At 66.8% G+C, this 56911-nt stretch carries 51 protein-coding genes, 2 tRNA genes and 1 pseudogene (1 of these 54 cut by a window edge); 24 read left to right on the plus strand and 30 right to left on the minus strand.

Features of this window, described 5'->3' with window-relative positions:
• A partial coding sequence (locus B5D37_RS04205; protein WP_143814141.1) for a leucine zipper domain-containing protein occupies window positions 1–243 on the minus strand: 243 nt, incomplete at its 3' end.
• A gap of 17 nt (window positions 244–260) precedes the next feature.
• Here B5D37_RS04205 and B5D37_RS04210 point away from each other — a divergent pair.
• On the plus strand, window positions 261–917 hold the full coding sequence (locus B5D37_RS04210; protein WP_078757485.1) for a GGDEF domain-containing protein: 657 nt from the start codon (window positions 261–263) through the stop codon (window positions 915–917).
• A gap of 1 nt (window position 918) precedes the next feature.
• On the opposite strand, the gene B5D37_RS04215 is transcribed toward B5D37_RS04210, so the two are convergent.
• From B5D37_RS04215 to B5D37_RS04255, 9 genes are all read right to left on the minus strand, one after another.
• On the minus strand, window positions 919–2208 hold the full coding sequence (locus B5D37_RS04215) for a glutamate-5-semialdehyde dehydrogenase (RefSeq protein ID WP_078757486.1): 1290 nt from the start codon (window positions 2206–2208) through the stop codon (window positions 919–921).
• Window positions 2205–3383 carry a glutamate 5-kinase gene (gene proB / locus B5D37_RS04220; protein WP_078757487.1) on the minus strand — a complete coding sequence of 393 codons (1179 nt, stop codon included), beginning with the start codon at window positions 3381–3383 and terminating at the stop codon, window positions 2205–2207. Before proB ends, B5D37_RS04215 begins: the two co-directional genes overlap by 4 nt.
• Before the next feature lie 304 nt (window positions 3384–3687).
• Entirely contained in the window at window positions 3688–4977 is a 1290-nt protein-coding gene (locus B5D37_RS04225; RefSeq protein WP_078757488.1) for an argininosuccinate lyase, read from the minus strand.
• A gap of 124 nt (window positions 4978–5101) precedes the next feature.
• The gene (gene argC, locus B5D37_RS04230; protein ID WP_078757489.1) at window positions 5102–6055 is read right to left on the minus strand and encodes an N-acetyl-gamma-glutamyl-phosphate reductase; all 954 of its coding nucleotides are present in this window, start codon (window positions 6053–6055) and stop codon (window positions 5102–5104) included.
• A complete protein-coding gene (locus B5D37_RS04235; protein WP_078757490.1) occupies window positions 6052–7416 on the minus strand; it encodes an acetylglutamate kinase in 1365 nt (454 codons plus the stop codon). Before B5D37_RS04235 ends, argC begins: the two co-directional genes overlap by 4 nt.
• Before the next feature lie 96 nt (window positions 7417–7512).
• Window positions 7513–8604 carry an acetylornithine deacetylase gene (locus tag B5D37_RS04240; RefSeq protein WP_078757491.1) on the minus strand — a complete coding sequence of 364 codons (1092 nt, stop codon included), beginning with the start codon at window positions 8602–8604 and terminating at the stop codon, window positions 7513–7515.
• 133 nt (window positions 8605–8737) lie between these two features.
• Entirely contained in the window at window positions 8738–9931 is a 1194-nt protein-coding gene (locus tag B5D37_RS04245) for an argininosuccinate synthase (protein WP_078757492.1), read from the minus strand.
• 43 nt (window positions 9932–9974) lie between these two features.
• Window positions 9975–11000 carry an N-acetylornithine carbamoyltransferase gene (locus B5D37_RS04250; RefSeq protein WP_078757493.1) on the minus strand — a complete coding sequence of 342 codons (1026 nt, stop codon included), beginning with the start codon at window positions 10998–11000 and terminating at the stop codon, window positions 9975–9977.
• A 264-nt stretch (window positions 11001–11264) separates the two neighbouring features.
• Window positions 11265–11705 (minus strand): hypothetical protein, encoded by a 441-nt coding sequence (locus B5D37_RS04255; protein ID WP_078757494.1) that lies wholly within the window; start codon window positions 11703–11705, stop codon window positions 11265–11267.
• 123 nt (window positions 11706–11828) lie between these two features.
• On the opposite strand from B5D37_RS04255, the gene cysS reads away from it, so the two are divergent.
• Together cysS and B5D37_RS04265 are read left to right on the plus strand one after the other, a co-directional pair.
• Window positions 11829–13196, plus strand: coding sequence for a cysteine--tRNA ligase (gene cysS, locus B5D37_RS04260; protein ID WP_078757495.1), 1368 nt, complete (start codon window positions 11829–11831; stop codon window positions 13194–13196).
• Window positions 13197–13213: 17 nt separating this feature from the next.
• On the plus strand, window positions 13214–13654 hold the full coding sequence (locus B5D37_RS04265) for a SufE family protein (protein WP_078757496.1): 441 nt from the start codon (window positions 13214–13216) through the stop codon (window positions 13652–13654).
• A 66-nt stretch (window positions 13655–13720) separates the two neighbouring features.
• Here B5D37_RS04265 and dksA read toward each other — a convergent pair whose 3' ends face one another.
• Window positions 13721–14821 (minus strand): RNA polymerase-binding protein DksA, encoded by a 1101-nt coding sequence (gene dksA, locus B5D37_RS04270; RefSeq protein WP_078757497.1) that lies wholly within the window; start codon window positions 14819–14821, stop codon window positions 13721–13723.
• Window positions 14822–14967: 146 nt separating this feature from the next.
• Here dksA and yidD point away from each other — a divergent pair, with 146 nt between their 5' ends.
• The 3 genes from yidD to B5D37_RS04285 are packed head-to-tail and all read left to right on the plus strand — an operon-like array spanning window position 14968 to window position 17432.
• Complete coding sequence (yidD, locus tag B5D37_RS04275) at window positions 14968–15189, plus strand: membrane protein insertion efficiency factor YidD (RefSeq protein ID WP_234987707.1); 222 nt, start codon at window positions 14968–14970, stop codon at window positions 15187–15189.
• A 21-nt stretch (window positions 15190–15210) separates the two neighbouring features.
• Entirely contained in the window at window positions 15211–16563 is a 1353-nt protein-coding gene (locus tag B5D37_RS04280; protein ID WP_078757499.1) for a dihydroorotase, read from the plus strand.
• A gap of 2 nt (window positions 16564–16565) precedes the next feature.
• Window positions 16566–17432 carry a M23 family metallopeptidase gene (locus tag B5D37_RS04285; protein WP_425478034.1) on the plus strand — a complete coding sequence of 289 codons (867 nt, stop codon included), beginning with the start codon at window positions 16566–16568 and terminating at the stop codon, window positions 17430–17432.
• Between the two features lie 60 nt (window positions 17433–17492).
• Here B5D37_RS04285 and B5D37_RS04290 read toward each other — a convergent pair whose 3' ends face one another.
• The 4 genes from B5D37_RS04290 to B5D37_RS15025 all read right to left on the minus strand — a co-directional run bounded on the left by B5D37_RS04290 (window position 17493) and on the right by B5D37_RS15025 (window position 22520).
• A complete protein-coding gene (locus B5D37_RS04290) occupies window positions 17493–17966 on the minus strand; it encodes a hypothetical protein (RefSeq protein ID WP_143814142.1) in 474 nt (157 codons plus the stop codon).
• Window positions 17967–18247: 281 nt separating this feature from the next.
• Window positions 18248–19051, minus strand: coding sequence for a hypothetical protein (locus B5D37_RS14615; RefSeq protein WP_143814143.1), 804 nt, complete (start codon window positions 19049–19051; stop codon window positions 18248–18250).
• A gap of 553 nt (window positions 19052–19604) precedes the next feature.
• Entirely contained in the window at window positions 19605–20288 is a 684-nt protein-coding gene (locus B5D37_RS14620) for a DUF7738 domain-containing protein (RefSeq protein ID WP_143814144.1), read from the minus strand.
• Window positions 20289–20297: 9 nt separating this feature from the next.
• The gene (locus tag B5D37_RS15025; protein ID WP_078757503.1) at window positions 20298–22520 is read right to left on the minus strand and encodes an HET-C-related protein; all 2223 of its coding nucleotides are present in this window, start codon (window positions 22518–22520) and stop codon (window positions 20298–20300) included.
• Window positions 22521–22537: 17 nt separating this feature from the next.
• On the opposite strand from B5D37_RS15025, the pseudogene B5D37_RS04305 reads away from it, so the two are divergent.
• Window positions 22538–22690 (plus strand): annotated as a pseudogene (locus B5D37_RS04305) (M23 family metallopeptidase); the annotation flags it as partial.
• Window positions 22691–22700: 10 nt separating this feature from the next.
• Here the strand turns inward: B5D37_RS04305 and B5D37_RS04310 are convergent.
• From B5D37_RS04310 to efp, 9 genes are all read right to left on the minus strand, one after another.
• Complete coding sequence (locus tag B5D37_RS04310) at window positions 22701–23045, minus strand: hypothetical protein (protein ID WP_159447337.1); 345 nt, start codon at window positions 23043–23045, stop codon at window positions 22701–22703.
• A gap of 83 nt (window positions 23046–23128) precedes the next feature.
• Entirely contained in the window at window positions 23129–23815 is a 687-nt protein-coding gene (locus B5D37_RS04315) for a hypothetical protein (RefSeq protein WP_078757505.1), read from the minus strand.
• A complete protein-coding gene (locus B5D37_RS04320; RefSeq protein ID WP_078757506.1) occupies window positions 23808–26516 on the minus strand; it encodes a type VI secretion system Vgr family protein in 2709 nt (902 codons plus the stop codon). Before B5D37_RS04320 ends, B5D37_RS04315 begins: the two co-directional genes overlap by 8 nt.
• Window positions 26517–26548: 32 nt before the next feature.
• Window positions 26549–28234 carry a GGDEF domain-containing protein gene (locus tag B5D37_RS04325; RefSeq protein ID WP_159447338.1) on the minus strand — a complete coding sequence of 562 codons (1686 nt, stop codon included), beginning with the start codon at window positions 28232–28234 and terminating at the stop codon, window positions 26549–26551.
• A gap of 165 nt (window positions 28235–28399) precedes the next feature.
• On the minus strand, window positions 28400–29101 hold the full coding sequence (locus tag B5D37_RS04330; RefSeq protein ID WP_159447339.1) for an isoprenoid biosynthesis enzyme family protein: 702 nt from the start codon (window positions 29099–29101) through the stop codon (window positions 28400–28402).
• Entirely contained in the window at window positions 29098–29772 is a 675-nt protein-coding gene (locus B5D37_RS04335; protein WP_143814145.1) for a phosphoglycolate phosphatase, read from the minus strand. Before B5D37_RS04335 ends, B5D37_RS04330 begins: the two co-directional genes overlap by 4 nt.
• Window positions 29769–30488, minus strand: coding sequence for a bifunctional 2-polyprenyl-6-hydroxyphenol methylase/3-demethylubiquinol 3-O-methyltransferase UbiG (gene ubiG, locus B5D37_RS04340; RefSeq protein WP_425478028.1), 720 nt, complete (start codon window positions 30486–30488; stop codon window positions 29769–29771). Before ubiG ends, B5D37_RS04335 begins: the two co-directional genes overlap by 4 nt.
• 10 nt (window positions 30489–30498) lie before the next feature.
• Window positions 30499–31836: a TRZ/ATZ family hydrolase gene (locus B5D37_RS04345; RefSeq protein WP_078757510.1), complete on the minus strand. Its 1338-nt coding sequence runs from the start codon at window positions 31834–31836 to the stop codon at window positions 30499–30501.
• A complete protein-coding gene (gene efp / locus B5D37_RS04350) occupies window positions 31836–32402 on the minus strand; it encodes an elongation factor P (protein WP_078757511.1) in 567 nt (188 codons plus the stop codon). The genes B5D37_RS04345 and efp overlap by 1 nt, the downstream gene beginning before the upstream one ends.
• A gap of 122 nt (window positions 32403–32524) precedes the next feature.
• Between efp and epmB the strand changes: the two genes are divergently transcribed.
• Together epmB and B5D37_RS04360 are read left to right on the plus strand one after the other, a co-directional pair.
• Entirely contained in the window at window positions 32525–33544 is a 1020-nt protein-coding gene (gene epmB, locus B5D37_RS04355) for an EF-P beta-lysylation protein EpmB (RefSeq protein ID WP_078757512.1), read from the plus strand.
• 295 nt (window positions 33545–33839) lie between these two features.
• Window positions 33840–35921 carry a GGDEF/EAL domain-containing response regulator gene (locus B5D37_RS04360; protein ID WP_078757513.1) on the plus strand — a complete coding sequence of 694 codons (2082 nt, stop codon included), beginning with the start codon at window positions 33840–33842 and terminating at the stop codon, window positions 35919–35921.
• A gap of 42 nt (window positions 35922–35963) precedes the next feature.
• Here B5D37_RS04360 and htpX read toward each other — a convergent pair whose 3' ends face one another.
• Window positions 35964–36860 (minus strand): protease HtpX, encoded by an 897-nt coding sequence (gene htpX, locus B5D37_RS04365; RefSeq protein ID WP_078757724.1) that lies wholly within the window; start codon window positions 36858–36860, stop codon window positions 35964–35966.
• A gap of 72 nt (window positions 36861–36932) precedes the next feature.
• On the opposite strand from htpX, the gene gluQRS reads away from it, so the two are divergent.
• The 3 genes from gluQRS (at window position 36933) to phaR (ending at window position 39206) form a co-directional block, all read left to right on the plus strand.
• Entirely contained in the window at window positions 36933–37868 is a 936-nt protein-coding gene (gene gluQRS, locus B5D37_RS04370) for a tRNA glutamyl-Q(34) synthetase GluQRS (RefSeq protein WP_078757725.1), read from the plus strand.
• A 53-nt stretch (window positions 37869–37921) separates the two neighbouring features.
• Window positions 37922–38662 carry an acetoacetyl-CoA reductase gene (phbB, locus tag B5D37_RS04375; protein ID WP_078757514.1) on the plus strand — a complete coding sequence of 247 codons (741 nt, stop codon included), beginning with the start codon at window positions 37922–37924 and terminating at the stop codon, window positions 38660–38662.
• 64 nt (window positions 38663–38726) lie between these two features.
• Entirely contained in the window at window positions 38727–39206 is a 480-nt protein-coding gene (gene phaR / locus B5D37_RS04380) for a polyhydroxyalkanoate synthesis repressor PhaR (protein WP_078757515.1), read from the plus strand.
• 36 nt (window positions 39207–39242) lie between these two features.
• Here the strand turns inward: phaR and B5D37_RS04385 are convergent, their stop codons facing one another.
• Together B5D37_RS04385 and B5D37_RS04390 are read right to left on the minus strand one after the other, a co-directional pair.
• Window positions 39243–40166 (minus strand): M48 family metallopeptidase, encoded by a 924-nt coding sequence (locus B5D37_RS04385; RefSeq protein ID WP_078757516.1) that lies wholly within the window; start codon window positions 40164–40166, stop codon window positions 39243–39245.
• A 38-nt stretch (window positions 40167–40204) separates the two neighbouring features.
• On the minus strand, window positions 40205–42019 hold the full coding sequence (locus B5D37_RS04390) for a formylglycine-generating enzyme family protein (protein WP_234987708.1): 1815 nt from the start codon (window positions 42017–42019) through the stop codon (window positions 40205–40207).
• Window positions 42020–42207: 188 nt separating this feature from the next.
• Here B5D37_RS04390 and rnd point away from each other — a divergent pair, with 188 nt between their 5' ends.
• The 9 genes from rnd to B5D37_RS04435 all read left to right on the plus strand — a co-directional run bounded on the left by rnd (window position 42208) and on the right by B5D37_RS04435 (window position 49286).
• Window positions 42208–43371, plus strand: coding sequence for a ribonuclease D (gene rnd, locus B5D37_RS04395; RefSeq protein WP_425478030.1), 1164 nt, complete (start codon window positions 42208–42210; stop codon window positions 43369–43371).
• A 69-nt stretch (window positions 43372–43440) separates the two neighbouring features.
• Window positions 43441–43950 carry a hypothetical protein gene (locus tag B5D37_RS04400; protein WP_078757518.1) on the plus strand — a complete coding sequence of 170 codons (510 nt, stop codon included), beginning with the start codon at window positions 43441–43443 and terminating at the stop codon, window positions 43948–43950.
• Window positions 43951–44024: 74 nt separating this feature from the next.
• A tRNA-Ala gene (locus B5D37_RS04405) sits at window positions 44025–44100 on the plus strand.
• A gap of 109 nt (window positions 44101–44209) precedes the next feature.
• Window positions 44210–44286, plus strand: a tRNA-Arg gene (locus B5D37_RS04410).
• Between the two features lie 106 nt (window positions 44287–44392).
• Window positions 44393–45925, plus strand: coding sequence for an L-piperidine-6-carboxylate dehydrogenase (gene amaB / locus B5D37_RS04415; RefSeq protein ID WP_078757519.1), 1533 nt, complete (start codon window positions 44393–44395; stop codon window positions 45923–45925).
• 27 nt (window positions 45926–45952) lie between these two features.
• Entirely contained in the window at window positions 45953–46282 is a 330-nt protein-coding gene (locus tag B5D37_RS04420; RefSeq protein WP_078757520.1) for a DUF4190 domain-containing protein, read from the plus strand.
• Window positions 46283–46288: 6 nt separating this feature from the next.
• Window positions 46289–47344, plus strand: a complete 1056-nt coding sequence (locus B5D37_RS04425) for a quinone-dependent dihydroorotate dehydrogenase (RefSeq protein ID WP_078757521.1) — start codon at window positions 46289–46291, stop codon at window positions 47342–47344.
• On the plus strand, window positions 47341–48384 hold the full coding sequence (gene murB, locus B5D37_RS04430; RefSeq protein WP_078757522.1) for a UDP-N-acetylmuramate dehydrogenase: 1044 nt from the start codon (window positions 47341–47343) through the stop codon (window positions 48382–48384). The genes B5D37_RS04425 and murB overlap by 4 nt, the downstream gene beginning before the upstream one ends.
• Before the next feature lie 32 nt (window positions 48385–48416).
• Window positions 48417–49286 (plus strand): DMT family transporter, encoded by an 870-nt coding sequence (locus B5D37_RS04435; RefSeq protein WP_078757727.1) that lies wholly within the window; start codon window positions 48417–48419, stop codon window positions 49284–49286.
• 55 nt (window positions 49287–49341) lie between these two features.
• Here B5D37_RS04435 and B5D37_RS04440 read toward each other — a convergent pair whose 3' ends face one another.
• From B5D37_RS04440 to ispG, 3 genes are all read right to left on the minus strand, one after another.
• Window positions 49342–51528, minus strand: a complete 2187-nt coding sequence (locus B5D37_RS04440) for a M4 family metallopeptidase (RefSeq protein ID WP_078757523.1) — start codon at window positions 51526–51528, stop codon at window positions 49342–49344.
• 383 nt (window positions 51529–51911) lie between these two features.
• Entirely contained in the window at window positions 51912–52643 is a 732-nt protein-coding gene (locus B5D37_RS04445) for a phosphatase PAP2 family protein (protein ID WP_078757524.1), read from the minus strand.
• On the minus strand, window positions 52621–53889 hold the full coding sequence (ispG, locus tag B5D37_RS04450; RefSeq protein ID WP_078757525.1) for a flavodoxin-dependent (E)-4-hydroxy-3-methylbut-2-enyl-diphosphate synthase: 1269 nt from the start codon (window positions 53887–53889) through the stop codon (window positions 52621–52623). Before ispG ends, B5D37_RS04445 begins: the two co-directional genes overlap by 23 nt.
• A gap of 117 nt (window positions 53890–54006) precedes the next feature.
• On the opposite strand from ispG, the gene xseA reads away from it, so the two are divergent.
• The 3 genes from xseA to B5D37_RS04465 all read left to right on the plus strand — a co-directional run.
• A complete protein-coding gene (gene xseA / locus B5D37_RS04455; protein WP_425478035.1) occupies window positions 54007–55335 on the plus strand; it encodes an exodeoxyribonuclease VII large subunit in 1329 nt (442 codons plus the stop codon).
• A 36-nt stretch (window positions 55336–55371) separates the two neighbouring features.
• Window positions 55372–56811 carry an aldehyde dehydrogenase family protein gene (locus tag B5D37_RS04460; protein WP_078757527.1) on the plus strand — a complete coding sequence of 480 codons (1440 nt, stop codon included), beginning with the start codon at window positions 55372–55374 and terminating at the stop codon, window positions 56809–56811.
• A 79-nt stretch (window positions 56812–56890) separates the two neighbouring features.
• Window positions 56891–56911, plus strand: partial view of a vWA domain-containing protein gene (locus B5D37_RS04465; protein WP_078757528.1) — the start only. Its footprint extends 1734 nt past the window's final position; only the first 21 of its 1755 coding nucleotides appear in the window; its start codon is at window positions 56891–56893; its stop codon lies off the right edge, out of view.

The following is a 56911-nucleotide window of genomic DNA, read 5'->3' on the forward strand; positions in this document are numbered from 1 at the left end:
CTCCAGCACCTGATCCACGATCCGTGGCGCTGTCGCGTGGGGACAGTGCCGCGGTCTCGAGGATCGATCGGTTAACCCGCCCGAACCTTCTTCCTTGAACCGTTTCAGCCACTTGTACGCTGTTCGAACGCTCACGCCGGCGGCGTGTGCGGCTTCTTCCACGCGCAGGCCCTGAATCAAGATGCGGTCCACGAGCAGGGCTCGACCGCGAGGGCTAAGGCGGGCATGTTTATGCAGGTTCATCCGGGGCTCCTGGAGGGGTGGCTGATTCGCACCTCCAGTCTTCCGGGACCACCCCGGATGAACAACCTACTGAGAGATCACAGCTAGCGATCTACTGGCTGGTCATCGCTTTTTCCGCGGCACTGGGCCTGCTGCTGCGTCGCTACCGCTTCGCCTTTGCCGTGCAGTCGCTGCTCGCCCATGAGGCCCTGCAGGCGCAGGCACGCACCGACACCCTGACCGGTCTGCTCAACCGTAACGGCTGGAACCGCCAGGCCGCCCGGATGTTCCAGTACCACCGCAATCGCGATCGGCCGCTGTGTGCGGTGTTCTTCGACATCGACCATTTCAAGCGCGTCAACGACACCCACGGGCATGCGGTGGGAGACCGGATCCTCGTGCAGCTCGCCACGGCGATACGCCAGCACCTGCCCGACGGGGCGGTTGCGGCGCGGTTCGGTGGGGAGGAGTTCGTGGTGCTGTTGCCGGCGGCCGAGTTGCCGACGGCTTCGACCTATGCCGAAGCGGTCCGCGGGGGCTTCGCCACTGCAGCGCGCGCACGCGGCGTGCGGGTCAGCGCCGGGATCGCCCGGCGCCGCCCTTCCGATTCCCTGTCGCGCCTGCTGCGTCGGGCGGACGAGGGCCTGTATGCCGCCAAGGCCGCCGGACGCGACAGGGTCGTGGTGGTCGAGTAGGTCAGGCCGCCGAAGCTGCGGGTTCCACCTTCGGCACGTCCTCGTGCCGCGCCTGCCCCTCGCCCCGCACCACATAGCGCTCGATGGTCAGCGACTCCAGGCCCATGGGACCGTAGGCATGCAGGCGGGTGGTCGAGATGCCGATCTCGGCGCCCAGTCCGAGCGTCCCGCCATCGTTGAATCGCGAAGAGGCGTTGACCATCACCGCCGAGCTGCGGATCTCCCGTACGAAACGCTCCGCCGCCGCCTTGTCGGTGGTGACGATCACTTCGGTGTGGTCGGACGTGAAGCGATGGATGTGCTCGATCGCCTGGTCGATCGAATCCACCACGCGGACGGACAGGATCGGCGCCAGGTATTCGGCATCGAAGTCCTCGTCGGTCGCGGCGACGGCTTCGGGGAACAGCGCCCGGGTCCGCTCGCAACCACGGATCTCGGCGCCGCGCGCCTGCAGCTCGGCCAGGGCATCCGGCAGCCATTCGTCGGCGATGTCGGCGTGCACCAGCATCGTCTCCAGCGCGTTGCATACGCCCGGACGGGAAAGCTTGCCGTCGATCGCCAGCCGCAGCGCCAACGCAGGATCGGCGGCCTTGTCCACGTACAGGTGGCAGACGCCCTTGTAGTGCTTGATCACCGGCACCCGGGCATGCTCCGCCACGAAACGGATCAGCTTCTCGCCACCACGCGGGATGGCCAGGTCGATCAGGTCGCTGAGCTGCAGCAGCTCGAGCACGTGTTCGCGGGCGGTGTCCTCCACCAGCGACACCGCCTCGGGCGGCAGCCCCTGGTCACGCAACGCCCGGTGCAGGCAGGCCGCAATGGCCATGTTGCTGTCCCTCGCCTCGGAGCCGCCGCGCAGGAGCACCGCATTACCGGCGCGCAGGCACAGGGCGGCGGCGTCGGCGGTGACGTTGGGACGCGCCTCGTAGATCATGGCAATGAGGCCCAGCGGGATACGCACCTTCTCCACCACCAGGCCATTGGGCCGGACATCGCTGCGCGTCACCTGGCCCACCGGGTCGGGAAGCCCGGCGACCTCGCGGATGGCGGTGACGATGCCTGCCACGCGCTGCTCATCCAGGCGCAGGCGGTCGAGCATGGCGCCCGTGGTACCCGCGGCTTTCGCGCGATCCATGTCGACGGCATTCGCCTTGAGGATGTCCTGGCTGCCCGCCTCGACCGAATCGGCCATGGCGTTCAGGAGCGCGAGTCGGCCTTCGCCGTCGAGGGCCGCTATGGCCTGTGCTGCCGAGCGGGCGCGCTCGGCGAGTGTGCGGACGTATCCGGTCATTGCTGGTTCTCCAGAAGGGCTTCAAGGTCATCGGGTGCGGTACCGACGGCGGCGTTGAGGAGCACCATGTCCTCGCGTCGGATGACGGACTCCCCGTTGTGGAAGCCGAGTACGGTTTCTATTTCGCTGCTGTGCAGGCCCGCGATGCGTTGCAGGTCGGAGGCCTGGTACTGCACCAGCCCGCGTGCGAGGCGCTGGTAGCCTTCGGCCGGCATCACGTCGACCATTGCATCGCGGTTGAAGTCGCCCTCCACGGCCACGACGCCACCCGGCAGCAGCGAAGCGCCGCGGTCGGCGATGGCCTGGGCCGCACCTTCATCGACGCGAACGATGCCGCCGCTCGGCGGCGTGTGGCGCAACCACATCTTGCGGGCCACCAGGCGATCGCCATGGGCGGGGATGAAGGTGCCGAACAGGCGGTCCTCGGCGAGCGCCGAAATCGTGTCGGCGTGGTGGCCACAGAACAACGCGGCGTCGATGCCGGCGGCCGCGGTCTTGGTGGCGGCTTCCAGCTTTGTATACATACCGCCGGTGCCGAGCAGGCCGGCGCCACCTTGGGCCATCTGCATGATCTCGGGGGTGATCTCCTCGATGCGGGGCACCGGCCGGGCGTCCGGGTCGTTGCCGGGATGGCCGGTATAGAGGCCGGCGGTGTCGGTCGCGATCAGCAGGATGTCGGCACCCACCAGCGTGGCGACCACCGCGGCGAGGTTGTCGTTGTCGCCGAGCTTCAGCTCGTCAACGGCGACGGTGTCGTTCTCGTTGACGATCGGCAGCGCACCGATGCGCAGCAACTCGCGGAGGGTCGCCTGTGCGTTGAGGTAGCGCCTGCGGTTGCGCAGGTCATCGTGGCTCAACAGGACCTGCGCCACCGGTTGTTCCACCAGCCCCTGCCAGAGCGCCAGCATCGGCGTCTGGCCCAGCGCCGCCAAGGCCTGCCGCTGTGCCAGTTCCGCCCCCGAGCCCGCCAACAGGCCACGGCCCGCGGCGACCGCCCCGGAAGACACCAGCAGCACCTCGCGTCCCTGGTCACGCAGGCGTGCAATCAGGCCGGCGAGTGCGGCTGCGTTGCGCTTGCCCAACCCACCCTTGCCATCGGTGAGCAGGCTGCTGCCCACCTTGAGCACGGCCCGCCTCCACGGCGGCATCTTCTGTTCGGGAAATGGCGAAGTCATCGGCTGGAAGTTCCTCCTCGGAAAAGACCGGATTCCGGCGGCGCGTCACACGGGCGCGACTCGGTCCGCTGTAACACCAGCGGGCCAGGCGGCGACGGGAACGAGGAAGCTGCAATGGCGAAGCACCCGAAGGGCACCCGCGGCACGCGCCTGTCAATTTCCTGGACGGAAAGGCGCAATGCGGGACAGCGGCGTTACGTTCACCAACGCCGGAAGCTGTAATCGGTAGGGGCGCGAGTTTAACAGCTCGGGGCAATAGCAGCCACCGCCCCATTCAGGTCACTCTGGAAACGACGCTCGCGTTTCAGTTCACGAGCGCGAGTCGGCGACGCAGTTCATCCAGCCCGAGGTCGCCCGCGGCGCCCGGCGACACGCGTTCGGCAAGGCTTCGTGCCGGGTCGCCCTGCTGCCACCTGGCGGGATCGGCGGCCTGGCGGTAGGCCTCTCGGAACGGCATGCCCGCGCGCGCCATGTCGACCGCCAGGTCGGTCGCGTACATCGAAGGTTCCAGTGCGCCATGCATCGCATCCGGAATCCACTCGAGGTTGCGAAGCAGGTCCGGCAGCAACTCCAAGGCCGCCAGGCCACGGCCGAACGCATGGAAGATCGCGCCCTTGGAGAACTGCAGGTCGCGGTGGTAGCCGGATGGCAGCGACAGCAACTGCTCGATTTCCGCACGGCCCGCGGCCACGCTGGCATAGCTCGCGCGCATGAGCTCGATGACATCCGGGTTGCGCTTGTTGGGCATGATCGAACTGCCGGTGGTGTATTCCGCCGGCAGCCGCACGAACCCGAACTCCGCACTGGTGAACAGGCTCAGGTCCCATGCCAGCCGTCGCAGGTCGAGCACCGCACTGGCCAGCGCGTCGATGGCAGCAAGTTCAAACTTGCCACGCGACAGCTGCGCGTACGTGGCGGACACCTGGGTCCGGCCGAAGCCCAGGGCCTGCGTGGTGTATTCGCGCGCCAGCGGCAGGTTCACGCCGTAACCCGCCGCCGTGCCGAGCGGGTTCGCGTCCACCCAGGACAGCGTCTGCCGCGCCCGCTCGGCGTTGTCGATGAAGCCTTCCGCCCACGCCGTCCACCACATGCCGGCCGACGACACCACCGCACGCTGCATGTGCGTGTAACCGGGCAGCGGCAACATCGCCTCCACGCCCGCGCGCTCCAGCGCCACGGCCGCGCTCTCGGTGCAGAGCTTGGCAAGGCGCGCCAGCCGGTGCTTCAGCCACAGCCGGGTGGCGACCAGCACCTGGTCATTGCGACTGCGCCCGGTATGGATGCGACGCCCGGCATCACCCAGGCGTTCGACCAGTCGCGCCTCGATCGCGGAGTGGCCATCTTCATAGGTGGCGTCGAGCACGAAGCGACCGCTGCTGAAGTCGTCCGCCAGCACCGCGAGCTCGCGCTTGATCGCCTCCAGCTCGTCCCGGGCAAGGATGTCGATCTGCTGCAGGCCCTCCGCATGGGCGATGCTGGCCTGGATGTCGAACAGGAAGAACTCGCGATCCAGGATGACGTCGTCGCCCGCACAGAAGCGCTGGATCCGCTCATCGACGCGGACGCCGGGTTTTTGCCATAGCAGGTCGCTCATCGCGGGTTCCTCTGGGGATTTGGGCGTTTTGTAGGAGCGGCTTCAGCCGCGATCTTGAAGCTGGCGCGCGCGGAGCTGTATCCGATCGCGGCTGAAGCCGCTCCTACAACGGCATGGTTGGGGTTCAATGCGGGATGCCGGTCAGCTCCGGCAGGCCGAAGGCGAGGTTGAGATTCTGCAGCGCCTGCGTGGCGGCACCTTTGAGCAGGTTGTCCAGCGTCGCCACCACGACCAGCCGTTGTCCGTCGGCGGACAGGGTGAAGCCGCCGATCTCCACGTGGTGGCGACCAGCGATCGCGCTGACCCACGGCGCCTCGTCAAGTAGGCGAACCATCGGCTCATCCGCATAGCGCTCCCGGTAGCGAGCGGCCACTTCTTCGCGATCGAACCGGCGCGCGAGGTGCAGGTTCGCGGTGATGGTGAGGCCGCGAAAGTGCGGCGCAACGTGGGGCATGAACTCGACCGGACGGCCAAGCCTTGCCGATACCTCGCGCTCATGCACATGCCCCGAGAGCGCATACGGCATCAGGTTGTTGCGCAACAGCTCCGGATCGTTGCGGTCCGACGGACTCGTGCCGGCGCCCGAATAGCCGGAGACGCCGAAGCACTGCGCAGGCGCCTGCAACACGTCCAGCATGGGGGCGAGCGCAAGTTGCATCGCGGTGGCGTAACAGCCGGGGTTGCTGATGCGCCGCTGACCGGAATAGTCGCCGCGGGTCAGCTCCGGCAGCCCGTAGTACCAGCCAGCATCGAACCGGTAGTCGGCCGACAGGTCGATGATGACCGGCGTCGCGCCCTGCTCATCGAAGGCACTCACGCACAGCGCTGCCTTCCCATTCGGCAACGCGAGCACCACGGCCTCGGCGCCGAATGCCGGCAGCTCGCCATGCTCCGGCGCGCTGTATCGCAGATCGCCTTGCCAAGCCGGCTGATGATCGGCGACGCGCTCCCCTTCGAGCTCGCGCGAGGACACGAACGCGAGATCGAACCGGGGGTGCGCCGCGATCAGCCGGATCAGTTCCGACCCCACGTACCCACGCGCGCCCACAATGCCGATCGAGATTGGGCTGGTGGTCATGATGCCTCCCGTGCACGTTCCAGCGGCTCCAGCAACGTGGGCGCGCGCTCCCGGCAATGGGCGACGCAGCGGGCAAGTTCGCCGGGCTCGCGGATCCCGCACCAGAACACGTTCCAGTGCTCCTGCTTGAAGTGCCCATCGGATTCGGCGTAGTAGAACGCGTTGACGGGGTTACCGTGGCGCGAGCGCCAGAACACGCGCGGGTTCTGGTCGCGCATCACCTGCCACACCGCGCGACCGAGGCCTTCGCCCTGGGCATCGTCGAGCACCGCGAACTTGTCGAGATAAGTCTCGCCTCCGGCTTCGCTTTCGACCAGGATCACCGCCGCGCGGTAGTGCTCGCTGACATACGCCCGGTGCAGGCGCGTGCGTTCGAAGTAGTCCGGCACCAGCCGCCGGCCGAACGCGGATTCCACCAGCGTCCGCAGCCGCGGCAGGTCCAGCTCGTCCCATTCCGTCGCCTCCACCACCCGTTCGCCGCGCCGCACCAGCGTGCCGGAACCCTTGTGCGTGAACAGCTCCTTTGCCAGTTCCGCCGGACGCGTGATCGACACCGACGACGAGAATGGCAGCCGGTCGAGCAACTGCTTGATCTGCTCGATCTTGACCCGCATGCCGCCATTGACCCAGGGCTGCGCCATCAGTGCTTCGTACTCGGTGGTCAGGTTGATCGAGTCGATCAGCCTGCCCTGCCCGTCCAGCAACCCGCCGGTGCCGGTGAGGAACACGATCTTGTAGGGCTGCAGCACCTGCACCAGTTCGTTGGCGGCGAAGTCGGCGTTGATGTTGAGGATCTGGCCGCCGGTGGTTTCGCCGAGGCTGGCGATGACGGGGATGGAGCCGGCCTGCAGGCTGGCCTGGATCGGCGCCAGGTCGACCCGGGCCACGCGCCCGACAAGGCCGTAGGTGTCGCGGTCCAGGTACTCCGCCTCGAACACGCCCGAAACGATCGAGGTCGCGCGCGCGTCGCTGCGCTGCAGGGCCTCCACCAGCCGCAGGTTCTGCGCATGGAATACCCGCCGCACCACGGCCAGGGCCTCCGGCGAGGTGACGCGCAGCCCGCCGACGAGTTGCTTGTCGATACCGGCCGCGGCCAGCTCCTCGTCCAGTTGCGGACCCGCGCCGTGGATGACGATCGGGGTGAGCCCCACGTCCTGGAGGAAGGCCAGCGAAGAGGTCAACGCATCCAGGTCATCGCGCAGCACCGCGCCTCCGACCTTGACCACGGCGAAGCGCGCCGCGTCGAGCTGGGAAAAGCGCTTGAGGTACTGGCTGATCTCCTTGGCGCTGGCCATGCTGGACAGCAACCGCACGATGGTCTGCCGGGTCTGGATGTCGTGCGCGGTCGGGGGAATGGTCATTGGGGCTTCGTGGGTCGTGCTGTTGTAGGAGCGGCTTCAGCCGCGATCTGGAAGTGGCGCAGGCAATGAGGGTTCGGGTCGCGGCTGAAGCCGCTCCTACAGGGCCCCTGAAAGGATTCGGGTGACGGATTCGCCGTAGCGCTGCAATTGCTCCAGGGCCACCCACTCGTCCGCCGTATGCGCCTGGGCGATGTCGCCGGGGCCGTAGACGATCGCCGTCATGCCGCCCGCCGAGAACAGCGAGGCCTCGGTCCAGAAGTCGACCGCGTTGCCGATCGGCAGCCCGAGCGCTTCGGCCAGGTCCCTCGCTTCCAGCCTCCGGTCTTCGGCCGTGGCGGTATCACCGCTGGGAAGTGGCGGCCCGCGGAAGGTCTCCTGGTATCGCTCCACGGCACCCGCCTCCACCAGTGCACCGAAGCGCGCGTGCAACTCGTCGATCGACATCGACGGCAGCGGCCGGAAGCCGAAGCGCAACTCCGCGGCCGGCGCGATCATGTTGGCCTTGATGCCACCGTCCACCCGCCCGATGTTGAAGCGCAGCCCGGTCAGCCCGCCGAAGCGCTGGTGCGATTCCGACTCCACCAGGTCCAGGGCACGGCTGCCCCAGCGCATGGCATGGTGCAGTGCGCTGGCATCGAGTGCGTTGGCACCGGAGGCGTGGCCGGCGCTGCCGCGGAAGTGCATCTGCACCGAGCTGATGCCGCGGTGTGCCAGGACGGCCTCGCAGCCCGTCGGCTCGGCGACGATGGCCTCGCAGAAGCCATGCCCGGCGCCGAGGAAGGCGGCGATGCAACGGGCATCGTTGGCTTCCTCATCGGTGGTGAACAGGAAAGCTGCGTCGCCATCGGTGATCGCAGCCGCGGCCAACAGCCCTGCAGCGGCACCCTTGATGTCGCACGCGCCCAACCCGATCGCGCGATCGCGGTCGACGCGAAGCTGGTGGGGTTCGGCTGACCACGCCGGAGACGACGGCACCGTATCCAGGTGCACGTTGAAGACCCGGCGCGGCCGTCCGCGCACCGCGAGCATCGACACGGCGCCATCGCCGTGGTCGGTGACGTCGACGCGGAAACCGGGCAACTGCGCGCGCAGGTAATCGAATATCCCACCCGTACCGATCCGGCGCGGCGGGTTGCGGGTATCGAACGATACGAGGGCTTCGAGGTGGCGGAGGATGTCGCGGAGCATTGAAAGATCCTGTTGCACCAATGGAGGACGGCCTCTGTAGGAGCGGCTTCAGCCGCGATACGGGAATCGGCGCGTGCGACCGGCTATCCGATCGCGGCTGAAGCCGCTCCTACAGGGAGCGATCGGAGCCGGGCTAGTTGCGGTTGACCTCGGCCCACAGTGTGCTGCTCATGCCGAACAGCTTGATGAAGCCTTCCGCCTCGGCCACGCCCCAGTCTGCCGCCTGTGCGTAGGTCGCGCCCCTGGCCTGCAGCAGGTGCGGCGACTTCACCGCCACCGCGTTGACCACGCCACCATGGGTCTCGAGCACCACTTCACCGTTGACGGTCGATTGGCTGGACGCCAGGAAAGCCTCGAGATCGGCCTTGAGCGGATCGTGAAAGAAGCCTTCATAGACCAGCTCCACCCACTTGCGCGCCACCTCCGGCTTGAATCGGTTCTGCTGCTTGCTCAGCACCGCCTCTTCCAGCGCGCGGTGGGCGCTCAGCAGGGCGGCAAGCCCCGGCGCTTCATAGATGATCCTGCCCTTCAGGCCGATGGTGGTGTCACCGGTATACAGGCCGCGGCCGACCCCATAGTCAGCGAACAATGTATTGAGGCGCGCCAGCATCAGGTGGCCCGGCATCTCCTCCCCGTCCAGCGATACCGCCTCGCCGTTGCGGAACCCGATGGACACCCGCAGCGGCTGCTCCGGCCACTCCGAGCGCGGTTTGCACCAGCCTGCCGCGCCTTCGCCGGGCGCCTCCCAGCGGTCGATCTCGCCACCGGACATGGTGAGTCCGAGCAGGTTCTCGTTGATCGTGTAGGCCTTCTGCTTGGCACGCACGCCGAAGCCACGCTGCTCGAGGTACGCCTGCTCGTAGGCCCGTACCTCGGTATGTTCCTTCTGGATCTCGCGGATCGGGGCGATGATCTCGTAGTTGCCCAGTGCCTTCACCGCCAGGTCGAACCGCACCTGGTCATTGCCCATCCCCGTGCAGCCGTGCGCGATGGCACGCGTGCCCAGCTCCTCGCAACGCGCAAGCGCGGCTTCGACGATCAGGTATCGGTCGGAGACCAGCAGCGGATACTGGCCCTGGTACCCCTCCCCTGCCCAGACGAACGGCTTGACGAAGCCCGACCAGATGGCGGGGCCGCCGTCGACGGTCCGGTGGGAGGCGACGCCCAGTTCCGCGGCCCGCGCTTCGATGAATCCGCGCTCCTCTGCGTCGACCCCGCCGGTGTCGGCAAAAACCGTGTGGACATTCCAGCCGCGCTCGGCCAGGTATGGCACGCAGAAGCTGGTGTCGAGGCCGCCGGAAAAGGCGAGGACGATGTCTTTGCTCATGATGGGTGGGTCGCAGGTCAGGTTGATGGAAGGGGGTTCGGGATCAGGAGCCGGCCAGCGTGGCCATGATCGCCTTCTGTACATGCAGGCGGTTTTCGGCTTCTTCGATGGCGATGCAGCGCGGCGAATCCATCACCGCATCGGTGGCCTTGACGTTGCGGCGCAGTGGCAGGCAATGGCTGAAGACGGCATCGTTGGTCAGGGCCATCTTCTGCTCGTCGACGATGAAGTGGCGGTAACGGTCGCGGATGGGCTTCTCCGGCGCCCAATTGCCGAAGTACGGCAGCGCACCCCAGCTCTTGGCGTAGACGACGTCCGCTCCGGCATAGCTGCCCTCGATGTCATGGCTGACCCGCAGCGAGCCACCACTCTCCCCGGCGTTGCGCTCGGCCCACTCCATGTAGCGGCGGTCGAGCACGTACTCCGGCGTCGGGCATAGCAACGTCACGTCCATGCCCATGCGCGTTGCGATGGTCAACGCGGAATTGGCCACGGCGGTGTTGAGCGGCTTGGGGTGGTAGGTCCAGGTCAGCACGAACTTGCGCCCGCGCAGGTCCGTGGCCGGCGCACCGGGGTTACCGAAATGCTCCTGCAGGGCCATCACGTGGGCCAGCTCCTGGCAGGGGTGGGTGATGGTTTCCATGTTGATCACCGGCACCGGCGAATAGCGCGCGAAGCTGCGCAGGACCCGGTCCTCTCGATCGACCGACCAGTCGACGAATTTCGGGAACGCCCGCACGCCGATCAGGTCGACGTAGCGTCCGAGCACCCGCGCCACCTCGGCGACGTGCTCCTCCGCCTCGCCATCCATCACGGTGCCCAGGTCGAACTCGATCGGCCACGCGTCCTTACCCGGCTGCAGTACCACCGCATGTCCACCGAGGTGGAAGGCACCCAGCTCGAAGCTGGTGCGGGTGCGCATCGACGGGTTGAAGAACACCAGCGCGATGGACTTGCCACGCAGTTGGTCGCCCAGGCGTTCGCGCTTGAAGACGTGGGCCTGCGCGAGGAGCGCATCGAGGTCGGGACGGGACCAGTCCTGGGTGTTGAGGAAGTGCCTGATGGTCATTGCGGGATCCGTGAGCGGGAGGGTCGCGGGGCCCGGAAACAAAAAAGCCCAGCGCGGGAGCTGGGCTTTCATCTGCTGCGCCTGTGCTCAGGCGTGCGTGCGGCTACCCAGCCGGGGTGGAAGGCACCGGTCGGCGGGCACGCGAGGTCATTCCCGCCGCCATGTAGGCGGAGGTCAAGATGTCGGCGTCGGCACGGAGCTGGGTCATTGCGGGAGGATGCTCGCACGCCCGCTGCCCTACGGCAAGCGCGGCACGAAGATGGTTCAGCCGCCCGGGCCGCCGGACACCACCGGGGTCACGCCGATGCGGATCCTGAGCCGGTTGCCCGGGTCGTCCGGGAGCCGGGACCGGTACTTGGAGCCCTTGTAGACGTAGTCGACGTCGTAGGCGATGGGACGCCGGAACTCCCGCTCGACCGTCACCGGTACGCAGTCGGCCGGCTCCGGCTCCTCTTCGCGGCTGAAAGCACCCTTCACCGCGCCGACTACACGCGAGAGCTTGGAGCCATCCTCTTCCGGCGTGGCGGACTCGCAGCGCTGCTCCACCGCCGAGGCGGTCAGCGTCTGGTAGACCGGAGTCACGCGCAGGACCTGGGCGTAGGCGAAACGAACGTTCTCCGCCTGGATCACCGTTGTCTCCTGAGCCCAAACCGGCGCCGCCATGAGCGTGCACAGCAGCAGGATTGGCAGGCAGCAGCGACTCATCGGATAGGCAGGCTCGGAACGGGATCCATGCAAGTGTATGCGCCGGCGGGCAATAGGGGCTGAACCCCGACCCTGCTGCCCCCCGGGCCCCGTTAGAATGGCGAAAACCATCGCGCAATTCCAATGAGCCTGCATCTCTACAACAGCCTGACCCGGCGGGTCGAACCGTTCGCGCCCGCCGACCCGGCGCGGCCGACGATGTATGTGTGCGGCCCGACCGTCTACAACTACGTGCACATCGGCAACGCGCGCGGGCCCGTCGTGTTCGGCGTCCTGGCTGACCTGCTGCGCAGGCGCCACGGGGCCCTGGCCTATGCGCGGAACATCACCGACGTGGATGACAAGATCAACGCCGCGGCGAAGGAGCTCGGTGTGCCGATCTCCGACATCACCGACCGTTTCGCGGCCGCCTACCGGGAAGACATGGCCGCGCTTGGAGTGGCTCCACCCGACCTGGAACCCGAGGCGACCGCGCACATCCCGCAGATCGTCTCGATGATCGAGCGCCTGATCGCCGCCGGCCACGCCTATGCGGCGGAAGGCCACGTGCTGTTCTCGGTGGCGAGCTTCGACGGATACGGGAAGCTGTCGCGACGCGATCCGGACGACATGCTGGCGGGTGCCCGCGTCGAGGTCGCGCCCTACAAGCGCGATCCGGGCGACTTCGTGCTCTGGAAGCCCTCGAGCGACGACCTGCCGGGTTGGGACTCCCCCTGGGGTCGCGGCCGCCCCGGGTGGCACATCGAGTGCTCGGCGATGGCCGCCGCGCACCTGGGCGAGACCATCGACATCCATGCCGGCGGCGCCGACCTGCAGTTCCCCCACCACGAGAACGAGATCGCCCAGAGCGAGTGCGCCCATGGGGGCCGGACGTTCGCCCGGTGGTGGCTGCACAACGGCATGCTCAACTTCGGTGGGGCAAAGATGTCGAAGTCGCTGGGAAACATCGAGAAGGTCCACGACCTGGTCCGGGCCCACCCGCCGGAGGCGCTGCGCCACGCGTTGCTCTCGGCCCACTACCGCCAGCCCCTGGACTGGTCGGATGCGCTGGTCGAACAGTCGGTGCGTACGCTCGACCGGCTGTATGGCACCTTGCGGGATCTCTCGGACGTGGAGGCGACGACTCAGATTCCCGCCAGCATCGAAACGATCCTGGACGACGACCTCAACACCCCCCAGGCGCTGGCCGAGATCGCGCGGATTGCCGCAGAGGCGCGCAAGGCCGAGGACCCGGCAGAGCGGAAGCGCCTGAAAGGCGAGCTGCTCGGAGCAGGACGTGCGCTGGGTCTCCTGCAACAGGCACCGGCGGACTGGTTCGCGCGCGGCGCCGACAACAGCGACGACAGCCGGATCCAGGCCCTCGTGGACGAGCGCAACCTGGCAAAGAAGAACCGGGACTTCAAACGCGCCGATGAGATACGTGACCAGCTCGCCAGCGAGGGCATCCTGCTGGAGGACACGCCTGCCGGCGTGCGCTGGCGCCGACAATGACACAGGAGCACCCGACCATGGCGTCCCCTTTCCCGCTGGAACCCACCGCTGCCGAGGCCCAGGCGGCAATCCGCGAGGAGTTCGCGTTCTTCAGCGACTGGTCCGAGCGCTACCAGTACCTGATCGACCTTGGACGCAAGCTGCCGGAGTTCCCCGAAGAGTGGAAGACCGAGGAGCATCGGCTTCACGGGTGCCAGTCCCTGGTCTGGATCGTGCCGCGGGGCGATGCCGAGCGGCTGGACTTCCACGCCATCAGCGACTCCGCGATCGTCTCCGGCCTTGTCTATCTCGCGCTGCGCGTGTATTCGGGCCGGAGCGCCGCCGAGATCGCCGCGACCGACGCCGAGTACATCGCCGACATCGGCCTTGCCAAGCACCTGTCGCCCACTCGCAGCAACGGCCTGGCCGCGCTGCTCGGGTTCATCCAGCAGCACGCGCGCCAACAGATCCAGGCATGAAAAAAGCCCGCATCGAGCGGGCTTTTTTCGAACACGGCCCTGCGACCAGGGCTCGGGCTGGATGGATCAGTCGCCCATCTGCTTCTGCAGGTGCTCCCAACGCTCCTGCGCATCGATGGTGCGCTCGGCGGTAAGACGCGCCTCCAGGCGATCCAGGCCAATCTCCTCGCCGGTATCCACGCAGAAACCGTAGTCACCCGAGTCGACGCGCTTGAGGGTGCTGTCGATCTTGCTGATCAGCTTCCGGTAGCGATCACGCGTACGCAGCTCCAGCGAGTTCTCGGTCTCGCGCGTGGCGCGCTCGGCCTCGTCACCGACATCGCGTACTTCGTCCTTGAGGTTCTCGATGGTCTGCTTCGATTCCTCGACCAGGTCCGCTCGCCACTGCAACAGGCGCTGGCGGAAGTACTCCAGTTGCAGCGGGCTCATGTATTCCTCTTCCGCGCTCGGCTTGTAGCCGCGCGGGACAATGGGTCGACCACTGCCTTTTTCTGTTTGGTACTGCACGACTTTGACTTTACCTCTGGGTGCGGGGGCTTGCGGCTTGGCGGCGACCGCGACGGCAACCTTGCCGACGGGACGCTTCACCGGTGCCGAAGCAGGCTTGGCGGCGGGCTTGCTGGAAGCCGGTGCCTTGGCAGCCTTGGTGGGGGATGGATTGGCAGTCGCCCTGGTGCTGGCGACGGGTTTCTTCTCCGGCTTGCTGCTCGTTGCCGGTTTCCCGGCAGCCTTGGCGGCCTTGCCTGGCGATTTGCCAACAGTAGCGGTGTTGGCCTTCCTGGCGGGTGAAGCCGCCTTCGACTTTCCGGCAGGCGCATTCTTGCCCGTCGTCTTCTTGATCGTCTTCTTGGAAGATGGAACCTTCGTCACTGCAGCCTTTTTCGTTGCTGGTTTCTTTTCCGGAGCCTTCCGGGCAGGTGCGGCCTTCTTCGACGCAGCCACCTTCTTGCCGACCGGCTTGGTGGGTACCTGCTTGCGGGCAGGTACAGCCTTCTTCGCAGGTGCGGCCTTCCTGGCAGGCGTCTTCTTCGCGGCGGGCTTGCGGGCAGGCGGCTTGGCGGCAGCCTTCTTCGGGACCGTCTTTTTGGACGCGACTTTCTTCGCGGCCGCATTGACAGTCTTCTTGATGGCCTTGGCGGCCTTTTTCGCGGTTTTCTTCAATGCCACGAGCGCCTCGTCCTTTTATTCCCTTGTGACGGGAAAGCGCGCTGTTATACCCTGCCCCGGCACCCGCGGCAACCGCGCCACCGGATCCCCGGACGCGCCCCTCCGGAACCGAGCTCCATCATGGTGCCTACCGGTATCAAGAAACAGTGATCGACCGCCTGCTCATAGCGTTGCTGCGCGGTTACAAGCGCTGGATCAGCCCGCTGCTCGGGCCGCGCTGCCGGTTCCACCCGACCTGCTCGGTCTACGCGATGCAGGCGATCGCGCGATTCGGCGCCTTCAAGGGCAGCTGGCTGGCGCTGCGGCGTATCCTGCGGTGCCATCCCCTGCACCCTGGCGGCCACGATCCAGTGCCCCCGGTGGACTGACACACGCCAACAAGGATCCCCATGACTTCTCCCGCGACCCTCATCGTCAACGCCCGGCTGGTCAATGAAGGCCGCGAGTTCGAAGCCGACTTGCGCATTGAAGGCGGCCTGATCACCCGCATCGAAAAAGGACTCGCGGCGAAGGACAACGAAACCGTTGTCGATGCTGCCGGACGTCGCCTGCTGCCGGGGATGATCGACGACCAGGTCCACTTCCGCGAACCGGGCATGGAGTACAAGGCGGACATGGCGGTGGAGTCCGGCGCCGCCGTGGCCGGGGGCATCACCAGCTTCATGGATATGCCCAACACCAGCCCACCGACGCTTGACGCCGATGCATTGGAGGACAAGTACCGCCGCGCGCTCGGCCGCGTCTGGGGCAACCACGGCTTCTACATGGGAACCAGCACCTCCAACCTGGAAGCCATCCAGCGGCTTGATCCGCGCAGCGCACCGGGGGTGAAGGTGTTCATGGGCGCGTCGACCGGCAACATGCTGGTCGACGATCCGGAGATCCTCGCCGCCGTCTTCCGCGATGCACCTACGCCGGTCATCACCCACTGCGAAGACACGCCGATGATCGAGGCCGAAAGCGCCCGCTACAAGGCGCGCTATGGCGATGACATCCCGGCGGAGTGCCACCCCGACATCCGCTCGCGCGAGGCCTGCATGAAGTCGACGCTGCTGGCTATTTCCCTCGCCAAGGAGCACGGGACGCGGCTCCACGTGCTGCACATCTCCACGGCCGACGAGCTGGCGCTGTTCGAGGCCGGGCCGCTCATCCGCCCGGATGGCAGCCGCAAGCGCATCACCGCCGAGACCTGCATCCACTTCCTCCGCTTGGACCGCTCCGACTACGCCGCGCTGGGCCACCTGATCAAGTGCAACCCCGCCATCAAGGACGCTTCCGACCGCGAGGCGCTGGTGCGGGCGGTGGCGACGGACGTCATCGACGTACTCGCCACGGACCATGCCCCGCACCTGCTGGAAGAGAAGCAGAACCCCTACACGCGCGCCCCCAGTGGTCTGCCGCTGGTGCAGTACGCCCTGCCCGCCGCGCTGGAGCTGGTGCACGAAGGCCACCTGACGACGGCGCAGGTGGTACAGAAGTTCGCGCACGCCCCGGCCCAGCTGTTCGACGTCAGGAACCGCGGCTTCCTGCGCGAAGGCTACGCCGCCGACCTGGTACTCATCGACGACGTGCCGCTGACGGTCCGCCGCGAGGACGTGCTGTCCAAATGCGGCTGGTCGCCGTTCGAGGGGCGCACCTTCCACAGCAGGATCGCCTCCACCTGGGTCAACGGCGTACAGGCCTGGGACGGCAGCCGGCTCGTGGGCACCCCGGGTGGCCAGCGGATGGAGTTCGACCGTTGAGGCTGGCGATCTTCGCGGCCCTGCTCGCAGCCACCACCGTCGCCCCGGTGACAGCGTCGGCCGCAGCCCAGACCTCCACGCCCGAAGCTGCCGCTACCGCTATCGGTACGGACATGGACACGCGGGTCGTGTTCCCCTTGTCGGTGCAGCAAGGTGCCCTGGTGATCGGCAAGGTGCCGCCCGGCAGCTCCGTCACGCACGATGGGCGCCGGCTGCGCGTGACCGGTTACGGCAGCGTCGCTTTCGGCGTGGCGCGCGACCAGGAGGGGCCGGTGCAGGTCTCCGTCACCCGTCCGGACGGTGTCGCGGACGAGATCTCCATTGCGGTGCAGCCGAGGGACTTCCCGGTCGAACGGGTCAACGGCGTCCCGGGCAAGACCGTCAAACCGCCCCCGGCAATCGCCAAGCGCATCGCGCGTGAACAGGCCCTCGTCACCGCCGCGCGCGAACGCGACGACCCGCGCACCGGCTTCGCCGAACGCTTCATCTGGCCGGTCGAGGGGCGCATCAGCGGTCGCTTCGGCAACCAGCGCATCTACAACGGCACCCCCGGCTCGGCCCACTCGGGCATGGACATCGCAGCGGCATCGGGGACGCCGGTGAAAGCGCCAGCATCGGGTGTCGTGACCTTCGCTGGCGACCTCTACCTGACCGGCGGGACCATCCTGCTCGACCACGGCCACGGCGTAAGTTCCAACTTCCTCCACCTGTCCCGGATGGATGTGCAGGTCGGCGACGAGGTGCGGCAGGGCGACGTGATCGGTGCCGTCGGCGCTACCGGCCGCGCCACTGGTCCGCACCTGCACTGGGGGATGAACTGGCTGACGGTGAGGATCGACCCGTTGCTGGTGTTGGAGCGTGGTAGCTGAGTTCGCCTCGCATTGCGCAAACCAAGCCGTCACGACAGGCTTGGCTTGCGCCCTGACCTTCTATTCGGCCTGCGGCTGGATCGGCATGGCCAGCTCGCTCGCACTGCAGAATTCGGCCAGTGCCGGATTTCCATCGGGCGCCCCATAGCTGGATCGAGCCCGATCGAAGCGGACCGTGTACTCGCGGGTGACAGCTTCCCCAAGGTGCTCATCGAAGCACGCCCGGGTAGCTGTTATCTCGCGCCACTCCTCACCGCGGAGCGGTCCGCTCGCATCCAGATCGGTAAAGAAGTCATCCATGACCTTGACTCCAAAATTCCCCGGGCAGTCGACGAACCCCATGAAATGTACGACTTCGTGCATCCCATAAACGCCCGAGACGTCCTTTATCAGGAAGTCATTGCGCCCATCCATGTTCAAGTCGGGGCGAGCGTGCAGGAAGGTTTTGCCGAGGGCACGCGAATGGAGGCAGTCGCCCGCTCCGTCTGCACGGCAAACGCTGACCGACTCCCCTTCACCAGAACGGATTTCCACCCGACTGTCCGCATGAGCCAGCGCGCAAGGCCCCCGCTGGCGTGGAGCGCCCCGGGTCAGGTCGTCAAGGTCGGACGAGGCTGGTGAGGCACTTCCCACGGCCAAGAGCGCGGTGACCGCAATTGCAGGAATATCCCTGCGCGCATGCTGAACCATGGCTGCTAGTTAACCATAGCCAGCAAATAACTCCCGGATTTCCTCGCGACTGACGGCGCTGCGTTCAAGGATCGCAGCGAGTTCGTAACTTGCCCTCGCCCTAATACGAATGAAAACATCGGCACCTAATAGACCAGCGTTCCTGAATCCAACCCAGTCTCTATCACGCCTTGGAACTCACTGGGGGCAAGGATAATTGCACTCATACGGGCAGCCACAGAGTACTTTCCGGCCAACCTGCCCCGCTCCTCGACCGGGTAACGGAATTTTAGCCGCACGGACTGGTCTGGATGAATGGAAATGACCTTGGCGTACTTGTCACGGTCATCAACCAGGTGTTCTTCATCCAGGTCATAGAGCCAATCCGCGCCATCCAAGGAGGTAATGCCAACCGTCACCGTAGCTTGCGATCCCTCGTCCGCTCGCCCCCAGCCTGATGGCCCCACCAACTCAAGAGGAGTTCTGCCAGTGTTGATGATCGTCAAGAGGATGGTGATCGCACCCGGAGAAGCCTCTGCCTGCAGTTTTGGGTGAAGCCCAATTACGGGACTGCCCCTGCTCAGCAGCTCGTCCCTGATCTCTGCGAATGGTCTCAGCCGCGCATTGAACTCCGAGCCCAGCGATAGGTCATACACACCGCTGTGATCCACACCTCCAAGCTCAAAGTCATAACGAATGACGTTCTGGTGCCGCCCTGGCCTTGGTGACGGAAGTGGCCGACTGCTTAATACCTCCGCCAGTTGAAAGAACTTCTGCTTAAGGCCGGGATCCGCCGTAATTTCGTATTTCCCTATCCCAAGATATCCCGTGCGTGAATCATCGTCACGAAACGATTTACGAAGAAGTAGATACGCAGTATCCCGTTCGAGCATTATTGTTGTTGGCGGCGAAGGCCGAGAGCTACCAAGCGTTTCTTGACTGAACTTCATGTGCGCGTCCCGAGAATCTGCCACAACACTCCCGGCACACAGGCGGCAGTGGTAATTGAAAGAAGAAACGCGGCCATAACTATATTGAAACTTCCCATAGCAACCCTGTTTTTGAATTGAACCAGTCTCTAATGTGGTTCATATAGTACTTCGGCGTGCTGGGCGCTGGGGACCACATTAGCCGCACGTCTTCGACATTCACGTACACCTTGTAACGAACAGAGCCCTCCGGAAGCGCCTTGTCGAAATACATGGATGTGCCAGCAGGCAGTAGAGCAGTTGTCTGCCCAGACACGGCTCCAAGCATCAGCGGCTGCTCAAGCCTGTGAATCGGGGGGGGGCGGCCCCCGCTTGGCCACCCATTCGACTCCAAGAGCACACGCCGCCCCGGCTGGCGCTGCAAAGACGTAGCCGACTCGCTGTCGCCCCAACCCGCGGCCGACAGAAGAACCTCTCGATGCATGACCTCGATGTACTCGAACTTGGCACGGCTTCATGCTGCAACCGGTCAGAGCTTCGGATCGGCCTGGGCTCCGTGGCATTCGATGCATCGCTACTTGATCTGGTCGGGCAGGGAAAACCCGATACCGTAAATAACGCCCGCTTCCTTTCGACTATCCACATCAAACCACGGCCTCGGAACTCCGGCTGGCGTGACACGGTCCGAGCACACATTAATACCGCGCGAACAACTTATGGATAGCCTTCCATCAGCACGGCGGTTGACTTCGAAAACAGTCGAGTTGTGATCAACTGCCACCCCATTTACTTCCAAGTAGCCACGAAACATATTCGCGGGCACACTTCCAGCGCCAGGCCTGTGATTATCATATCCAGGCTCCCACTCCTCGTAAAGCGAGTTAAAGTTCAACCTAATTCCAACGTGCTCAACTATCCTGTTGTCTGTCGAATCCCATTCAACAATAACGCCGATATTATCCCACACGAAGGTAGTCTCGTATTCATAGCCCGGGACTGCCGGGCGATAGTCCTCTCCAAGCACCTCGACCCACTCCGTGAAATCGTCGCCGAGTGTTAGAAACTTCCCGTCGAAGGTAATCCTCGCGCCCTCGACAGTAATCTCAGGTTCTGCGCCTCGTGGTATCTGCCGCGGTTCGTTTAAGGCATTACCGATGCCCTCCTTCGCCTGAATCCACTGCGACTGTGCGAAGTCGCACCCTGCTAGAACACACAGTAGAGACACGATGGCAAGAAGCTGCTTCACTAGGCTTTCCATGCTTCTATATTACCTGACCTGGTTCTCTTCCCCGAACAGCGTTTCGTAGTTGCGCTGAATGTATTCCCAGCCCTGGCCCCCATAACGCCCTGCGCGGCGAACCTGCTCCATCGTTTCCTGGGCATGGGCTTCGTGCAGGTGCTCCAAGATGGTGGCTGATTCGCCGCGCTCGATATTGGCGCCATTGCTTCTACTCCAATTCAGCACTATCGCATCCTGCCACGAGCTGTCATAGGGGTGGACAAAAAAAGCCGTCGCAACGCCCCCGGGGTCACTTGCCGTATCACCGTCCCAACGGGCCTTCATTGCCGCCCCGGCCTGTTTAACCGCGTATTTGGCGAGCTTGGCTGCCAATACGTGCAAGGGATGCACGTCATGGTCCTTGGCCAGCTGCGAATGACTGGGATCAGTGGAGCCGTTGGTGTTGGGGTCACCGTAGTGGGTTTGGGCGTCATCCACGCTGTTGCCAACCAGATGCAAGAGACTTTGATATACGAGGTTGTAGCCGTTGAGGACGGCGCGCATCGGGGCTGACGCGACCCAACCAATCAACTCTGCGTACTGATGCCCGGGAATTTCGGTCCATTGATCGCGCAAGCTCAGGAACTGCTTGAACGACGTCAGGTAGCGGGGATCACTGTGCTCGGAAAGCAGGATTTCCAGGATTTTCTCACTGTCCGAGCGCTGGCCGGGCTGGCTCGCCTTGAAGGTCCAGCCCTCGACCGGAAACAGCGCCTGGGCGATCGGTCCAGCAATGCTGGCGATTACGTCGGTAGAGCCGAACATGCCGGTCACCAACGGGTACTGGTGCCGGCAATCAGCGGGCGATGTCCACGGCAGGACGCGCTCAAAACCGACCTTCCGGAGACTCAGCTCCACGAAGTTGGAGTGTGCAAAGAAATCTTCAAGCACATGCAGGGCCGAGCCTAGCAGGCGCTTGCCCTCTGAAGTATCTCCAGCCGCTGCCGCGCGGTTCAGCTCGTCGCGCATGGAGTCGCGGGAGTCAGCGATGTAGTTCTTCATCGAGGTCGCCGGGTTGACCGCGAGCTTGGGGCTGTCCGCGGTCACCCAAGGCTCGAAGTCTGCATCCACCGATTGAGGGTCCGGCGGATGCGGATTGATGTTCTTGGGATTGTCGATGTGCTCGGTCGGCCGGTAGACCCCGAGTTTGTCGGCTGTAACCGTATAGCCACTTGGATTGGCAGTGCGAAGGTCATAGAACTCACCGCCGGCCAGCACGTCGATGACCTTGGTCAACGCTTCGCGCGAGATGTAACGACCCAGGTCTTTCGGCAACCCGGGCGGCCGCACGATTTTAGGATCGACAATCTGCGAGAAGTCACGCAGCCAGTTGCCAAAGTAGATGGCTTTCCGATCTTCCTGACGCGGAAAATCATCCTGAAGCACATCCTCGATCGACTCATGTCCAAACGAAGCACGCGGTCGATCTTCATGATGTTCACCACGTCCGGCGCCGAACGTTTCACGTGTGTGGTGTCGGCCGTCGCGGCGTTGGGCATCGGCGCCCTGCATCTGCTGGATCGCCAATCGTGCCTGGGCGTAGTTGACTTTGAGCGGGCCTGTGTAATCCGGCGATTCGTACTGGGCGTACTCGGTCTGGCTGCTGGTCTCAAGGTCGAACACCGCTATGCTGTACGCGTAGCGTGCACCTTCCTCCAGTGGCCCGTCTGGCCCGAGTGTAGAGGTTCCATCAGGATTCCTATCGGCCAGGTCGTGGCGTAGGACATTGTCGATATGGTGCCCGAACTCGTGCAGCAGCACAGCGAGCAACTCGCGCGCGCCTTCGACGTTGGTGGCAGCAAGATCCGGGGCGCCGGCATGCACGCGGATGATGCGGTCCTCGTTATCGTAATCGGCGGGATACGTTCCACCGGACATGACTATATGCTCGGGGTTCCGGATCTTCCCCTGCTTCAGGGCGTCCTGCAGCTTGATGTAGGTCTGTGCCGGAATGTCAAAACCGAAGATCGGCGCGAGCATCAGCACGAATTCGACCGGCGTACTCCTGTTGGCGACCTCCGTCAGCTGGTCGAAAGCGAATGTGCTTCGAATAGCGCGTACAGGATCGGGTTCACGCGAGCTGACCGGCAGCGGTATCAGCCGGGCGCCGTGGGTCATTGTGGCCGCCGCCCCACTCATGAACGGCACTTGCCCCGCCTTGACGACAAACGTGCCCGGGCATTTGAAGGTGATATTTCCGCCCTCCAGCACGACCTCGGTCTGACCCGATGGATGTGCAGGTCGGCGACGAGGTGCGGCAGGGCGACGTGATCGGTGCCGTCGGCGCTACCGGCCGCGCCACCGGCCCGCACCTGCACTGGGGCATGAACTGGCTGACGGTGCGGATCGACCCGTTGCTGGTGCTGGAGCGTGGTGGCTGAGTTCGCCGGGCTACTCGTATTCAGCGAGTAGCTCCCGGATCTCCTCGCGGGTAACGGGACTGTGCTCGAGGATCGCGGCGAGGTCGTCACGCGACAGCGGATAGTCACGAAGCAGCTTGCGGAGCTGCTCGCCATCGACAGGCCTCGCCGACAGAGGCGATAGCCAGAACTTCTCCTGGGACTCGTGGGACTCCAACCGCACCCCTTCGACGTTCACGTACACCTTGTAACGAACGAATCCTTCGGGAAATGCCTGGTCAAAGTACAGGGACGTGCCTGCAGGCAGTAAGGCGGCTGTCTGACCGGGACCACCTCCTATGATCAGCGGCTGCTCGAGCTTGTGTACTTTCGGCATCTCATCGCTCCTGAACTCCATCGCAATTCCAACTCCCGCCGCTACTCCAAGCAGAGCGGCGACCGCGCACCCAAATGCTGCCTTCATGGATAAGTCTCCTTGCGGTCCACTCGGATTGGCGGCTCGTCGTCCAGAAAGCGCTGTAGATTTTCGGGAAGAAACAGTCGGTCCGGCGTCCCGTAAAGCTTGAGGGCTGCACGCTCTGCAAAGCTGAGAACCGCCCCGGGATCCATGTACTCCATCGATCCCTCTTCGTAGGTCGGCCAGATCGCGCTCGCAGCGTCCAAGCTGATGGTCGTGCAATTCGGCCCTAGCGCATGGTAGCTCTGCTGCAACTGGAAAACCCTGAGGTAGCTTCTGCCCAGCTCCAGGTCCTCTCGCCGTCGTCCCCCGGCAACGTGCCCTTCAAAGAACGCGGCGGCCGGCCGCGTGTGTCGGGAGAAGATCCGGTACACGTAGGCAGTCGTTGTTCGGTCGAGCACGTTTTCACCGGCGATGTACTTCCCGAAGTTCGACCACACGCGGAGGATGCCCTCGCCTTCAGCTCCGAAGTCCCCAGTGGTAGCTCCATAGCGACCGAAGTCGAATACGGTATCGCTGACCGGGGTCTTGATCCTGACGGCGGTATGACCGTATCGGTGCTGCTCGCCGTCTTGCTCGTAGGGGCCGCCAATCAACATGTGGAACTCCGAATCGGGAGCCATCTCCACACGGACCACGCTTTCTCTCGCGGGCACTGTTCTCGATTCAGTCCGGCGGGGCTCAGGCATCTGACTGTTCTCCCGATGGTCCTACACCCCACTCGACGGTGATGTCCTCCGCGAGGATCGATCGGATCCTCGCGGTGCGACCGTGGGAATCCGTATCGCCGAAGTGGACTTCCCCCGAGGCCGTCTCCACCCGGTACGGCATATCCGGAATAGGTTCGCCCGTTTCCGAATTGACCAGCTGGAATTGCTGATCGAATGGCTTCAGTCGGGTATCTGGAAGCCTTGCCAGCTCTGCCCTGCCTCTCGCTCCCGCCTTGAACGGCACCTGTCCCGCTTTGACGACAAAAGTGCCCGGGCATTTGAAGGTGATACTCCCGCCCTCCAGCACGATCTCGGACTGCCCCGCCTGCAGGACGACCTTCTCCTTGGCCAGCACATCGATGCGCTCGTCGGTGGCGGTCACCGTCACGGACTGGTCGGCCAACAGCTCCAGCGGGCCGGCGTGGGCCTGCAGACTGAGCGGGCCGTTGGCGGCGATGGCCTTCAGCGGCCCCGCCTGTGCGAACAATGCGACCTGGCCGCCACCGACACCGGCGAACGAGTGGCCGGCGGCGAGGTGCGCGTCCTGCTGGACGGTCGCATGGGTGTTCCCACCCGCATAGGCTACGGCACTGGCTGGGGTGGCCAATGCGATCGCATCGGGGGATTCGGCAAACAGCAGCGGCGCGGCGAACCTTTCCACCGCATCGCCGCCGTCGCGACGACTACCTCGAGGCTTGGTGGCGGGCTGGCCGTTCACCGCGCCCGTGTAGCTCCCGTCCTGCTCCGGGTCGACCTGCTTGATCAGCCCCTTCTGGCGGGCGTTGGCGGCCAGTGGCACGACTTCGCTGTCTTCGGCGGCGTCGCTGAGCGCCCGGGCCGTGCGTTCCGCGCCCTTGAGCTGGCTGACGGCTTCGGCGACGTCCATCTGGGTGGAGTTCCCGTCGGCCCTGGCCGTGCTCGACAACAGGACGCCCTCTCCTCCGCGAACGTTGGCCCACCCCAGCGTTGCCAGGTCGAACCCCTGCCCCCTCAGACGGCCCCGGCTCGCGTCGCGGTGTTCAAGCAGGTGCCCCAGCTCCAGCCGGCTGTCCCCCAGGCTGGTGTGGAGGCGCTGGCGCAGTTGCCCGGTGGCGTCGTCCATCAGCCACTGTTGGGTGCCGCTTCCATCGAGGGACCGGCTGTGGATGCCTGACATGGTGCCGGGATGGTTGCTCGCATCCGCCAATGCGAACGGGGGTGCGACCTCGCCGTTGTACAGCTGGCCCACGATTATCGGCTGGTCGATATCGCCATGGAGGAACTCGACCAGCACCTCGCTGCCCACCCTCGGCAGGGCATGGCTGCCCCAGTTGGGGCCTGCGAGCCACTCGGCAACACGCACCCAGGTGCCGCTCGTGTCGTCGCCCGGGGCATGGCCGTCGTCGTGCTTTCCTCCCGCGGCCAGTCCACCCGGATTGGGTCGGGTACCGCGCTGCCAGCCGAACTGGATCCGGACCTGATGGTCGCGGCTGGAGGTCACGGCGGCGCCTGGCATCCCCACGACGCGCGCTGTCTGCGCACCCGGAGCCGTCGGCTTGCACCTAGCGAGGGGAACGATCGGCGTACCGGCCGGCACCGCGACGAACCGGTTGCGGTAGTTGCCCCGCTCGATGTCAGTGGCCTCGGCCAGGGCGGTAATCCCGCTGCCGAGGTTGTTGGCGGCCACGTGTTCCACCACCAGCGGGACGAACTGCCGGCCGGACAGGTCCGGGTGCTGCGAAAGCACGAACGCCGCCCCGGCTTCGATGCCGCGGCCACTGCCGGATCCCGCGTGCAGCCGCTGTGGCAGGCGCAGGGCATCGAGCTGGTGCCCGGCCCAGGCTTCGGCAAGGTCGCGTTGCGGAAACCGGCCGCTGCGCCCGGCCATGAAAACCTCGCTGTTGGGCAGGTGCGGGCCTGCCGTTTCACCGGCGACGCTTGCACCGACCGCGGCCACCTGCCCTGGTTGCCAGCTGGTCGTGGCGAGTGTGCCGGCTGTCGTCTGGCGGAGGTCGGTGAAGTGGGCGAGGCCATCCAACCCCTCCGTCGCGTCCGCACGGTGGAACCGCAATACCGGTGGCCGTGCCTGCGGGACCTCGGCCTCGCGGTCGAAGACCACCAGCTCATGTCCTGCATCCCCACCGTCCGCCCCGCCCTGCCGATGCTCGAAACGCCAAGCAAGCCCGGCGTCGGCGAGCAGGCGGAAGACGAATTCGTGGTCGCTTTCGCGATACTGCGTGGTGATGTCCGGGGCGTGCAGCGGCCTTCCCACGTCCACCTTCAACGCCGCCTGTGGGTACGCCTCTGCTATCCGCTCGAGCACACCAACCGCATCGAGTCCCTGGAATATCAGGGCATTGCGGCGCAGCCGGAGGAAGGCCGTCCACGGCTCCATCACGAGCCGGTACCGGGCCAGGCCACCGTCGCTCCCAAGCGATTCCACGCCCGTGCAGTAGCCATGCCAGTGACGATGTCCACCGTCGGCCGTGCGCAGGCGCAGCACCAGCGCTCCAGCAAGGAGCGCCGCCCGGTCGATGAAGGCGGAGGTCGACAGGCAGTCGATGTCGAAGCGGAAATCGGCGCAGACGCCTTCCACGCCGGTGAGCCTTTCAACCACCAGCCCGGCGGGATAAGAAGTGTCGAGTTCGATCAGGCGCGCGTGCTGCGAAAGCAGCGCGGCACGCGGCAAATCCATTGCCATGCGTCAAACATCCTTGTCGTGACCCGCGCAGGCTAAAGGGTTTGGCCCGCCTGCGCCAGCTCCCGCTGGTGTCCGGGGCGACCACTGACACGGTCACGCCCGCCCTGCTTGCTGGCATAGAGGGCGGCATCCGCGCGTTCGAGCAGGTCCTCCGCCGTCTCGCCGGGGGCAAGCTCTGCGACCCCAAGGCTCAGCGTGACCTGGAACAGATGGCGGTCGATCGACAAGGGCCGGCAGTTGACCGCCGAGCGGAGGTTCTCTGCCACGCCCATCGCTTCACCAAAGCGGGTGTCGGGCAGCAGCACGACAATCTCGTCGCCGCCCCAGCGGCCGAAAAGATCGTAGGTCCGCAAACGGTTGCGGGTGCGCAGCGCGATGATCTTCAGGCAGCTGTCGCCGACGCGGTGGCCGTAATCGTCGTTGATGCGCTTGAAGTGGTCGATGTCGAAGAAGACCACCGACAGCGGCAGCCTTCCCTTGTGGGCTTCCTCGACCGCCGCCTTGAGCCGCGCTTCGATGGCCGGCCGCGACATCGCACCAGTCAGGCCGTCGAACGTGGCAAGGCGGCTGGCGTGATCCCGATCCCGGCGCAACTGCTGGAGCGTGTCGGTCAACCCGATCATCAGCACCAGCCCGGCCAGCACGAAGCTCGCCGGGAATGCATGGGACAGCCACGCCGGTGCGTTCCATGGCCCGGTCACGCCTGCGATGCTGATCGCCAGCAGCAGCAGCATCGGCAACCACGAGAAGAACACGAAGTACGACGCCCGATGACCCCTCAGGACGCCGGCAGCGGCGGCCACCATGACGATCACCGTGGCCACCAGCAAGGTAAGGTTGGCCAGGTGCGCGATCCAGATCGGCGTTGCCACCAGCGTGACCATGACCAGCGCGCCGAACACGATGCCGCACCCCATCAGCAGCCTCGCCAGCAGCGGATGGCGATCGCGCAGGTCGAGGTAGTGGACCAGGAACACCACGCTCGCCAACGCGCCCACCAGGCCGATGAGCCGCGGGATGCGCGGGTCCATCAGCACCGAATCAGGCAGGCCCGGCACCATCCGGATCTCCCCGCCGACGGCGGCGAAGAAGGCCGCCTGGGCAAACAGGGTCAACAGGAGGTAGCCGTAGCTCCGTTCACCGATGCCGATCCAGAACCCCAGCGCCAGCACCGACAGCAACAGCAGGCTGACCAGGATCGCGCTCCGCCAGGCCACGTGCACCAGGTCGGCCCGGTGCACCCGGGCGAGCGGTTCCACGCGTACCTCCATGGGCATTGCCGAGGTCGCGTGCACCCTCAGGTACACCGCCTCGCCGGCAGCCAGTCCACCCGGCAACGGAAACACCAGGCCGCGCGTGGAAAAGCCGGGATCGGCATCGGGGCCATACAGCGAGCGGGTAACCGGGAGCACCTTGTCGGGCGTCCAGGCCTCCACTCGAGCCTGGTGGGGGGACGTGAGCACCAGGTGGGGCTGGCCATCGGCGGGAATGTCCGTCTTCGTGGTGATCCGCCACCACCGCGGCGCCCCTCCGCGTTCACGCACCACCGTTTCGGGCACAAGCACGAAGCGCCCATCGAACTCGCCAGTGAGGATCCTCGCCGGTACCGGATCCTGGTCGAGCCTCGCCACTTCCAGCTGCGACGCGGCGGCCGGAGTCGCCGTCGGGGCTTTCGGTGCAGCCAGGGTCGCGCACGAAAGCACAGTCAGCAAGAGCATCAACGCCCATGCCAACGAACCGCTGTTCCAGTTCCCCTGTCTTGATCTGCCGCCCATCCTGGCCCCCTGCCAGCGTGCGCTCCAGCATAGCCCGGGCGTGACCGCTGTCACGAACCGCTGATCGGCCCTGGACGACCGTCAGGCGCCCCACCTCCGCCTCGCCGCCTAGCCGCGGGCGGCACGCCAGGCGATCGGAAGCACTCGCCAAGGAGGCAACGGAGCCAACGGATCAAGCCGGTCAAGGCGCCTGCGCGCCAGCGTGGCCCACAACCTGCGCTCTACCGTGCTGGCGCGGCCGGCTGGCCAGCGGCCCCGCAGCATGTCCGCCCATGCCGCGGCGGCATTGGCATCACCGGCGGCCGCCAAGGCGGAGAGCGGCGCCGCGGCTTCGCCGAAACGCGCCAACCGTGAGTAGAGCAAGGTTGCCGACAGCGCGGCCTCGTCCGCAGGTGCCGCGGGCGCGCCCAGCACAGACCCTTCAACCTCGACGGCTGCGGATGAGAACGGCTCCATCGCGGCGAAGGCGTCGTCCGCGTCCACAGGACGCTCCCTGCTGGCCGCCAAGGCCGGTAATGCGGCCGCCAGTGACGGCCAGGCGGCCGGATGACGTTGCAGCGCCGCTCCCAGCGGATGGCGACGCGCGCCCCGGCTCCAGCCGGCGAACTCCTCCTGCCACCAGCCCAGCTTGGCCTCCCCGGGACGGGGGTCGGCCCCGCCCCAGGCTGCATCGGTGAGTTCCTGCAACAGGGTCGCCCAGGCCAATGCCGATTCGCGGCGGTGCCCGGGAACGAACACTTCGGCAAACTGCCACTCCGGCCAGTTCGATCGCCACTTTGCGAGGTGCGAGGCCGCCTCTTCCGTGGTCATGACGGTGCGGGCCACGAAGCGGCAAGGCGAAGTTCCCGCGGATCCTCGATCAGCACGTCGCCCTGCCACGCAAACGGATCGTCTTCCGACAGCCGGTAACCCCATAGGGCGACCACGGAAGCCATGCCGGCCGCACGCGCAGCGGTGATGTCGCGTTCGTCATCGCCGACGTAGGTGCAAGCGACCGGCTCCACACCCATGCGTTCGGCGGCCACCAGCAAGGGAAGCGGGTCGGGCTTGCGCGCCGGCAGCGAGTCGCCGCCGATCAGGACCGCGCACCGCTCCTGCCAGCCGAGCTTCGGCAGCAGCTGGGCGGCGAGGTACTCGGGCTTGTTGGTCACGATGCCCCACGGGCACCCGGCCTGCTCCAACGTCGCCAGCATCTCTTCGATGCCGTCGAACGCGCGGCCATGCAGGCCCAGTTCGCGCTCGTAGGTCTCGAGGAACTCGGGGATCCACGTCTCGCGCTCGGCGTCGTCCAGTTCGGGGAAGGCCTGCCGCACCATCGCACGGGCTCCCTTGGAGACGTGGGGACGCAGTTCCGCCAGCAGCATCGGCGCCTTGCCGCGCGCACCACGCATGGCGTTGACGGCCGCAAGCATGTCGGGGGCGCTGTCGAGCAGGGTGCCGTCCAGGTCGAAAAGCACTGCTGCCGGGAAGCTCGCACTCATTCCGGCTTCAATGCGCAGGCGAGGTAGTTCACGTCGGTCCGCCGCGTCACGCGGGCGGCATTGCGCCACGGCTCGTACATCAGTCCGCTGACATCCTCCAGCTGCAATCCGGCGCCGCGGAGCCAGGCGCCCAGTTCGGACGGCCGGATGAAGTCGCGATACTGGTGGGTGCCCTTGGGTAGCAGCCGTGCAACGTATTCGGCGCCGACGATCGCCAGCGCGAAGGCGGCAGGCGTACGGTTGAGGGTCGACAGGAACAGGCGACCACCCGGCTTCAGCAGCCGCGCACAGGCGTCGATCACCGCACCGGGGTCGGGAACGTGTTCCAGCATTTCCATGCAGGTAACCACGTCGAAGGTGCCCGGCTGCTCCGCCGCCAGCGATTCGACCGATTGCAGCCGGTAGTCGACCGCCACCCCCGACTCCAGGCCATGCAGTTTTGCCACCTTGACCAGCTCCGGCGCCAGGTCCAACGCGGTGACGCGGGCACCCTCTCGGGCAAGTGCCTCGCTCAGCAGGCCGCCGCCGCAACCGACGTCCAGCGCGCTTGCGCCTTCCAGCCTGGCCCGGGCCATCACATAGCCGTGCCGCGCGGGGTTCAGCGCATGCAGTGCCTTCTGCGGCCCTTCCGGATCCCACCAGCGGCTGGCAAGGGCGCCAAACTTGTCGAGTTCGGACTGGCTGAAGTTGTCCGGCGCAGCGGCGTGGTCGCTCATCGACATGCTCTCAGGGACGCAGGGCGGCGATGCGGTCGCGCCACTGCCTTGCATTGGCCACCAGGGCCGGGAGGTCGAGGTCGACCAGCTCGCGCCCGCGCAGCTTGGCAGCGCCGCCGATCCAGACATCCGTGACCTGGTGTCGGCCGGTCGCGTAGACCAGCTGCGAGACCACGTTGAACAAGGGCTGGCTTTCCAACTGGTCCAGGTCGACGCAGGCGAGGTCGGCCTGCTTGCCGACCTCAATCGAGCCGATCGTGTCGTCCAGCCCCATCGCCCTGGCACTGCCGAGCGTCGCCGCCCGCAGTGCGCTGGCTGCACTGAACGCCGCGGCATCACCGGCCACGGCCTTGGCCAATTGCGCCGCCGTCCGGGTCTCGCCAAACATGTCCAGGTCGTTGTTGCTTGCCGCGCCATCGGTACCGATCGCGATGTTGACCCCTGCCTGCTCCAGCCGGCCAACCGGGCAGAAGCCGGAGGCCAGCTTCAGGTTGGACTCGGGGCAATGCACCACGCTGACGCCGCGCTGGGCGCACAGTTCGATCTCGCCGTCGGTCAGCGCGGTCATGTGCACCGCGATCAGGCGGTCGTTGACCAGGCCGAGGCGGTCGAGCCGGGCGAGCGGACGCTGGCCGTACTTCTCCTGCGACTCGGCCACTTCATGCGCGGTCTCGTGCGTATGCAGGTGCACCGGGATGTCGAGCTGGTCCGACAGCATCCTGATGCGTTCGAAGCTGGCATCGGACACCGTGTACGGCGCGTGCGGCACGAATGCCATCGTGACCAGCGGATCCCCGCGCCACTGGTCGTGGACCTCGCCGGCACGGTCGAAGTACTCGTCGTCGCTCGACGCCCACGCGGTCGGGAAGTCGATGACGGGCAACCCGACGCAGGCCCGGAAGCCGTGACGCTTGTAGGTGGCCGCCTGCGCGTCCGGGAAGAAGTAGTTCTCATTGGCGCAGGTGGTGCCGCCGCGCAGCATCTCGGCAATGGCGAGCGTCACGCCGTCGGTGACGAACTCCGGTCCGATGACCTTGCCCTCCACCGGCCAGATGTGGCCCTGCAGCCACTCCATCAGCGGCAGGTCGTCGGCAAAGCCGCGCAGCAGCGTCATCGGGTTGTGCGTGTGGGCATTGACCAGCCCCGGGATCAGGGCCGATCCCGGACGGGACACCGTCTCGCGCGGCGCGAAACGCATACGTGCCTCGGCCGTCGGCAGTACCGCCACGATCGCCCCTTCACTCACGGCCACCGCGTGGTCCACCAGGACCACGTCGTGCGGCTGGACCGGCACCACCCAGCCGGCTTCGATCAGGAGGTCGCAGGGCGTCGGGGCGGGTGCGGTCATTACTTGACCCGGCTGACGTATTCGCCGGAGCGGGTGTCGACCTTGATCACCTCGTCCTGGCCGACGAACAGCGGCACGCGCACGACGGCGCCGGTCTCCAGCGTGGCCGGCTTGCCGCCACCACCCGAGGTGTCACCGCGGACGCCGGGATCGGTCTCCGTGATCTTCAGCTCGACGAAGTTCGGCGGATTGACATAGATCGGGATGCCGTTCCAGAGCGTGACCACGCAGTCTTCCTCGCCCTTGAGCCACTTGGATGCATCGCCGACGCCGTTCTTGTCCGCCTGCACCTGCTCGAAGCTGGACGGGTCCATGAAGTGCCAGTGCTCGCCGTCCGAATAGAGGAACTGCATGTCGGTGTCGACCACGTCCGCCGCTTCCAGCGAGTCGGTGGCCTTCATCGTCACTTCCTGCACGCGGCCGGTCTTGATGCTGCGGTATTTCACGCGCGTGAAGGCCTGGCCCTTGCCCGGCTTGACGTACTCGGTATCGGTGATGACGCACGGGTCGTTGTTGACCAGGATCTTCATCCCGTTCTTGACGTCGTTCATGCCATAGCTGGCCATCTGGAGCTCCTGCGGTATAGATGTATCGGGTGGTTCGGCCCCTGGGAAAAGATCCACTCTCCCCCGGACCGTTAGAATGTCGCGCCGCCGGACAAGCCGGACGCACGCAGAACCGGACCCGAATGATACCCGCAGCCCCGGCCGCTCCGCAGCCACGACCGCTCCAGGCCCCGCGCTGGCAACAGCTCTGGCGGGAGGCCGTGCGCGACCCGGGCGAGTTGCTCGCGATGCTGGGGCTGCCTCCGGACCTGCCGGGGATCTCGCCCGCGGCGATCGACCAGTTCGCGCTGCGGGTGCCGCGTGGCTTCGTCACCCGCATGCGCCATGGGGATCCGGCCGACCCCCTGCTGCGCCAGGTGTTGCCGCTGGACGCCGAAATGCGGCCGATGGCGGGCTTCAGCCTGGACGCCGTGGGCGACGGCGCTGCGAAGTCCGGCCACGGGGTCATCCAGAAGTACCGCGGCCGCGCACTGCTGGTGGCGACCGGCAGTTGCGCGATCAACTGCCGATACTGCTTCCGCCGCCACTTTCCGTATGCCGAGGAAACTGCTGCCGCGGCCGGCTGGCGGGAGGCGGTGGCCCGCATCCGCGACGACGACAGCATCGACGAGGTCATTCTCTCGGGCGGCGATCCGCTGTCGCTGTCCACCGCGAAGCTCACCGACCTCACCGATGCGCTCGCAGGCACACCGCACCTGAAGCGCCTGCGGATCCACACCCGCCTGCCGGTGGTCCTGCCCGAACGCATCGACGAGCCGCTGCTGGCTTGGCTGCGTGGCCTGCCATGGCCGACCACGGTGGTCCTGCACGCCAACCACGCCAACGAGTTCGATGCGTCGGTGGACGCCGCCATGGCGCGTTTGCGCCGGGAGGGCGTCACGTTGCTCAACCAGGCGGTACTCCTGCGCGGCGTCAATGATTCGGTCGAAGCGCTGGCCGCATTGAGCGAGCGCGGTTTCGCCGCGGGGGTGCTGCCCTACTACCTCCACCAGCTCGACCGGGTGCAGGGTGCGGCGCATTTCGAAGTCGCCGACGACACCGCACGAGCCTTGCATGCCGCACTCGCGGCTCGCCTTTCCGGATACCTGGTGCCCAGGCTGGTGCGGGAAATCCCGGGCGATACGGGCAAACGGCCGCTTTGAGCCACTACTGACGTCTCAACTCTCGACACCTGTCATGGACGGATCAACCGGCTTCTGTCATAACGAGGCCGAAGTTGCCGGAACAGGTCGGTTTCCGACCGGCCGGGGGGCATGGAAGCCACGACCACAGTGGCGCCGGGGGCGCCCGAAAGGGGCAGACATGCTGGACGAATCGAACCACGGCACGCCGGTGCCGTCGGGACAGGCAATGCCGGCGGGGCCTTTTGGCGACGCCGCGGCCTTCCGTGGCATGCTCGCTCCCTCACTTTCAAGACACCCGGATGGAGGGGTGCGTATGCAATCGGGCAAGGACATGGTGTTGCGGCTGCTTATCGTCGATGACAGCGTCGAGGCGGCCGAGGCCATCGTCAGCGGGCTACGCAACAGTGGTATCGCGGTGCGACCCAGCCGCCCCGAGAGCGAGTCGGACATGCAGTCCCTGCTCGGCGCCCAGTCCCACGACCTCGTGGTGGCGGCACGCGATGCCACGACCGTGCCACTGGACAAGGTGATGCTGCTGGTCGGCGCCAGCGGCAAGGACCTGCCGGTGCTCATGCTGGTGGAGTCCATCGACGATGCCGCGCTCATGCAGGCTGTCGACGCCGGCGCCCGGTCCGTGGTGCTGCGCGGCCGGATGGAGCACATCGAGAAGACCATCCGCAATGAATGGCGGGACCTCGAGGCACGCCGCGGCCTGCGCCGGCTCGAAGTCCAGGTCCGCGAGACCGAGCGCCGCTGCGACTCCCTGATCGACTCCTCGCGCGATCCGGTGGCCTACGTCCACGAAGGCATGCACATCCGGGCCAACAGTGCGTACCTGGAAATGTTCGGCTTCGAGTCCTTCGAGGATATCGAGGGCATGTCGCTGCTCGACCTGGTGTCGCCGCAGCACGTGGCCGCGTTCAAGACGCTGCTCAAGCAACTCGGCAAGGGCGAATCGGCGCCGCCGCGATTCGAGACCGAAGCGCGCACGCTCGATGGCGACACGTTTCCCGCGGTCATGGAGTTCACTCCCGCCAGCTATGAAGGCGAAACCTGCCTGCAGATCGTATTGCGGCGCCAGGAAGCCGACCCCGAGCTCGCCCGCGAGGTGGAGGAGCTGCGCCAGCGCGACCAGGCCACCGGCCTGCTCAACCGCGCGACCTTCCTCCGGTCCCTGGAGGATGCCGTCGGCGATGCCGCGCGCAATGCGGGCCACCACGCGCTGCTGCTGATCGAGCCCGACCACTACTCAAGGCTGCTGCAGGAGATCGGGCTGGATGCGGCCGACGAGCTGATCAAGGCCTATGCCGACCGGCTGGCCTCGGTGCTTGGCGAGAACGACATCGCCGCGCGCTTTGCCGAGCACCAGTTGGCGATCCTGCGGCGCGACAGTGACTACCACGCCAGCGTCGCCCTCGCGGATTCGGTCCGCGCGGCGTTCGCGGATGCCGTACTGGAGATCGGCGAGCGCTCGCTCAACGCCACCGTCAGCATCGGCGGCGTGCAGATCGGGCAGCGCATCGCCACCCTGACCGAGGTGCTGGGCAAGGCCAACCAGGGCGTGCAGTCGACGGTGGGCGTGGGCGGCAACCGGGTGGAGATCTTCGACCCGGGCGCGGTGGACCGTGCAGAGGTGGAACGGATCGCAGCGTGGGTGGACCGGATCCGCAAGGCGATCGACGACGACCGCTTCCTGATGTACTACCAGCCGCTGGTCAGCCTGCACGGCGAACCCAACGAGATGTACGACGCCTACCTGCGCATGCAGGGCGACAAGGGCGAGGTGGTGCAGCCGATGACCTTCCTGCAGATTGCCGAGGAACACGGCCTGCTGTGGGAGATCGATCGCTGGATGGTCAGCCACGCCATCGCCAACATCGGCTCCCGGCTCAAGGCCACCGGCAAGCGCACCACGCTGCTGGTGAAGATCACCGAGGTGTCCCTGCAGGACGAAAGCCTGGCCGATTACATCCAGGAACAGCTCGCCAAGCACGGCGTCGACGGGGAGCTGCTGGTGCTGCAGTTGCCGGAATCGAAGGTGTTCACCCAGCTCAAGGCCGCCCAGGCGTTCCAGCAGCGGGTGGCGAAGCTGGGGGTCAAGGTCGGGCTGGAGCAGTTCGGCAGTGGCTTGAACTCGTTCCAGCTTCTGACCCACTTCGATGCGGCGCTATTGAAGCTGGACCGGACCTTCATGGAAGACCTGCCCAACAACCCCGAGCACCAGCAGCGCATCAAGGAGCTGGCGGAGAAGGCGCGTGCCGCGGGCAAGCAGACCATCGCAGAGTTCGTGCAGGACGCCGGCAGCATGTCGGTCCTGTTCGGCGCTGGCATCGACTACGCCCAGGGCCACTTCCTGGCCCACGCCGGCCCCGAAATGGACTACGACTTCGGTTGACCACTTACGGCGGCGGGAGCCGGCGAGGCTCCCGCTGACGCGTCAAAGCGCCGTGCGCACCGACCCGTCCAGCCTGCGGAGCGCCTCGATGCGCTCCTCCAGCGGCGGGTGGCTCATCAGCAGGCGGCCGAGACCGTGCCGCACCGCGCCGCTGATCCCGAAGGCCGCCACCTGCTTGGGCAGGGTACTGGCACCGTAGGTCGCCGAGAGCCGCTGCAGGGCCGCGACCATCTTGTCCCGGCCTGCAAGCTGCGCCGCACCGGCGTCGGCCCGGAACTCGCGGTGCCGGGAGAACCACATCGCGATCATCGACGCGAACAGCCCGAAAACCATGTCGAGCACGAACACGATCACGTAATAGCCGATGCCGGGCGCACCATCGCGGCTGCCACCGAGGTAGCCATCGATCACCCGGCCCACCACGCGCGCCAGCACGATCACAAACGTGTTGAGCACACCCTGAATCAAGGCCATGGTCACCATGTCGCCATTGGCCACGTGGCTCACTTCATGGGCCAGCACCGCCTCCGCTTCGTCCCGGTCCATGCCGCGCAGCAGGCCGGTCGACACCGCGACCAGCGAGTTGTTGCGGCTGGGGCCGGTGGCGAAGGCGTTGATCTCGGGCGCATCGTATACGGCGACCTCGGGCGTCGCGATGCCCGCGGCCTCCGCCTGCCGCTTCACGGTGGCCAGCAACCACTGCTCGCCCTCGCTGCGCGCCTGGGTGATCACCTGCGCGCCGGTGGTGCGCTTGGCCATCCATTTGGATGTCATCAACGATATGAAGGCACCACCGAACCCGAACACGGCAGCGAACATCAACAACGTGCCGTTGTCACCGAGATTCACGCCGAACGCCTGCAGTACGCTCAGCACGATCCCGAGCAGCACCATCACGGCGAGATTGGTCGCAAGGAACAGGGAAATACGCTTGAACATCGAAGTACCCGGCTTCCGCGCACCACGCGCGGTCATGAACGCGAGATATGGCAGCCCGTGGGGGAACGCAAGATGAAGCCGCCTACCGGTTCAGCATCCGAAGGGGCATCGGGCGGACTCTACCGGGGCCGCTTCGCGCCCTCCCCCACCGGCGACCTGCACGCCGGCTCGATCATGGCCGCCCTGGGCAGCTGGCTGTTCGCACGACGCGCCGGTGGAGAGTGGCTGGTGAGGATCGAAGACCTTGATCCGCCGCGTGAGGAGGCGGGTGCTGCCCGGCGGCAGTTGCGCATGCTGGCGGCCATGGGACTGGTGCCGGACGGTCCGGTCGAATACCAGTCCACGCGCTCCGCGATCTACCAGCAGGCGCTTGACCAGCTGGTGGAGCGGGGACAGGCGTTCGCCTGCCACTGCAGCAGGAGCGACCTGTCCGCCGTCGGCGGCATCCACCGTGAATGCGTGGCGCGCCGTCGACGGCAGAATCCGGCCATCCGGTTGAGGGTGCCGGCCGGGTCACGGGTCACGTTCGTCGACCGGATCCTGGGCGAATGCACCCAGGACGTCTCCGGGACGGTGGGCGACTTCGTGCTCAGGCGCGCCGACGGCTGGTGGGCCTACCAGCTGGCCGTTGTGGTCGATGACGGCGCGCAGCGCGTGACGGACGTCGTGCGCGGCGCCGACCTGCTCGATTCCACGCCGCGGCAGATCCTGCTGCAGCGCGCGCTCGGCCTGCCCACGCCCGGCTACGCCCATCTGCCGCTGATCCTCGGGCTCGACGGGACCAAGCTGTCGAAGTCCGGGGCGGCGCCTGCGGTTGACCCCGAAGATCCGGTCGCCGCCCTCCATGCGGCCTGGCTCGCCCTCGGGCAACCGCTTGGGGCGGTACCGCGCGGGGGAACGCCGCAGGCATTCCTCGAGGCCGCCAGTGCGGCATTCGATCCCGCACTCGTACCTTCGAACCCGCAGCCCGCCGCAGTGCACAACAGAGGCGTCACGCTTCACGAATAGAATCCGGCCACGGTTCCACGCTCGTTCCAGGGCTCACGGCAAGGGAGAACACCATGCAGGCACGCGTCGCACTGGTCACCGGCGGTACCGGTGGCATCGGTACGTCCATCGTCAAGCGGTTGGCGGGGATGGGGCACAAGGTCGCCACCAACTTCCGGGACGAAGCCCGCGGACGCGCCTGGCATCAGGGCATGAAGGATGCGGGCTTCGACATCGCGATGGCTGCCGGGGATGTTTCCAGCCCCGAGCAGGCGGCGGCGCTGGTGCAGGAGGTCGAGCGGCAACTCGGCCCCGTCGAGATCCTGGTCAACAACGCCGGCATCACCCGTGACTCCACCTTCCACAAGATGTCGGCGCAACAGTGGAACGAGGTGATCTGCACCAACCTCAATTCCTGCTTCAACGTCACCCGCCCGGTGATCGAGGGCATGCGGCAGCGCAAGTGGGGGCGGATCGTGCAGATCAGTTCCATCAACGGCCAGAAGGGCCAGTACGGCCAGGCCAATTACGCCGCCGCCAAGGCTGGCATGCACGGTTTCACCATCTCCCTGGCGCAGGAGAACGCGCGATTCGGCATCACGGTGAACACGGTATCGCCGGGCTACATCGGCACCGACATGGTGATGGCGGTGCCGGAGGAGGTGCGCGAGAAAATCATCGCGCAGATTCCAACCGGACGGCTCGGCACGCCGGAGGAAATCGCCTATGCGGTGGGCTTCTTTATTCCCGACGAAGCCGGCTGGATCACCGGTGCCAACCTGTCGGCGAACGGTGGCCAATACATGGGTTGGTAACGCGGTTGCAAGCCCTCTTCGCGTGGGCCATGCTGCAGAGCATCACGATCCAGGGCTCCGCAGCATGGCCAGTCGCGTCATCAAGAAGTATCCGAACCGTCGCCTCTACGACACCGAGATCTCCAGTTACATCACGATCGAGGACGTGCGACAGCTGATCGTCGACGGCGAGGAGTTCGAAGTCCGCGATGCCCGCTCCGGTGACGACCTGACCCGGCAGGTCCTGCTGCAGATCATCGCCGAGCACGAGCAGGACGGCGAACCGATGCTGTCGACGCAACTGCTGAGCCAGATCATCCGCTTCTACGGCGATTCCCTGCAGGGCTTCATGGGCCCCTACCTCGAGAAATCGATGCAGGTGTTCCTGGACCAGCAGCAGCAGTTCCGCAGCCAGATGGGCGGCATGATCGGCCAGAGCCCGTGGACGATGATGAACCAGCTCACCGAGCGCAACATGTCGATGTGGAAGGAGTTCCAGCAGAACCTGTCCGGCAGTGTCGGCCAGACGGCTGCGGCGGCAAAGAAGCCCGAACGCAAGCGCTGATCTCCTCAAGCACGTTCCGCGGTCGAGCCGCCTGTTCTACTGCAGCGACGGGCTGCAGTAGCGCTGGCGGAACTCCTCCGCACGGGGCATGAGCCCCTGCAGGACCTGGATCCGGTTGGCCGGATCCGGATGGGTTGAAGCGAACTCCGGTGGCCGCGCGCCGTCTCCAAGCTCCGACATCCGCTCCCACAGGGGAACGGCTTCGCGCGGGTCGTAACATGCGGCCGCCGCCAGCATCAGCCCGACCTCGTCCGCCTGTGTCTCATGGTTCCGCCCGTACGGCAGGATGAGCCCGTACTGCGCACCCGCGCCCAGTGCCGCCATCAAAGCCTGTTGTTGCTGCGGCTCCATGCCACCCACCGCGACGCCTGCCGCGATCTGCCCCATCTGGACCAGCTGCTGCTGGGCCATGCGCTGCGACCCGTGCCGCAGCAACGCGTGGGCGATCTCGTGGCCCATCACCACCGCGAGCGCATCCTCGTTGCGCGTGACCGGCAACAGCCCGGTATAGACGGCCATCTTGCCGCCGGGCAGGCAGAATGCGTTGGCCTGGTCGGAACGGATGACGCTGACGTCCCACTGGAAATGCTCATGCGCAGTGGGGGCGGCGCTCTGGTGTTGCGCCGCCAGGTCGGCCGTGACCTGCGGGACCCTCGACACCAGGCGCTCGGCGATCGCGCGCACCTGGCGACTCTCCTGCGCCTGCGCAGGCAGGAGGGCGCCCTGGGCCTCGGCGTCACCCAGCACTTCGCGGTAAGCCTGCGCACCGAGCAGGACCTCGTCGCTGGGCGAAGCACCGTAGCGTGCCGTCTCTCCCGTGTAGGGATCGGTCTCGGCGGTGCCGAACCACTGCCATGCGGCGTAGACGGCGAAGATCACCAGCACCCACCAGCGGAACCCACCGCCACGGCGGCGCCCGGCATTCGAGCTGCCCCGCCCCCGGCCCAGGGAAACCTTCATCCACTTGCTCCTGTTCCGGCTTCGGCCGGGCTACCGGTTCAGATATCGCGTACGACCCGGAAGCCGATACGCGCATTCGTGGTGTCGGACTCGCTGGCAATGCGCCAGGCCGACCGCGTCTGCTGGGGCGAGCTCGCCCAGGACCCGCCCCGTACCACCTTGGTGCGGCAACCGGGATTGATCCAGGCCTTGCCATCAGCAGGTGCGCGCCGGTAGCTGTCATGCCAGCAGTCGGACACCCATTCGCTGACATTGCCGGCCACGTCGTGAAGGCCGAATGCATTGGCCGAATACGACTCCACAGGCGCGGGGCCCCATGCACCATCGCCGTAGTCCTCGAAAGCGTTCCGCCAGCGGCGACCACTCGGCGAGACGTCGCCGCTCCCGGTGAAGTTGCCCGCGCCTTCGGGCGGCGCGCCGTCTCCCCACGGGTAGGTGGACTGGCTGCCAGCGCGCAGCATGTACTCGAACTCGGCTTCGCTGGGCAGCCGGTAGTGGTGCCCGGTCTGCGAAGACAGCCACTCCGCATACGCCGCCGCGTCCTGGGCGCTGACGTGGATCACGGGCATGTCATCCGGGGCCGGGTTGCCCACGTAATCCGACTGCCAGTCCATCCCGCTGCGGCGCACCAGGTTGCCGCTGCGTTCGTCATAGACGATCGAATGGCCGCGGCGGGTGGAGCGAGGCACGTGCCCGCTCGATGACACGAACCGGCGGAACTCGCCCACCGTCACCTCGTGGCGGGAAACGGCGAGGCCGCGATCGAAGCGAATGTTGCGGGTGGGCCGTTCGGCGTCGGTCGCCTCCTGTTCGTCCGGTGCCGCGCCCATGCGGAAGGCACCATGGGGAATCACCACCATTTCCGGGCCACGCCCACCACTTGCCATCGCCTCGGTGAAAGCCTGGCCGGGTCGGAACAGGCCGTAGTGGGTGGCCAGTTCGATGCGCTCGCGCAGTTGCACGGCGGCCGCATCCCCTGCCGGCGCGATGCGCAGCAGGGTCGCGAGATGCTCGCGGGCCGTATCGATTCCGTGCTCGCGCCCCAGCGCCGCGATACCGAGGTCACGCAGCGCCCCGACGCGCGCGCCGCGCTGGCGCTGGATGCGCAGCCGGGCGTCATCCACCGTCTCCATGCCCGGACGTACCTGCGCGGCGCGGTCGAGCCATTCCACCGCACCCGCGTAGTCATCGTTTGCCGCCCGCTCCTCGGCTTCCCGGATCAGCGCGCTCTCGGCGGCAGCGAGCCCTTGCGTGGCCCTCGCGTCACCCGGCCGGATCCCGAGTGCAGCGCGGAAGCGCGCAATGGCGCTGTTTTCCCCGCCATCGATCCGGCCGGCATTGAGCGCCTGTTCGCCGCGCCGGTTCTCCGCAGAAGCGCGCTCGGCCACCTCCAGGCGCTCCAGGAAAGCCGCCGCTTCCCGGTCGTCGGTTGCAACGGCGCGTACCACCGCCCCCACCTCCTGCGCATCCCGCAAGGCGGCCGGCTCCAGATCCATGCGCTCGATGGCCCGCGTGCCCTGTTCCAGCAGGAGCGACAGCGAGCGGTCGAGCCCTTCCTGCACCTCACGGTCCGCGGGCGCCTCCTCACGCAGGGCCAGGTAGAGCGGGATCGCATCGTCGGCTTCGCGAAACAGCTCGCCCGACTCCAGCGCTTCCGCGGCGGCGGCCTTGGTCTCTTCGAGATCCGCCTCCGCGCCGTCGACCGGCGCTTCGGGCACATTCCATTCCGGTACCGGGGCCACTTCCTGTTCCGGCGCGACGGTCACGATCGGCGCTTCATCCCCGCGTTCGCCCGTGGCCGCCGCTCCGCCTTCCGGTTGCTGGCCGCCTTCGCGCGAACAGCCCGCGCCCATCGCCAGCACCAAGGCCAGGCCAAGGCAGCCGGCTGCACGGACGACGTGACCTGGTGATGCATGCTGTGGCAATCGTGCGCGCAAACGTCCTCCAAGCCGGCTGGCCATGCGGGGCGGCCCAAGAGGGCGAACTGAAAGTAGGCTATTGTCGCCCGCCCCGGCAACTTCCGTCTTCGACTCGCCCCCCAGTGCAAAGTTCATCCAATCCTCCTCCCTGCCCTCCGGCTCCCGCCCCCTCGTGGATCGCCGACCCCGCCGAGCTGGCCGGACGCCTCGCGTACGGCCCCTGCCGCATCGGCATCGATACCGAATTCATCCGGGAGCGCACCTATTGGCCGCAACTTGCGCTGGTGCAGATCGCGCATGAACGGGACGGGGGCCAGGAAGTGCTGCTGGTCGACACGCTGGCCCCGGGCATGGCCGAGGCCCTCGCACCGATCCTGGCGGACCGCTCGATCCTGAAGGTGATGCACAGCCCCAGCGAAGACCTGGTGGCGTTCCGGCACACCTGTGGCGTGGTCCCGCGGCCGCTGTTCGATACCCAGCTGGCGGCGGCCCTGGCCGGCATTGGCGGCGGCATGGGCTACCAGCGGCTGGTTGAGCAACTGACCGGGGTGGCGCTGGCGAAAGGCGAGACCCGGTCGGACTGGCTGCGCCGCCCGCTGTCGCCTGCCCAGCTGGAGTACGCTGCCGACGACGTGCGCCACCTGTTCGAGATGCACGACGTGCTGGAGGGCATGCTCGGCGAGCTCGGTCGCGGCGAATGGCTGGAGGCCGATGCAGAACGCGTGGCCGACATGGCTGAAGATAGCGCGCTGGAACGGTGGCCGCATCTGTCGATGCGGAGCGCCGGCTTCCTCGACCTGGATGCCCAACGGCGCCTGTTGCGGCTGCTGCGCTGGCGTGACGCCCATGCCCGCGACTCCGACCGTCCGCGCACCTGGATCCTCGACAATGAGCTCGCCGTGGCCATCGCTCGCCAGCCACCGGCCGACCGCGATGCATTGCAGGCACAGCTTGAGGCCCACCCCAAGGCGCCGCGCAAGCTCGGCGATGCGATCTGGCGTGCACTGCAGGAAGCTGCCGACGACGAGTCCGCGGTTCCCGATGCTGGCGCCGCGGAAAAGCGCGACAAGAACCGCCTCCGCCAGCTGCAGACAGCGGTCGCGACCCGCAGCGCCGAACTCGGCCTGCCCGATGGCGTGTTGGCCTCCCGTCGCCACCTCGAGCACCTGATGGACCGGGGCGAGTGGCCGGATGCACTGGCGGGCTGGCGCCGGGAATTGCTGGAGCCCGTGCTCGCGCCGCTGCTGACGGAAGCCGGTGCCCCACCGCCGCCCGTGGACGGCTAGAATCCCGCTGCGCCGCGGTCTCGTTCATCCAGGACGGCGGCGACGGGCGCTACGCACAGGGGGAACAACATGTCCATCAAGCTTGTCCTTGCAGCGGCCATCGCCGCGGCAACCATCGTCGCGCCCACCGTGGCCTCTGCCCAGGAAGCCACCTTCGGCCAGTTCACCCACGTCGAAGCCGAGGACGATTTCGACGACAGCGACCGCAGCTTCGTCTATGCCGACTCCACCACCAACGACGGCGCCTCCTCGCTGATCTGGCGCTGCATGGAAGACGGGCTCAACGTGCTGTACCACTTCGCCGCCTACAAGGGCGGTGACAGCGACGACGAAGTACTGGTGCGTTACCGGTTCGACGAGCTGGAAGCGACCGAACGCGAGTACTGGCCGTTGCTGCAGGGCCACAAGTCGGCACATATCCCGATGGACGAGGTCGCCTCGTTCACTTCCGTCGCCCGCCGCAGCGACGGCGTCGTGATCGAGGTGCTGGATCCGCTGGATGGTGAAGTGCAGAAGGATGCCTTCCTGCTGGAGGGGCTGGGACAGGCGCTGGCCACCCTCGACTGCGCCGGCATCTAATGCGGCAGCGGTGGGCCGGGTCGCGGGCCGGGGTGGCGCCAGCGCTGGCTCCCGGCTAGAATCGTGGCCTTCGTGGGGCGGTAGCTCAGCTGGGAGAGCGCCACGTTCGCATCGTGGAGGTCAGGGGTTCGATCCCCCTCCGCTCCACCACGAAAAAACAGGAGAGGCTGGACATCGCGTCCAGTCTCTTTTGTTATGCGCCTCCGTCTCGAAGGGGGGGAGGCCATCGCCCGCGGTTCCTGCGATAATCGTCCGGATCGGCCCCGTAGCTCAGCTGGATAGAGCGGTCCCCTCCTAAGGGACAGGTCACACGTTCGAATCGTGTCGGGGTCGCCAACCCGAGTTCCAGCGTTTTCCCGCGGGCTCCGCGCAATCCTGCGCCGCCCGCACCTGCGGAGCACCATCGCGCCCCGTTTCCCGGGCGCCCCAACAGGAGTTATCAATGACCCACCCCGTCCTCACCGCTCTCGGCCTGAACGACACCGAATCCGGCACCTACCTTGGCAATGGCGAATGGGCCACCGCCAGCGATGCCGGCGTCCTGGAGCCGCTCAACCCGACCGACGGCGAGGTGCTGGCGCGGGTCAATGCCACCTCCAAGGCCGATTACGACAAGCTGGTGACGCGCGCCCAGGAGGCCTTCAAGGTCTGGCGCGCCACCCCGGCCCCGCGCCGTGGCGAAGCTGTGCGCCTGTGCGCCGACGCCCTGCGCGAGAACAAGGACGCACTGGGTTCGCTGGTCGCGCTGGAAATGGGCAAGTCCAAGCCGGAAGGCGACGGCGAGGTCCAGGAAATGATCGACATCGGCGAGTTCGCCGTGGGCCTGTCGCGCCAGTTGTACGGCCTGACCATGCATTCCGAGCGCCCGGGCCACCGCATGTACGAGCAGTGGCACCCGCTGGGTCTGGTCGGGATCATCTCGGCGTTCAACTTCCCGGTCGCGGTGTGGGCCTGGAACGCGCTGGTGGCTGCTGCCTGCGGTGACATCTCCATCTGGAAGCCTTCGGGCAAGACCCCGCTGTCGGCGATCGCCTCCATCCGGATCTGCAACGAGGCGCTGAAGAAGGGCGGCTTCCCGGACATCTTCTTCCTGTTCAACGACGCCGGCACCGAGCTGGCGGAGACCTTCGTCGACGACAAGCGCGTCCACCTGATCAGCTTCACCGGCTCGACCAAGGTGGGCCGCCACGTCGGCGAGCGCGTTGCCCGCCGCATGGGCCGTTCGCTGCTCGAGCTGGGCGGCAACAACGCGATGATCGTCGATGCCACCGCCGACCTGAAGCTGGCGATCCCGGCGATCGTGTTCGGCGCCGTCGGCACCGCCGGGCAGCGCTGCACCACCACCCGCCGCGTCTTCATCCACGAGTCGATCTACGACGACGTGCTGGCCAAGCTGGTCACCGCCTACAAGCAGGTCGAGAAGAAGATCGGCGACCCGACCGACCCGGCCAACCTGATGGGCCCGCTCAACAGCCAGGAAGGCGTGCAGGCGTACCTGGCCGCGATCGAGAAGGCCAAGGCCGCCGGCGGCAAGGTCGAGACCGGGGGCGAGAAGCTGGACCGCAAGGGCAACTTCGTACTGCCGGCGCTGATCACCGGCCTGTCCAACGATGCCGAAGTGGTGCAGACCGAGACCTTCGCGCCGATCCTCTACGTGATGAAGTTCAAGGACCTGGACGAAGCGCTCCGGATGCAGAACGACGTGCCGCAGGGCCTGTCGTCGGCCATCTTCACCGAGAGCCTCAAGGCATCCGAGCAGTTCCTGTCGGCCTGGGGTTCGGATTGCGGCATCGCCAACGTCAACATCGGCACCTCCGGTGCGGAGATCGGCGGCGCGTTCGGCGGCGAGAAGGAAACCGGCGGCGGTCGCGAATCCGGTTCGGATGCGTGGCGTGCCTACATGCGCCGCCAGACCAACACCATCAACTACTCCGACGAACTGCCGCTGGCCCAGGGCATCAAGTTCGACCTCTGACCCAGTCCCGCTCCCCGAGACCCGCCCATGAGCGATCCCGCACCCGTCAGCGTCCCCCCGCCGGCCCCCGTGGCCGGCAGGCCGCCCACCACCAGCACGCTGGCGGTGGTCAGCCTGGTCTGCGGCATCCTCGGGTGGACGATGCTGCCCGGTCTCGGCAGCATCGTGGCGATCATCACCGGCCACCTGGCGCGTTCCGAAATCCGGAACGCGTCACCTGCACTGGAGGGTGACGGCCTGGCCGTCGCCGGGCTGGTGCTGGGATACAGCATGATCGCGGTCGCCGTGGCCGCGATCATGATGTTCGTGGTGTTCTTCGGCGGGATCTTCGCCCTGGCTGCGTTCAGCGGCGCCTGACGGCGCATGTACCGCTTCGCCCGCCCCGTCCTGTTCCGGCTCGATGCCGAGCGGGCACATGACCTGACCCTGCGCGCCCTGGACCGTGCCGCGGCGACGATGCCGTCGCTGCTTCCCGGGCGTCCGCAGCCCTTGCCCACCCGCGTCTTCGGCCTGGACTTCCCCAACCCGGTCGGCCTCGCCGCCGGGCTGGACAAGAACGGCGCCCACATCGACGCCCTGCTCGCCCTCGGCTTCGGGTTCGTGGAGATCGGTACCGTCACGCCCCGGCCGCAAGCGGGCAACCCGCGGCCGCGCATGTTCCGGCTGCCCGGCCAGCAGGCGATCATCAACCGGCTGGGCTTCAACAACGCCGGCGTGGACGCACTGGTGCGCAACGTCGAAAAAGCCAAGCGTCCCAGCGGGCTGCTGGGCATCAACATCGGCAAGAACAAGGACACCCCCAACGAGATCGCCGAGGGGGACTACATGTACTGCCTGTCGCGGGTCTATCCGCTGGCGGACTACGTGACGGTCAACATCTCCTCGCCCAACACCGCCGGCCTGCGCGAACTGCAGGAAGAGCAGTTGCTGCGCCGGTTGATCAGCATCCTGAGGGAAGAGCAGGAGCGGCTGGGCGCCAAGCACGGCCGACGCATCCCGATGCTGGTGAAGATCGCGCCCGACCTGTCCGAGGCCGATATCGAGGCCTGCGCGCGCGTGCTTTCGGAGCTGGAGGTGGACGGCGTCATCGCCACCAACACCACGGTCTCTCGCATGGCCGTCGAGGGTGTACCGGGCGCCTCGGAACAGGGCGGACTGTCCGGCCGCCCGCTCATGGGACAGGCGACCACCGTGTTGCGCATGATGCGTACCCGCCTGCCCGAATCCATTCCGCTGGTCGGCGTTGGCGGCATCCTCTCGGGTGCGGATGCGGTGACCAAGATGGCGGCTGGTGCGAGCCTGGTGCAGTGCTACACCGGGCTGGTGTACCGCGGTCCCGAACTCGTGGGCGAGTGCGTGGAAGCGATCCGCCGGCGCAAGTTCGCGCCCAGCAGCGGCCCGGTACCGCCGATCGCATGAACGGTTCCGTCCGCGTCCAGCGCGACGTATCGCTACGCCAGCTCAACACTTTCCACGTTCCGGCGCGCGCGCGCCTGCTGGCAGAGGTGGCGGATGCAGCCGCTTTGCCGGAACTGCTTGCCCACCCGGACTTCGCGGCCTCCCGGCCGCTCGTACTTGGCGGTGGAAGCAACCTGCTCTTCGTATCCGACCCGGTGCAGCCCCTGCTGATGCTGACCGGCACCACCGTGCAGGTGCTGCCGGATGTCGACGGCTGCGCCATCGTGCGGGCCGCTGCGGGCGTGGCGTGGCACGACTTCGTCCTGGCGACGGTGGACCAGGGCATGGGCGGGCTGGAGAACCTGGCATTGATTCCCGGCACCGTGGGCGCCGCGCCGATCCAGAACATCGGCGCCTACGGGGTGGAAGTGTGCGAGTTCATCCACGCGGTCGAAGCGTACGAGCCCGCCGCCGGGGAATGGTGCCGGCTGTCGGCCGATGCCTGCCGGTTCGGCTACCGGGACAGCCTCTTCAAGCAGCAGCCGGACCGCTTCATCGTCACTGCGGTCGAGTTCGCGCTGCCACGGCCACATGTCCCGCGGCTGCGCTACGCCGGGTTGCTCGAAGCACTCGGCCGCCAGGGTGCGGATGGCGCTCCCACCCCGCGCGAGATCGCCGAGGCGGTCATCGCCATCCGCCGCAGCAAGCTGCCGGACGCCGCAGTGATCGGCAACGCCGGCAGCTTCTTCAAGAATCCGATCGTCGACCGGATGACAGCGGAGGCATTGGGTGCGGACCATCCCGCCCTTCCCGTTTTCCCTGGTCCAGACCCGTCCACGCGGAAACTGTCCGCCGCCTGGCTCATCGATGCCTGCGGCTGGAAAGGCCACCGTGACGGCGATGCCGGCGTGGCGGCCAGCCATGCGCTGGTCCTGGTCAACCACGGGACCGCCACCGGCCAGCAGTTGCTGGAGCTGGCCAGGGGCATTTCCACTTCGGTCCGCGAACGCTTCAACGTGGCGCTCGAACCCGAGCCGCGGCTGGTGGGTGCCACGTGGTGATCGCCTCGCAGCACACCCGCGCCGCGCTGCTGATGCTCGGCAGCACCGGCTTCTTCGCGCTCATGGTGATCGTGATCCGGCTGGCATCGGAATCGCTGCACACGTTCGAGATCGCCTTCTTCCGCTCGTTCTTCGGCCTGCTTGCCGCCCTGCCGCTCCTGCTGAGGCACGGTCCGGGCCTGCTGCGAACCACGCAGGCACCGCGGTACGTGGTGCGTTGCGTCCTGGGCACCGCATCGATGTTGTGCGGCTTCTGGGCGATCGGCCACCTGCCGCTCGCACAGGCGGTGTCGCTGTCGTATTCCACGCCCCTGTTCGTCACCATCGCCGCTGCCCTGTGGCTCGGCGAGCAGGTCCGTGCCAGGCGCTGGACGGCAGTGGTACTCGGCTTCATCGGCGTGCTGGTGATCGTGCGCCCGGGGACGGCGGAGTTCTCGGCAGGCACGCTGGTCGCCGTGGCGGCCGCGGTCATCAGCGGCATCGTTGCGATACAGATCAAGCAGTTGTCCCACACCGAGCCGGCCGACCGCATCGTCATCCTGACCACCGCGCTGTGGGTGCCGATGTCGCTCATACCGGCACTGACGGTATGGGAATGGCCGCAAGGCATCACCTGGTTGTGGGTCGCCGCCGCCGGCGTGCTGGGCACGGCGGGGCACATGCTGTGGACGCGGGCGCTCAAGCTGGGCGATGTTTCGGCGCTCACACCGATCAGCTTCATGCAGTTGCCGATCGTGGCGGTGCTGGGCTTCCTGCTGTTCGGGGAAGCGGTGGACCGCTGGACGGCCATCGGGGCGGCGATCATCCTCTTCGCGAACGGCTATATCGCGCATCGCGAGGCACAGCTGGCTCGGCGCGCAGCGACTGCTGCGGCAACCTCCGCGGTCGAGCCCGGGCAGTAGAAACAGGAACCCCGGCGCGTGGCCGGGGCTCCCGTCGTGCTTCAGGGCGCGAAGCTCAGAACTGCAGGCTCCACAGGTCGATCTTGCCGGTGTCGTAGTTGTAGTTGTCGTTGACGCGCAACTTCCACACGCCGTTGGCGACTTCCGAGGAGGCATCGACCGAATAGGTCGCGTCGATGTCGTTGGCGCTGCCACCGCTGCGGTTGCGCAGGTTGTACACGCTCCCGTCCGGGGCCACCAGGTCGACGCGCAGGTCGCCGACGTAGGTATGGTCGATGCTCACCGTCACCTCCAGGTCCGAGGGGGCATTGCCCGCCACGCCGGAGACTTCGATCGGGCTCTCGACCGTGGCACGGTCGCGGATCTGCACGTCGGTGCCGTTCTCGAAGTAGGTGTTGCCACCGCCGCCGCCATCGTCATTGAAGCTGCCGGTCAGGCTCACGCCCGAGAACGCGCTGTAGCCGCGCACCATGACGTGGTAGGTGCCTTCCTGCACGTTGGCGATGCTGCAGGTCTCGTTGTTGCCGGACAGGTACGGACGGCAATCGTAGGTGGTGGTGGTCGGTGCCGCGCCGAAGCGGACGTACAGATCCGCATCACCGGTGCCGCCGGCCATCTGGAACACCAGATTGGAGGCGCCAGCGGGCACTTCCAGCGTCCAGAACTGCTGGCTTCCCGAAGCGCCGGCGATTCCGGTCTCCGGCACGCCGTTCTCGAGCTCGCCGCCGCCCGGCGGCGGATCCTCGCCACCACCTTCGCAACTGACGCCGACCACCGCGAACGCCGCGGTCACGTCAGCCACTGGCAGGCCGAGTTCGCTCGCACCCGCCTCGACGCCACAGGCACCCTCGTCGAAGCCGGTGGTGGGCTGCCACTCGAACTGGTTGGCGTAGGCGAACACCTGGAACGCCAGCTTCGGATCCCAGCCACTGGTCTGCGACAGTTCGCAGTAGGCCTTGTTGTAGACGCCACTGGAGTAGTGCACGTCCAGGCCGTCGTAGTAGTCGTCGGCGTGGTCGATCGAGGCGCCGTCCTGGGTCGGGTTGCACATGTAGCGCAGCGATCCGTTGCCCTTGAAGATGTCGGCCCCGACCAGGAAGTCGTTGCTTCCACGGTCGAAGAACTCCGCGGCCTCGCCGGCCATGTCCGAGAAGGCCTCGTTCATGCCGCCGGACTGGTACTGGTACTGCAGGTCCGAGTTCTGCTCGGTGAAGCCGTGGCTGACCTCGTGTGCGCTGACGTCCAGCGACACCAGCGGGTGGAACGTATTGAGGCCGTCGCCGAAGGTCATCGAAGAACCGTTCCAGAAGGCGTTCTCGTAGCCGTTGCCGTAGTGCACGTTCATCTTCAGGCGGAACGTCAGCGGCGGCGCTCCGACATAGTCGTTGAACATGTCATAGACGACGCCACCGAAGTGGTGGGCATCGTTCAACGGCGAATAGGCGCCGTTGATCTCCTTCACGGTGTTGGTCGGGCAGTTGAAGGTATGGATCGGACCGCTGCTGCCGTGGTTGAAGTTGTGCGTCTCGACGTTGGTGTTCACCATCGAGCAGGTGCTGCCCGATTCCTGCACGTCCAGCGCGGGATAGTCGGTGCCGTAGTCATAGCGGCCGATCTTCTCGTTGCCACCCGGGCCGAAGCCGTCGGCGTAGGTCAGGCCTTCCCACTGGTCGAGCACTTCGCCGGTATTGGCGTCGATGATGGCGGTCGGGCGCGTCGGCGCCACGCCGTCATCGGCGAAGAACGAAGTCACGTACACCAGCCGGGCCGGCCCCTGTTCCGCGTAGACGAAGAGCCTGGTCTGCTCGACGCTGATGTCCGCCCCCCTGGCGAGTGCCTGGGTGTTGCGCGCGAGGATCGCCTGCGCGCGCTGCGGGCTCAGCTTCGGCGTGACCGAAGGCAGGTCCACCTGGACGTCCTCCAGCACCTGGCCACGGACGCGCAATGCGTTGCCGCGGTCATCCTGGACGACGGCGACGCTGTGGCCGTACACCGGCACGCCGCGGTAGGTCTGCTGCATGCGCACGGTGCGGGTGCCATTGCTGAGCGGACCGGCGGTGCGCTCGGTGAGCGCCATTCCGGCGCCAAGGCCCAGTTGGGCCGACAGGCGGTCCGTCGGCATGCCGCCGAGATCCTGCTGCGGAACCTGTTGGGTGGTGGCTGCCGTGGCGGCCGATGCGGCGACCATGCCGATCGCGGCGACCAGCAGCTTGATTCGATTCGAACGCGGGGTAGGTGACATCCCGAAACTCCTCTTTTCCATGAGAACGTCCACCGCGATGCGGTGGCGCGGATTCAGCTTTTCCCCCTGTTCCGCAGGATCGTCCCTGACCGGTAGGTACCGGCAGCCATCAATCCGGATGTGGATCGACCCTTCGGATCGTCGCAGTGCCGAAAACGGCGACCGGCTGACGCTATGCGTCACATGACGGGCACGTCAACCGGTGTCCGGAGCGCCGCAGCGGGCTCCGGCCCTCCATGGCCATACCCCCAGGTCCGTCCCGGACGCTGCAGGCCCCGCCAGTTCTTGCGTCGCGGCGTGGCCGAGCAATGCAGCCCCCTGCAACACGGACGAAACAATGTTCCAGGAATATTGACGCGACGCAGCAGCGGTTTCCGCGCCCGCTACTGGTCGAACCCTGTCTGCCAGGGCCGGGCGTGGAAGCGGAACAGCACGAAGTACGACACTCCGACCCACGCACTGGCCGCGGCCCAGCCGGCCAGGATGTCCGACGGGTAATGCACCCCGAGGTAGATCCGCGAGAAACCGACCAGCACCACCGCCGGCGGCAGGAGCACGGCCGCAGCCCAGCGCCAGCGGGTATGCCATGCCAGCAGGAACAGCACGCATGCCAGGGTGGCCGAGCCCATGGCGTGCCCGCTGGGGAAGCTGTAGGTGAGCTCGGGTGTGATGGATTCCCACAACGATGGCCGCTCACGCGCGAACACCAGCTTCGTTCCCATGTTGAGCAAGGCCGACCCACCCAGCGCCACGGCGGCGAACGTCGCCTCGCGCAACCGCCGCATCGCGAACAGCGACAGCACCAGCAGGATGTCCAGGGGCACCACCCCGTGCAGATAACCCAGGTCGGTCACCACCACGAAGAACCGGTCCAGCCCTTCACTCGCCAGACCCTGGGCCCAAAGCAGCAGTGGCTCGTCGAATGCGAATCCCTCCCGGTCGGCGACTTCGTCCGCGAGTTCCGCAAAAAGCCACAAGGGCAACAGCAAGCTGAAGAACGCGAGCAGCAGGCTCCCGCCGTGACGTTCCCAGAGTTCGAGCAGTATCCGACGCTCGGCGCGTACGGCGCCTTGCGCGGAGCCGGAAGCCGGGTCAGTCGGGCCTGGGGCCGCCATAGTGCCGCTCCACGTAGCTGTCGATCAGTCCGACGAACTCGTCGGCGATGCGCTCCCCCCGCAGTGTCACGGTCTTTTCGCCGTCCTCGAACACCGGGGCCGAAGGTGCCTCGCCCGTGCCCGGCAACGAGATGCCGATGTTGGCATGGCGCGATTCGCCAGGTCCGTTCACCACGCAGCCCATGACCGCCAAGGTGAGGTTCTCCGCGCCCGGATGCGTGACCTTCCACTCCGGCATGCGGGCGCGGACGTGCTCCTGCACCTTCTGCGCGAGCTCCTGGAAGAAGGTGCTGGTGGTGCGCCCGCAGCCGGGGCATGCGGTGACCATTGGCGTGAACGCGCGCAGCCCCATCGTCTGCAGCAACTCCTGCGCGACCACCACCTCGTTGGTCCGCGACTGGCCCGGCTCGGGGGTCAGCGAAATCCGGATGGTGTCGCCGATCCCCTCCTGCATCAGCACCGCGAGCGCCGCGGACGACGCCACGATGCCCTTGCTGCCGATCCCGGCCTCGGTCAGCCCGAGGTGCAAGGCATGGTCGCCGCGCCGGGCGAGCTCGCGATAGACGGCGATCAGCTCCTGCACGCCGCTGACCTTCGCGCTCAACACGATGCGCTCCGGCGGCAGCCCCAGTTCGACCGCACGCCCGGCGGAATCCAGTGCGGAGCGGATCAGCGCCTCGCGCAGCACCCTGCCCGCCTCCCACGGCACCGCCCGCTCATGGTTCTCGTCCATCAGGCGCGTCGCCAGCGCCTGGTCGAGCGAACCCCAGTTGGCACCGATGCGCACCGGCTTGCCGTACTTGATGGCGAACTCGATCAGGGTGGCGAACTGGCTGTCGCGCTTCTTGCCGAAGCCGACGTTGCCGGGGTTGATGCGGTATTTGGCCAGCGCCTCGGCGCATGCCGGCTCGCCTGCCAGCAACTGGTGCCCGTTGTAGTGGAAGTCGCCGATCAGCGGCACCGGCGCGTTCATCATCGCCAGCTTGTCGCGGATGCGGGGCACCGCGGCGGCGGCCTCGGCCGTATTGACCGTGAGCCGCACCAGCTCCGAGCCGGCGCGCCACAGCTGCGCAACCTGCTTCACCGTGCCGTCGATGTCGGCCGTATCGGTGTTGGTCATGGACTGCACCACCACTGGCGCACCGCCACCCACCGTCACGCCACCGATATCGACGGGTCGGGTATGGCGGCGCGCTTGCGGACCGAAGGTGGGAGCGGCGTCGGGGCCGTGTGCATCGGGATTCATGGCGCGCATTGTACCGCCGCCGGCCTGACTGCCCGGTCAGTCTCGGCCGCATCCAGGTGACCGTGGCGGGTCGCTGCGCTAGGGTATCGGGCCGCACCGCCCGGCCCTGCCATGCCCCTGGAAGACCCCGCCCGAGACGTCCTGACGCCGAGCCAGCTCAACACCCTGGCGCGCGACCTGCTGGAGGGTTCCTTCCCCCTGGTCTGGCTGGAGGCGGAACTGGGCAACGTGGCGCGTCCCGCGTCCGGGCACCTCTACTTCACCCTCAAGGATGCGCGCGCACAGGTGCGTTGCGCGATGTTCAAGCCCAAGAGCAGCTGGTTGAAGTTCGTGCCGCGCGAAGGCATGCGGGTCATGGCGCGCGGACGGGTGACGCTGTACGAGGCACGCGGCGAGTACCAGATGGTGCTCGACCACATGGAGGAGGCGGGGGAAGGTGCGCTCCGGCGCGCGTTCGACGAGTTGCGGGCCCGCCTGCAGGCGGAAGGACTGTTCGATGACGCCCGCAAGCGCCCCCTGCCCGCCTTCGCCAGGCGGATCGCCGTCATCACCTCGCCCACGGGCGCGGCGGTCCGGGACGTGCTGAGCGTGCTGGGCAGGCGCTTCCCGCTGGTCGAGGCCGACGTGCTGCCGGTGCAGGTGCAGGGAGCGGCCGCCGCGGCGCAGATCACCCGCATGCTCCAGCGTGCCGAGGCATCCGGACGCTACGACGTGATCGTGCTGGCGCGCGGTGGCGGTTCGCTCGAAGACCTGTGGGCGTTCAATGACGAGCACCTCGCGCGGGCGATTGCGACATGCCAGGTCCCGCTGGTCTCCGCCGTCGGCCATGAAACCGACTTCAGCCTGGCGGACTTCGCGGCCGATCTGCGGGCACCCACGCCGTCGGTCGCCGCCGAGCTGCTGGTGCCTGCTTCCGATGATCTTGCCCGGCGCCTGCGAACGCTCGAAGCAAGACTCCGGAGCCACCAGTCCCAGAGGCTGCACCGACTGATGCAGCGTACCGACCGGGCTGCCCTGCGCTTGAACGCGATGCGGCCACGGGCCCGACTGGACCTGCTGTGTCGCAGGCAGGCCGAAGCGTTGCGCCGACTTTCCGCGGCTCTGGCGCGGCGGCTCGAGCAGGACCGCGCCCGGGTCCGCCATGCCGACGCGGTGCTGCGGGCCGCCCATCCCGGGCGCCGCCTCATCCGTCTGCGTGAGCGCCTCGCCGCGGTGTCCAACCGGCCGCAGGCGGCGATCGCAAGACGCCTTTCCGACGACGCCAGGCAGCTGCGCGGGCTCGCGCGTTCTCTGGAGGCTGTGAGCCCGCTGGCGACGGTCGCCCGTGGCTACGCCATCCTCCAGCACCAGGACGGCCGGATCGTGCGCTCCGCGCTGGATGCCGCCCCCGGTGACCGCCTCGATGCGCGGCTGGCGGATGGGCAGTTGCGGTTACGCGTGGAGTAGTAACCTCGGGTGCTGGCCCCCACCAGGACCCCCGCGATGCCAAAGCTGAAGAAGCAGTACCCGTACTACCTCGCCGGCCGGCCGTTGCAGCCCAACGCCGACCTGCAGGTCCGCGACAAGTACAGCGGCCGCGTGGCCACCCGCGTCGCGATGGGCGATGCCGCTGCCGTCGAGAAGGCCATCGCTTCTGCGCATGCCGCCCGCGACGCTATGTCGGCTTTCACGCCGGACGCGCGGCGGGACGTACTGGAGCATTGCGTCCGCAGGTTCCGCGAACGCAGCGAGGAACTCGCCCACGCACTGTGCATCGAGGCGGGAAAGCCGATAGGCGACGCCCGTGGCGAGGTCGAGCGACTGGTCGACACCTTCCGGATGGCCGCGTCGGAGGCCACCCGCATCGGTGGCGAGGTGATCGAACTGCAGGTGTCGGAACGCACCCGCGGCTATCGTGGCATGACGCGCCGGTTCCCCATCGGGGCCTGCAGCTTCATCACGCCGTTCAACTTCCCCTTGAACCTGGTGGCGCACAAGGTGGCGCCAGCGGTGGCGGCCGGTTGTCCGTTCGTGCTCAAGCCCGCAGCCAAGACGCCCATCGGAGCGCTGATCATCGCCGAGGTCCTGGCCGAAACCGACCTCCCCGAAGGCGCATTCTCCGTGCTGCCCTGCTCCAACGAGGACGCCGCCCCACTGGTGGAGGACGAGCGCATCGCGTTGCTGAGCTTCACCGGCGGACTGGTCGGCTGGGACATGAAGGCGCGGGCTGGACGCAAGAAGGTGGTGCTGGAGCTTGGCGGCAACGCCGCCTGCATCGTCGACGCCGACCCCGGCCTGGATCTGGACCACGTGGTCGAGCGCCTGGTGTCCGGGGCCTACTACCAGTCCGGCCAAAGCTGCATCAGCGTGCAGCGCATCCTCGCCCATGCCGACATCTACACCGCGCTGCGGCGGAAGCTGAAGGCGGCGGTGGCGAAGCTTCCCATGGGCGATCCGCGCGACGAGGACACCTTCATCGGACCGATGATCGACGAGGAGGCCGCGCGCAGGGTCGAAGGCTGGATCGCATCGGCCCGCAAGTCCGGTGCCAGGAAACTCGCCGGCGGCCCCCGGGAAGGCAACATGCTGCCGGCATGGCTGTTGGAGGACGTTCCGCGCGAAGCCGACCTCTATCGCAAGGAGGCATTCGGGCCGGTCGCGATGATGGAGCCGTTCGACGACTTCGAGCAGGCGCTGGATACGGTCAACGACAGCGAATTCGGCTTGCAGGCCGGCGTGTTCACCGCACGGCTGGACCATGCGATGCGCGCCTGGGAGCGGTTGAAGGTGGGCGGGGTCGTGATCGGTGACATCCCCAGCTTCCGCGTCGACAACATGCCCTATGGCGGTGTGAAGCAATCCGGGCTGGGCCGCGAAGGCGTGCGATACGCGATCGAAGACATGACCGAACAACGGCTCCTTGTCATCCGCGACGCTGGATAGCAGGCCGGGCGGCCTGCACTGCCAACCCCGATTGTCCTTGTCGTGCGTTTAAGCTCCTCGCAACGACAAGGAGACCGGTATGCACCAGAGCACGTCGAAC

The sequence above is a fragment of the Lysobacter spongiicola DSM 21749 genome (assembly GCF_900167055.1).
In the GTDB taxonomy this organism is placed as follows: domain Bacteria; phylum Pseudomonadota; class Gammaproteobacteria; order Xanthomonadales; family Xanthomonadaceae; genus Novilysobacter; species Novilysobacter spongiicola.

What these genes read in the sequence shown, in the direction of transcription:
- B5D37_RS04215 (WP_078757486.1), bottom strand. Translation starts at nt 2,208, where the DNA reads ATGACCGGATACGTCCGCACACTCGCCGAGCGCGCCCGCTCGGCAGCA.
- proB (WP_078757487.1), bottom strand. Translation starts at nt 3,383, where the DNA reads ATGACTTCGCCATTTCCCGAACAGAAGATGCCGCCGTGGAGGCGGGCC.
- B5D37_RS04225 (WP_078757488.1), bottom strand. Translation starts at nt 4,977, where the DNA reads ATGAGCGACCTGCTATGGCAAAAACCCGGCGTCCGCGTCGATGAGCGG.
- argC (WP_078757489.1), bottom strand. Translation starts at nt 6,055, where the DNA reads ATGACCACCAGCCCAATCTCGATCGGCATTGTGGGCGCGCGTGGGTAC.
- B5D37_RS04235 (WP_078757490.1), bottom strand. Translation starts at nt 7,416, where the DNA reads ATGACCATTCCCCCGACCGCGCACGACATCCAGACCCGGCAGACCATC.
- B5D37_RS04240 (WP_078757491.1), bottom strand. Translation starts at nt 8,604, where the DNA reads ATGCTCCGCGACATCCTCCGCCACCTCGAAGCCCTCGTATCGTTCGAT.
- B5D37_RS04245 (WP_078757492.1), bottom strand. Translation starts at nt 9,931, where the DNA reads ATGAGCAAAGACATCGTCCTCGCCTTTTCCGGCGGCCTCGACACCAGC.
- B5D37_RS04250 (WP_078757493.1), bottom strand. Translation starts at nt 11,000, where the DNA reads ATGACCATCAGGCACTTCCTCAACACCCAGGACTGGTCCCGTCCCGAC.
- B5D37_RS04255 (WP_078757494.1), bottom strand. Translation starts at nt 11,705, where the DNA reads ATGAGTCGCTGCTGCCTGCCAATCCTGCTGCTGTGCACGCTCATGGCG.
- cysS (WP_078757495.1), top strand. Translation starts at nt 11,829, where the DNA reads ATGAGCCTGCATCTCTACAACAGCCTGACCCGGCGGGTCGAACCGTTC.
- B5D37_RS04265 (WP_078757496.1), top strand. Translation starts at nt 13,214, where the DNA reads ATGGCGTCCCCTTTCCCGCTGGAACCCACCGCTGCCGAGGCCCAGGCG.
- B5D37_RS04280 (WP_078757499.1), top strand. Translation starts at nt 15,211, where the DNA reads ATGACTTCTCCCGCGACCCTCATCGTCAACGCCCGGCTGGTCAATGAA.
- B5D37_RS14615 (WP_143814143.1), bottom strand. Translation starts at nt 19,051, where the DNA reads ATGAAGTTCAGTCAAGAAACGCTTGGTAGCTCTCGGCCTTCGCCGCCA.
- B5D37_RS14620 (WP_143814144.1), bottom strand. Translation starts at nt 20,288, where the DNA reads ATGGAAAGCCTAGTGAAGCAGCTTCTTGCCATCGTGTCTCTACTGTGT.
- B5D37_RS04310 (WP_159447337.1), bottom strand. Translation starts at nt 23,045, where the DNA reads ATGCCGAAAGTACACAAGCTCGAGCAGCCGCTGATCATAGGAGGTGGT.
- B5D37_RS04315 (WP_078757505.1), bottom strand. Translation starts at nt 23,815, where the DNA reads ATGCCTGAGCCCCGCCGGACTGAATCGAGAACAGTGCCCGCGAGAGAA.
- B5D37_RS04320 (WP_078757506.1), bottom strand. Translation starts at nt 26,516, where the DNA reads ATGGCAATGGATTTGCCGCGTGCCGCGCTGCTTTCGCAGCACGCGCGC.
- B5D37_RS04325 (WP_159447338.1), bottom strand. Translation starts at nt 28,234, where the DNA reads ATGCTCTTGCTGACTGTGCTTTCGTGCGCGACCCTGGCTGCACCGAAA.
- B5D37_RS04330 (WP_159447339.1), bottom strand. Translation starts at nt 29,101, where the DNA reads ATGACCACGGAAGAGGCGGCCTCGCACCTCGCAAAGTGGCGATCGAAC.
- B5D37_RS04335 (WP_143814145.1), bottom strand. Translation starts at nt 29,772, where the DNA reads ATGAGTGCGAGCTTCCCGGCAGCAGTGCTTTTCGACCTGGACGGCACC.
- ubiG (WP_425478028.1), bottom strand. Translation starts at nt 30,488, where the DNA reads ATGAGCGACCACGCCGCTGCGCCGGACAACTTCAGCCAGTCCGAACTC.
- B5D37_RS04345 (WP_078757510.1), bottom strand. Translation starts at nt 31,836, where the DNA reads ATGACCGCACCCGCCCCGACGCCCTGCGACCTCCTGATCGAAGCCGGC.
- efp (WP_078757511.1), bottom strand. Translation starts at nt 32,402, where the DNA reads ATGGCCAGCTATGGCATGAACGACGTCAAGAACGGGATGAAGATCCTG.
- epmB (WP_078757512.1), top strand. Translation starts at nt 32,525, where the DNA reads ATGATACCCGCAGCCCCGGCCGCTCCGCAGCCACGACCGCTCCAGGCC.
- B5D37_RS04360 (WP_078757513.1), top strand. Translation starts at nt 33,840, where the DNA reads ATGCAATCGGGCAAGGACATGGTGTTGCGGCTGCTTATCGTCGATGAC.
- htpX (WP_078757724.1), bottom strand. Translation starts at nt 36,860, where the DNA reads ATGTTCAAGCGTATTTCCCTGTTCCTTGCGACCAATCTCGCCGTGATG.
- gluQRS (WP_078757725.1), top strand. Translation starts at nt 36,933, where the DNA reads ATGAAGCCGCCTACCGGTTCAGCATCCGAAGGGGCATCGGGCGGACTC.
- phbB (WP_078757514.1), top strand. Translation starts at nt 37,922, where the DNA reads ATGCAGGCACGCGTCGCACTGGTCACCGGCGGTACCGGTGGCATCGGT.
- phaR (WP_078757515.1), top strand. Translation starts at nt 38,727, where the DNA reads ATGGCCAGTCGCGTCATCAAGAAGTATCCGAACCGTCGCCTCTACGAC.
- B5D37_RS04385 (WP_078757516.1), bottom strand. Translation starts at nt 40,166, where the DNA reads ATGAAGGTTTCCCTGGGCCGGGGGCGGGGCAGCTCGAATGCCGGGCGC.
- B5D37_RS04390 (WP_234987708.1), bottom strand. Translation starts at nt 42,019, where the DNA reads ATGGGCGCGGGCTGTTCGCGCGAAGGCGGCCAGCAACCGGAAGGCGGA.
- B5D37_RS04400 (WP_078757518.1), top strand. Translation starts at nt 43,441, where the DNA reads ATGTCCATCAAGCTTGTCCTTGCAGCGGCCATCGCCGCGGCAACCATC.
- amaB (WP_078757519.1), top strand. Translation starts at nt 44,393, where the DNA reads ATGACCCACCCCGTCCTCACCGCTCTCGGCCTGAACGACACCGAATCC.
- B5D37_RS04420 (WP_078757520.1), top strand. Translation starts at nt 45,953, where the DNA reads ATGAGCGATCCCGCACCCGTCAGCGTCCCCCCGCCGGCCCCCGTGGCC.
- B5D37_RS04425 (WP_078757521.1), top strand. Translation starts at nt 46,289, where the DNA reads ATGTACCGCTTCGCCCGCCCCGTCCTGTTCCGGCTCGATGCCGAGCGG.
- murB (WP_078757522.1), top strand. Translation starts at nt 47,341, where the DNA reads ATGAACGGTTCCGTCCGCGTCCAGCGCGACGTATCGCTACGCCAGCTC.
- B5D37_RS04435 (WP_078757727.1), top strand. Translation starts at nt 48,417, where the DNA reads ATGCTCGGCAGCACCGGCTTCTTCGCGCTCATGGTGATCGTGATCCGG.
- B5D37_RS04440 (WP_078757523.1), bottom strand. Translation starts at nt 51,528, where the DNA reads ATGTCACCTACCCCGCGTTCGAATCGAATCAAGCTGCTGGTCGCCGCG.
- B5D37_RS04445 (WP_078757524.1), bottom strand. Translation starts at nt 52,643, where the DNA reads ATGGCGGCCCCAGGCCCGACTGACCCGGCTTCCGGCTCCGCGCAAGGC.
- ispG (WP_078757525.1), bottom strand. Translation starts at nt 53,889, where the DNA reads ATGAATCCCGATGCACACGGCCCCGACGCCGCTCCCACCTTCGGTCCG.
- B5D37_RS04460 (WP_078757527.1), top strand. Translation starts at nt 55,372, where the DNA reads ATGCCAAAGCTGAAGAAGCAGTACCCGTACTACCTCGCCGGCCGGCCG.